At 69.8% G+C, this 56,482-nt stretch carries 54 protein-coding genes and 1 riboswitch (1 of these 55 cut by a window edge); of the genes, 25 read left to right on the top strand and 29 right to left on the bottom strand.

Annotation, left to right across the window (positions count from 1 at the left end):
- A protein-coding gene (locus tag ACWDOP_RS31890; protein WP_456348020.1) for a diguanylate cyclase crosses the window boundary here: on the top strand, positions 1-674 show its 3' portion. The gene continues 352 nt to the left of window position 1, outside the view; 674 of the gene's 1,026 nt are visible here — the last part of the coding sequence; the start codon falls outside the window, past its left edge; the stop codon is at positions 672-674.
- A 52-nt stretch (positions 675-726) separates the two neighbouring features.
- Here ACWDOP_RS31890 and ACWDOP_RS31885 read toward each other — a convergent pair whose 3' ends face one another.
- Both ACWDOP_RS31885 and ACWDOP_RS31880 read right to left on the bottom strand, forming a co-directional pair.
- The gene (locus tag ACWDOP_RS31885) at positions 727-1,143 is read right to left on the bottom strand and encodes a hypothetical protein (RefSeq protein WP_456348019.1); all 417 of its coding nucleotides are present in this window, start codon (positions 1,141-1,143) and stop codon (positions 727-729) included.
- 149 nt (positions 1,144-1,292) lie between these two features.
- Complete coding sequence (locus tag ACWDOP_RS31880) at positions 1,293-1,991, bottom strand: hypothetical protein (protein ID WP_454202662.1); 699 nt, start codon at positions 1,989-1,991, stop codon at positions 1,293-1,295.
- A 303-nt stretch (positions 1,992-2,294) separates the two neighbouring features.
- On the opposite strand from ACWDOP_RS31880, the gene ACWDOP_RS31875 reads away from it, so the two are divergent.
- Entirely contained in the window at positions 2,295-2,825 is a 531-nt protein-coding gene (locus ACWDOP_RS31875) for a hypothetical protein (RefSeq protein WP_454202663.1), read from the top strand.
- A gap of 92 nt (positions 2,826-2,917) precedes the next feature.
- Here the strand turns inward: ACWDOP_RS31875 and ACWDOP_RS31870 are convergent, their stop codons facing one another.
- Positions 2,918-3,508 carry a TetR/AcrR family transcriptional regulator gene (locus ACWDOP_RS31870; RefSeq protein WP_456348018.1) on the bottom strand — a complete coding sequence of 197 codons (591 nt, stop codon included), beginning with the start codon at positions 3,506-3,508 and terminating at the stop codon, positions 2,918-2,920.
- A 92-nt stretch (positions 3,509-3,600) separates the two neighbouring features.
- Here ACWDOP_RS31870 and ACWDOP_RS31865 point away from each other — a divergent pair, with 92 nt between their 5' ends.
- The gene (locus tag ACWDOP_RS31865; RefSeq protein WP_456348017.1) at positions 3,601-4,320 is read left to right on the top strand and encodes an alpha/beta fold hydrolase; all 720 of its coding nucleotides are present in this window, start codon (positions 3,601-3,603) and stop codon (positions 4,318-4,320) included.
- Positions 4,321-4,340: 20 nt separating this feature from the next.
- On the opposite strand, the gene ACWDOP_RS31860 is transcribed toward ACWDOP_RS31865, so the two are convergent.
- From ACWDOP_RS31860 to ACWDOP_RS31845, 4 genes are all read right to left on the bottom strand, one after another.
- Positions 4,341-5,624 carry a M20 metallopeptidase family protein gene (locus ACWDOP_RS31860; protein WP_456348016.1) on the bottom strand — a complete coding sequence of 428 codons (1,284 nt, stop codon included), beginning with the start codon at positions 5,622-5,624 and terminating at the stop codon, positions 4,341-4,343.
- 35 nt (positions 5,625-5,659) lie between these two features.
- Positions 5,660-7,348 carry a hypothetical protein gene (locus ACWDOP_RS31855; RefSeq protein ID WP_456348015.1) on the bottom strand — a complete coding sequence of 563 codons (1,689 nt, stop codon included), beginning with the start codon at positions 7,346-7,348 and terminating at the stop codon, positions 5,660-5,662.
- 31 nt (positions 7,349-7,379) lie between these two features.
- Positions 7,380-9,062 (bottom strand): hypothetical protein, encoded by a 1,683-nt coding sequence (locus tag ACWDOP_RS31850; protein ID WP_456348014.1) that lies wholly within the window; start codon positions 9,060-9,062, stop codon positions 7,380-7,382.
- A gap of 207 nt (positions 9,063-9,269) precedes the next feature.
- Positions 9,270-9,782, bottom strand: a complete 513-nt coding sequence (locus ACWDOP_RS31845; RefSeq protein WP_454202669.1) for a GtrA family protein — start codon at positions 9,780-9,782, stop codon at positions 9,270-9,272.
- A 49-nt stretch (positions 9,783-9,831) separates the two neighbouring features.
- Here ACWDOP_RS31845 and ACWDOP_RS31840 point away from each other — a divergent pair, with 49 nt between their 5' ends.
- The gene (locus ACWDOP_RS31840; protein ID WP_456348013.1) at positions 9,832-13,101 is read left to right on the top strand and encodes a BTAD domain-containing putative transcriptional regulator; all 3,270 of its coding nucleotides are present in this window, start codon (positions 9,832-9,834) and stop codon (positions 13,099-13,101) included.
- On the opposite strand, the gene ACWDOP_RS31835 is transcribed toward ACWDOP_RS31840, so the two are convergent.
- The 3 genes from ACWDOP_RS31835 to ACWDOP_RS31825 form a co-directional block, all read right to left on the bottom strand.
- Positions 13,085-13,834, bottom strand: a complete 750-nt coding sequence (locus tag ACWDOP_RS31835; RefSeq protein WP_454202671.1) for an ABC transporter permease — start codon at positions 13,832-13,834, stop codon at positions 13,085-13,087. The two genes, ACWDOP_RS31840 and ACWDOP_RS31835, sit on opposite strands and share 17 nt — an antisense overlap.
- On the bottom strand, positions 13,834-14,775 hold the full coding sequence (locus ACWDOP_RS31830) for an ATP-binding cassette domain-containing protein (RefSeq protein ID WP_456348012.1): 942 nt from the start codon (positions 14,773-14,775) through the stop codon (positions 13,834-13,836). Before ACWDOP_RS31830 ends, ACWDOP_RS31835 begins: the two co-directional genes overlap by 1 nt.
- 140 nt (positions 14,776-14,915) lie before the next feature.
- Complete coding sequence (locus ACWDOP_RS31825) at positions 14,916-17,624, bottom strand: AAA family ATPase (protein WP_456348011.1); 2,709 nt, start codon at positions 17,622-17,624, stop codon at positions 14,916-14,918.
- Between the two features lie 186 nt (positions 17,625-17,810).
- Between ACWDOP_RS31825 and ACWDOP_RS31820 the strand changes: the two genes are divergently transcribed.
- From ACWDOP_RS31820 to ACWDOP_RS31800, 5 genes are all read left to right on the top strand, one after another.
- On the top strand, positions 17,811-18,254 hold the full coding sequence (locus ACWDOP_RS31820) for an SRPBCC family protein (RefSeq protein ID WP_454202674.1): 444 nt from the start codon (positions 17,811-17,813) through the stop codon (positions 18,252-18,254).
- 140 nt (positions 18,255-18,394) lie between these two features.
- Positions 18,395-19,594 carry an MFS transporter gene (locus ACWDOP_RS31815; protein ID WP_456348010.1) on the top strand — a complete coding sequence of 400 codons (1,200 nt, stop codon included), beginning with the start codon at positions 18,395-18,397 and terminating at the stop codon, positions 19,592-19,594.
- A 44-nt stretch (positions 19,595-19,638) separates the two neighbouring features.
- Positions 19,639-20,058, top strand: coding sequence for a Dabb family protein (locus ACWDOP_RS31810; protein WP_456348009.1), 420 nt, complete (start codon positions 19,639-19,641; stop codon positions 20,056-20,058).
- A gap of 190 nt (positions 20,059-20,248) precedes the next feature.
- Positions 20,249-20,887 carry a DUF4097 family beta strand repeat-containing protein gene (locus ACWDOP_RS31805; protein ID WP_456348008.1) on the top strand — a complete coding sequence of 213 codons (639 nt, stop codon included), beginning with the start codon at positions 20,249-20,251 and terminating at the stop codon, positions 20,885-20,887.
- A 277-nt stretch (positions 20,888-21,164) separates the two neighbouring features.
- The gene (locus tag ACWDOP_RS31800) at positions 21,165-21,392 is read left to right on the top strand and encodes a hypothetical protein (RefSeq protein WP_454202678.1); all 228 of its coding nucleotides are present in this window, start codon (positions 21,165-21,167) and stop codon (positions 21,390-21,392) included.
- Between the two features lie 69 nt (positions 21,393-21,461).
- Here ACWDOP_RS31800 and ACWDOP_RS31795 read toward each other — a convergent pair whose 3' ends face one another.
- Positions 21,462-22,073, bottom strand: a complete 612-nt coding sequence (locus ACWDOP_RS31795) for a TetR/AcrR family transcriptional regulator (protein ID WP_454202679.1) — start codon at positions 22,071-22,073, stop codon at positions 21,462-21,464.
- A gap of 214 nt (positions 22,074-22,287) precedes the next feature.
- Between ACWDOP_RS31795 and ACWDOP_RS31790 the strand changes: the two genes are divergently transcribed.
- The gene (locus tag ACWDOP_RS31790; RefSeq protein WP_456348007.1) at positions 22,288-23,211 is read left to right on the top strand and encodes a tyrosine-protein phosphatase; all 924 of its coding nucleotides are present in this window, start codon (positions 22,288-22,290) and stop codon (positions 23,209-23,211) included.
- A 43-nt stretch (positions 23,212-23,254) separates the two neighbouring features.
- Here the strand turns inward: ACWDOP_RS31790 and ACWDOP_RS31785 are convergent, their stop codons facing one another.
- Positions 23,255-23,833, bottom strand: a complete 579-nt coding sequence (locus ACWDOP_RS31785; RefSeq protein ID WP_456348006.1) for a TetR/AcrR family transcriptional regulator — start codon at positions 23,831-23,833, stop codon at positions 23,255-23,257.
- 178 nt (positions 23,834-24,011) lie between these two features.
- Here ACWDOP_RS31785 and ACWDOP_RS31780 point away from each other — a divergent pair, with 178 nt between their 5' ends.
- A complete protein-coding gene (locus ACWDOP_RS31780; protein WP_456348005.1) occupies positions 24,012-25,133 on the top strand; it encodes a hypothetical protein in 1,122 nt (373 codons plus the stop codon).
- On the top strand, positions 25,130-26,155 hold the full coding sequence (locus ACWDOP_RS31775) for a phosphotransferase family protein (RefSeq protein ID WP_456348004.1): 1,026 nt from the start codon (positions 25,130-25,132) through the stop codon (positions 26,153-26,155). The genes ACWDOP_RS31780 and ACWDOP_RS31775 overlap by 4 nt, the downstream gene beginning before the upstream one ends.
- Positions 26,156-26,226: 71 nt before the next feature.
- Here the strand turns inward: ACWDOP_RS31775 and ACWDOP_RS31770 are convergent, their stop codons facing one another.
- Positions 26,227-27,171 carry an SGNH/GDSL hydrolase family protein gene (locus ACWDOP_RS31770; protein WP_456348003.1) on the bottom strand — a complete coding sequence of 315 codons (945 nt, stop codon included), beginning with the start codon at positions 27,169-27,171 and terminating at the stop codon, positions 26,227-26,229.
- Positions 27,172-27,389: 218 nt separating this feature from the next.
- Positions 27,390-27,761, bottom strand: a complete 372-nt coding sequence (locus ACWDOP_RS31765) for a hypothetical protein (protein WP_456348002.1) — start codon at positions 27,759-27,761, stop codon at positions 27,390-27,392.
- Between the two features lie 204 nt (positions 27,762-27,965).
- Between ACWDOP_RS31765 and ACWDOP_RS31760 the strand changes: the two genes are divergently transcribed.
- The gene (locus ACWDOP_RS31760; protein ID WP_456348001.1) at positions 27,966-28,547 is read left to right on the top strand and encodes a dihydrofolate reductase family protein; all 582 of its coding nucleotides are present in this window, start codon (positions 27,966-27,968) and stop codon (positions 28,545-28,547) included.
- A gap of 22 nt (positions 28,548-28,569) precedes the next feature.
- Here ACWDOP_RS31760 and ACWDOP_RS31755 read toward each other — a convergent pair whose 3' ends face one another.
- Entirely contained in the window at positions 28,570-28,992 is a 423-nt protein-coding gene (locus tag ACWDOP_RS31755; protein ID WP_456348000.1) for a hypothetical protein, read from the bottom strand.
- 157 nt (positions 28,993-29,149) lie between these two features.
- Here ACWDOP_RS31755 and ACWDOP_RS31750 point away from each other — a divergent pair, with 157 nt between their 5' ends.
- On the top strand, positions 29,150-31,249 hold the full coding sequence (locus ACWDOP_RS31750; protein WP_456347999.1) for a thioredoxin domain-containing protein: 2,100 nt from the start codon (positions 29,150-29,152) through the stop codon (positions 31,247-31,249).
- A gap of 12 nt (positions 31,250-31,261) precedes the next feature.
- On the opposite strand, the gene ACWDOP_RS31745 is transcribed toward ACWDOP_RS31750, so the two are convergent.
- The 3 genes from ACWDOP_RS31745 to trhA form a co-directional block, all read right to left on the bottom strand.
- Positions 31,262-31,756, bottom strand: coding sequence for a hypothetical protein (locus tag ACWDOP_RS31745; protein WP_456347998.1), 495 nt, complete (start codon positions 31,754-31,756; stop codon positions 31,262-31,264).
- Between the two features lie 533 nt (positions 31,757-32,289).
- Positions 32,290-33,849, bottom strand: a complete 1,560-nt coding sequence (locus ACWDOP_RS31740) for an adenylate/guanylate cyclase domain-containing protein (protein ID WP_454202695.1) — start codon at positions 33,847-33,849, stop codon at positions 32,290-32,292.
- 135 nt (positions 33,850-33,984) lie between these two features.
- Positions 33,985-34,662 (bottom strand): PAQR family membrane homeostasis protein TrhA, encoded by a 678-nt coding sequence (gene trhA / locus ACWDOP_RS31735; protein ID WP_456348029.1) that lies wholly within the window; start codon positions 34,660-34,662, stop codon positions 33,985-33,987.
- Between the two features lie 544 nt (positions 34,663-35,206).
- Between trhA and ACWDOP_RS31730 the strand changes: the two genes are divergently transcribed.
- Positions 35,207-35,986, top strand: a complete 780-nt coding sequence (locus ACWDOP_RS31730) for an isoprenyl transferase (protein WP_454202696.1) — start codon at positions 35,207-35,209, stop codon at positions 35,984-35,986.
- A 129-nt stretch (positions 35,987-36,115) separates the two neighbouring features.
- Positions 36,116-36,700, top strand: a complete 585-nt coding sequence (locus tag ACWDOP_RS31725) for a hypothetical protein (protein WP_354989132.1) — start codon at positions 36,116-36,118, stop codon at positions 36,698-36,700.
- Positions 36,701-36,727: 27 nt separating this feature from the next.
- Here the strand turns inward: ACWDOP_RS31725 and coaA are convergent, their stop codons facing one another.
- On the bottom strand, positions 36,728-37,660 hold the full coding sequence (gene coaA, locus ACWDOP_RS31720) for a type I pantothenate kinase (protein ID WP_454202698.1): 933 nt from the start codon (positions 37,658-37,660) through the stop codon (positions 36,728-36,730).
- Positions 37,661-38,029: 369 nt separating this feature from the next.
- Between coaA and ACWDOP_RS31715 the strand changes: the two genes are divergently transcribed.
- On the top strand, positions 38,030-39,208 hold the full coding sequence (locus tag ACWDOP_RS31715) for a DUF885 domain-containing protein (protein ID WP_456347997.1): 1,179 nt from the start codon (positions 38,030-38,032) through the stop codon (positions 39,206-39,208).
- A 420-nt stretch (positions 39,209-39,628) separates the two neighbouring features.
- Positions 39,629-39,713: riboswitch (ZMP/ZTP riboswitch) on the top strand.
- 123 nt (positions 39,714-39,836) lie between these two features.
- Positions 39,837-41,132, top strand: coding sequence for a serine hydroxymethyltransferase (gene glyA, locus ACWDOP_RS31710; RefSeq protein ID WP_454202700.1), 1,296 nt, complete (start codon positions 39,837-39,839; stop codon positions 41,130-41,132).
- Between the two features lie 108 nt (positions 41,133-41,240).
- Here the strand turns inward: glyA and ACWDOP_RS31705 are convergent, their stop codons facing one another.
- Positions 41,241-41,567, bottom strand: a complete 327-nt coding sequence (locus ACWDOP_RS31705; RefSeq protein ID WP_456347996.1) for a glutaredoxin family protein — start codon at positions 41,565-41,567, stop codon at positions 41,241-41,243.
- A gap of 72 nt (positions 41,568-41,639) precedes the next feature.
- Positions 41,640-41,912, bottom strand: a complete 273-nt coding sequence (locus tag ACWDOP_RS31700; RefSeq protein ID WP_354989137.1) for a hypothetical protein — start codon at positions 41,910-41,912, stop codon at positions 41,640-41,642.
- Between the two features lie 21 nt (positions 41,913-41,933).
- Between ACWDOP_RS31700 and ACWDOP_RS31695 the strand changes: the two genes are divergently transcribed.
- From ACWDOP_RS31695 to ACWDOP_RS31680, 4 genes are all read left to right on the top strand, one after another.
- A complete protein-coding gene (locus ACWDOP_RS31695) occupies positions 41,934-42,308 on the top strand; it encodes a DUF488 domain-containing protein (protein ID WP_454202702.1) in 375 nt (124 codons plus the stop codon).
- 242 nt (positions 42,309-42,550) lie between these two features.
- A complete protein-coding gene (locus ACWDOP_RS31690; RefSeq protein WP_454202703.1) occupies positions 42,551-43,933 on the top strand; it encodes a PhoH family protein in 1,383 nt (460 codons plus the stop codon).
- Between the two features lie 207 nt (positions 43,934-44,140).
- Positions 44,141-44,746 carry an LGFP repeat-containing protein gene (locus ACWDOP_RS31685; RefSeq protein ID WP_456347995.1) on the top strand — a complete coding sequence of 202 codons (606 nt, stop codon included), beginning with the start codon at positions 44,141-44,143 and terminating at the stop codon, positions 44,744-44,746.
- A gap of 229 nt (positions 44,747-44,975) precedes the next feature.
- Positions 44,976-45,833, top strand: a complete 858-nt coding sequence (locus ACWDOP_RS31680; RefSeq protein ID WP_456347994.1) for an acyl-ACP desaturase — start codon at positions 44,976-44,978, stop codon at positions 45,831-45,833.
- Positions 45,834-46,093: 260 nt separating this feature from the next.
- Here ACWDOP_RS31680 and ACWDOP_RS31675 read toward each other — a convergent pair whose 3' ends face one another.
- Positions 46,094-46,516 carry a limonene-1,2-epoxide hydrolase family protein gene (locus tag ACWDOP_RS31675; RefSeq protein ID WP_454202706.1) on the bottom strand — a complete coding sequence of 141 codons (423 nt, stop codon included), beginning with the start codon at positions 46,514-46,516 and terminating at the stop codon, positions 46,094-46,096.
- 92 nt (positions 46,517-46,608) lie between these two features.
- The gene (locus tag ACWDOP_RS31670; RefSeq protein WP_456347993.1) at positions 46,609-47,346 is read right to left on the bottom strand and encodes a TetR/AcrR family transcriptional regulator; all 738 of its coding nucleotides are present in this window, start codon (positions 47,344-47,346) and stop codon (positions 46,609-46,611) included.
- Positions 47,347-47,450: 104 nt separating this feature from the next.
- On the opposite strand from ACWDOP_RS31670, the gene ACWDOP_RS31665 reads away from it, so the two are divergent.
- Positions 47,451-48,635 carry an FAD-dependent monooxygenase gene (locus ACWDOP_RS31665; RefSeq protein WP_456347992.1) on the top strand — a complete coding sequence of 395 codons (1,185 nt, stop codon included), beginning with the start codon at positions 47,451-47,453 and terminating at the stop codon, positions 48,633-48,635.
- A gap of 73 nt (positions 48,636-48,708) precedes the next feature.
- On the opposite strand, the gene ACWDOP_RS31660 is transcribed toward ACWDOP_RS31665, so the two are convergent.
- The 3 genes from ACWDOP_RS31660 to glpX form a co-directional block, all read right to left on the bottom strand.
- Positions 48,709-48,957, bottom strand: a complete 249-nt coding sequence (locus ACWDOP_RS31660) for a hypothetical protein (RefSeq protein WP_456347991.1) — start codon at positions 48,955-48,957, stop codon at positions 48,709-48,711.
- Positions 48,958-49,068: 111 nt separating this feature from the next.
- Positions 49,069-50,475 carry a class II fumarate hydratase gene (locus tag ACWDOP_RS31655; RefSeq protein WP_456347990.1) on the bottom strand — a complete coding sequence of 469 codons (1,407 nt, stop codon included), beginning with the start codon at positions 50,473-50,475 and terminating at the stop codon, positions 49,069-49,071.
- A 166-nt stretch (positions 50,476-50,641) separates the two neighbouring features.
- Positions 50,642-51,685, bottom strand: a complete 1,044-nt coding sequence (glpX, locus tag ACWDOP_RS31650; RefSeq protein WP_354989148.1) for a class II fructose-bisphosphatase — start codon at positions 51,683-51,685, stop codon at positions 50,642-50,644.
- 173 nt (positions 51,686-51,858) lie between these two features.
- Between glpX and ACWDOP_RS31645 the strand changes: the two genes are divergently transcribed.
- Positions 51,859-52,419, top strand: coding sequence for a DUF4245 domain-containing protein (locus ACWDOP_RS31645; RefSeq protein ID WP_454202710.1), 561 nt, complete (start codon positions 51,859-51,861; stop codon positions 52,417-52,419).
- A gap of 6 nt (positions 52,420-52,425) precedes the next feature.
- Here ACWDOP_RS31645 and ACWDOP_RS31640 read toward each other — a convergent pair whose 3' ends face one another.
- The 3 genes from ACWDOP_RS31640 to ACWDOP_RS31630 form a co-directional block, all read right to left on the bottom strand.
- A complete protein-coding gene (locus ACWDOP_RS31640; RefSeq protein WP_354989150.1) occupies positions 52,426-52,650 on the bottom strand; it encodes an exodeoxyribonuclease VII small subunit in 225 nt (74 codons plus the stop codon).
- Positions 52,647-53,924 (bottom strand): exodeoxyribonuclease VII large subunit, encoded by a 1,278-nt coding sequence (gene xseA / locus ACWDOP_RS31635; protein WP_454202711.1) that lies wholly within the window; start codon positions 53,922-53,924, stop codon positions 52,647-52,649. Before xseA ends, ACWDOP_RS31640 begins: the two co-directional genes overlap by 4 nt.
- Before the next feature lie 173 nt (positions 53,925-54,097).
- On the bottom strand, positions 54,098-54,838 hold the full coding sequence (locus tag ACWDOP_RS31630; protein WP_456347989.1) for a lipid droplet-associated protein: 741 nt from the start codon (positions 54,836-54,838) through the stop codon (positions 54,098-54,100).
- 182 nt (positions 54,839-55,020) lie between these two features.
- Between ACWDOP_RS31630 and ACWDOP_RS31625 the strand changes: the two genes are divergently transcribed.
- A complete protein-coding gene (locus ACWDOP_RS31625; RefSeq protein WP_454202713.1) occupies positions 55,021-56,022 on the top strand; it encodes a 4-hydroxy-3-methylbut-2-enyl diphosphate reductase in 1,002 nt (333 codons plus the stop codon).
- Positions 56,023-56,482 lie beyond the last annotated feature (460 nt).

The following is a 56,482-nucleotide window of genomic DNA, read 5'->3' as shown; positions in this document are numbered from 1 at the left end:
CGGCGGCGGCGGTGGTGATCTTCGGGGCGGGCACGGTGCTGCTGGGCGACGCGCGCGACATCGCGCTGTGGTGCCAGGTCAGCGCCTCGCTGATCCTGGTCTGCTGTGTCATCGTGCAATTACGCAGGCGGATCACCGGTCTCGTGTCCGCGCTGGACGAACAGGCGCGGTGCGACGGCCTCACCGGGCTGGCGAACCGGCGCCGTTTCACCGAACGCCTGGAGAACGAGATCACCGCGCACGCCCGGCACGGGCGGCCGCTGGCGGTGTGGTTCCTCGATGTCGACGAGTTCAAGCACATCAACGACGCGCACGGGCACACCGCGGGGGACACCGCCCTGCGCAATCTCGCACCGCTGCTGCTCGCCCGCATGCGCCCCAACGATCTGGTCGCCCGCACCGGCGGGGAGGAATTCGCGGTGATCCTGCCGGACGCGACGGCGGTGGAGGCCGCGGCGTGGGCCGAGGAGATGCGGGTCGCGATCGAGACGGCCGCGCGCACCTGGCCGGTCGCGCTGACCGTCAGCATCGGGGTCGCGGCGACCCCGGATTTCGCCGCGCACGATCTGTTCCGCGCGGCCGACATCGCCCTGCACGCGGCGAAACGTCAGGGCCGCAACACGGTTCGCACGGCGGTCGCGGCCAGCGGCGCGGATGGCGCGCCTGCGCGGTAGCCGAACGGCGTGAGTTGTATTGTGGCGGAGAGCTTTACCCTGCTCGTTGCACTCAGGGTGCGCGCAGGCAGGAGGTGCCGGTGTTGATTCCGGCGCCCGCGACGTCGACCGTGATCGTCTGCCGGGTGTTGAACCCGCCCTCGACGGTCTGCACGGCCGTGATCGATTGCGAGCCCAGCCGGGTGGGGGTCCAGGTGGTGGTGACGGTGCCGCTGTCGGCGTGATAGTCGCCGAGGCCGGGGATCTGGTCGCCGAAGTTCCAGAAGGTGACCGCGCCGGGCTGGTAGGGGGCGCTGTCGACCTTCGCGGTGACGGTGTACGCGCAGCCGGTGAGCAGGCCATCGGCCCCCGCGGCCACGCTCACGCTCTGGACGTCCGCGCCGGCGTGCGGTGCGGTGAGGGCCGCTCCGCAGGCCAGGGCGGCGAAGGCGGACGCGACGGCGCCGTGCCGAGTGGATCTCCGGGTCATGGTGGGTGCTCCTCGATGCGTCGATGGCATGGATCCTCCTGACCGTTCGCACCCTACTCGCGCCCGTTCGGCGCCGGCGGTGCCGTGTCTGGTCCGGCAGGACGGAGCTCTGGTCTGCCGCGCCCGGGCGCGCCGTCGGGGGTGCCGGGTCAGGCGCCGTCGTGGGTCAGGTGCAGGTAGGCGGTGTCGAGCGGAATGTCGACGGCGAACCAGGCGGCGGGGCGGTCGTCGTCGCGCGGGCACCAGGCGGTCGCGATGCACAGGCGCGCCACCTCGGTGCGCGCCAAACCCGGGAGATGCCAGGTGATTCGGGACGGCGGGTCGTAGCTCGCGCCGTACTCGGTGGCGGAGTCGGTGGGGTAGGCCGGCATGACGTCGGCCCAGTCGCCGGGCATGAGGCGGCCGTCGGCGGCCTGCATGGCGAGCAGTTCGGTGTCGGGGCCGCCGATGGAGACCATGAAGTGCTCGTTCTCGACGGTGACCGCGGCCAGGCACTCGCCCGGGTCGGGGCCGCCGGCCGCCTCGGCGGGGATGTCGGTGATGGCGACCGAGAAGTCCAGTTCGGTGACGGGACCGTGCGCCTGGACCTGCCAGATGGCGGCCCACAGGGGTACCGCCGCGCCGCCGTCCCAGGCCGGGACGTCGATGCTGCCGATGAGCAGGTCCACCGTCGCGGACGGATGGCCCCACCGGTGCAGTTGCGAGCCGTTCGGCAAGCGCCACACCGTATCCGGGCCGGGCGGCAGCACCTCCGATCCGAGGGCGACGGAGAAGCCGACGATGCCGAGGGGCGTATCGATCACGGCGGGGCGACGATCCGCCTGTGTCAGATGGTCGGTGGGGAGCATGTGTCAATGATGCAGGCAGGTGGCCCGTGTCCTGCCCGCGAGTCCGGGAATTGGATGCGAGGATTGTGCGACCGCCGCACCCCGCGCGTACCGGGCGAATCGGGTTTCGACGTGCGGGAACACCCGATGATCAGCGGTTCGGGGCCGGGTCGTCGATCGTGGTTCGCGTAACGCGGCGGCCCGCGGCCCCGACAGATCCGGTGAAGGCCGACCGGTCGGCCGCCCCCGCCGGTGCCCATCCGCGGCGCCGCGACTGTACGGCGCACCTCGTAATCGACCGCCCGAGTGGAGTGGAGTACGACGATGAAACGCACGATCCGGTTCCTGACCGCCGCCGCATTTCTCGGCGCGGGCGCGATCGTCACCGCCGCACCGGCCACCGCCGATCACCCCGGTGGTCCCTGCCAGCTCGGCTGGTCCAACGTCGAGCCGCGCTCGTGCGTGCAGAACAGTTTCAACCTGTCCCCGACCTTCTCGGTCGGAAACGGTATCTGCGCGGGCCTTTTCATGACCGGCGGCACCGCGTTCGACGGCCCGCTCTACCAGTACTCCGAGGCTCCCGGCGCGGAACACGCGGTGGTGCTTCGCATTACGCAGGGCTATTCGCCGGTCGGCTACTGGGGCCCGCAGTTCCTCGCGTGTGATGTCACCGCCGTGGTCGACTGGTTCAACCACGACACCGGCCAGGGCGGCAGCGTCAGCCAGTTCATTCCCGCCGGCCAGCGTTCGACCCCCGCGATCCTGGTCGCCTACACCGGCCCCGGCCGCGTGCAACTGACCGTACGCACCGACCGCCCCAACGTCCCGGCCTCGGCAGAGGTGTTCGTGCCGTAGCACTCTCGACTTCCCGGGCAGGGTTTTCGAGTCGCCGGGGTGCTGTCGTCCAACCGAGGGGTACGACAGCACCCCGGCAATCCCGCTCCCGCTCAACCGTTTTCGCCCCGCACCACGCCGTGCAGCACGGTGTCGACCGTGGCTTCGACGTAGGCGGCGGTGAGGGGTTCGTCGCGGAAGATCAGCCGGAACCACAGCGCTCCCGCGAGCATGTCCATCAGGGCCGCCGGGTCCGTGCCGTCGGTGAGTTCGCCGCGTTCGATAGCCCGGGCGAAGATGGGCTGTTCGCGACCGAGGCGGTCGGCGAAGAAGGCGTGGCCGGCGGCCGCCAGGCGGGGCCGGGAGGGCGCGGCGGCCAGGACGGCGGTGGCGATGGGCGCGGTCGCCGGACCGGTGAGCAGCCGAGCGATGTCGCCGGCCACCGCGAGCAGGTCGCCGCGCAGACTCCCGGTGTCGGGGATGTCGATCGCGAGCACGTCGCCGGCGGTGAGGGCCGCGGCGAGTAGGTCGTCCTTGGCGGGCCACCAGCGGTAGAGCGTGGTCTTGTTGACCCCGGACCGCTGGGCGACCGCCTCCATGGTCAGGCCGTCGTAGCCCTGCGCGGCCAAGAGTTCCAGGGCGGCCGCGTAGATCGCGTCGGCCCGCCGGGGTCCTGCGCCGGCGGCGCGAGCGGGGGAAGTCACGACCTGAGAATACAACGCAACGTTGCGTTGTCCTCCTGCCCGGTCTATCGTTTGCAACGCAACGTTGCGTTGCATTTTCAGGAGGTGGGGTTATGACGAATTCACTGCCCGTAGTGCTCGTGCACGGCATCCGGCTCAGCGGAGCGGCGTGGACGGCGGTCGCCGAACAGTTGGGGGGCGAACGGCCCGTTCGTGCGGTCGACCTGCCCGGGCACGGCGGGCGGCGCGGAGAGCGGTTCACCCTGCCGGGCGCCGCGGCCGCGGTGCTCGAGGCCGTCGACGAGGTGGGCGGCCGGGCACTGGTCGTCGGGCATTCGCTCGGCGGCTACGTCGGCATCGCCGCCGCCGCGGCCGATCCCCGCCGGGTCGCCGGTCTCGTGGTGGCCGGGTCGACCATCGTGCCGGGGCCGCGCGCGACGGCGCCGTTCTCGATCATGCATCGTGCGCTCACCGCGCGTTCCGATGGCGGAAAGCGGTTCAGTGAACGCGTTTTCGACGCCGTGCTGCCCGCGCGGGTGGCGACGGACGTCAAGGCCGGGGGCATCGCCACGGAGGTGATTCCCGATGTGGTCGGGTCGCTCCGGGATTACGACGTGCTCGGCGACCTCGCCGCCTACCCGGGGCCGGCGTGGCTGATCAACGGCGGTCACGATCACTTTCGCTGGCACGAGGGCCGTTTCGCGGCGGCGGCCGCGGACGCGCGATCGATCGTGGTGCCCGGCGGCGGCCACTATCTGCCGTTGGCGCGGCCGGAGGAGTTCGCGCGCCTGGTGCTCGACGCCGCGGCGGCGGTCCCCCTCGCCCGGGTCTAGCTGCGCTGCAGCGAGATCCGCTACTTCGGGACCAGGGTTCCGGTCAGGTGGTCCCAGGCCACGTGGGTGTGGAGGCGGACGCCGGTCACGAGGGTGTCGTCGTCGGCGTAGAAGTGGGGATTGTGGTTCATGTAGAGGCCGCGGCCGCCGGGGGTGGGGGTCGGTAGGCCGGTGGGGGTCAGGTCGGCATCTTGGACGCCGAGGGTTACGTAGAGGCCGCCGTACTTGTTGACGAACTCCGAGACGTCGTCGTAGCCGAGGGTGGCCGAGGTCGGGACGACGTGGTCCGCGCCCGCCACGCGTTCGAAGGTGGGCAGGGCGGCGTCCATCCAGGTCTCGTCGTTGTGGACGGCGGGCACGTCCTGGAGGAAATGGACGGCGGCGGTGCAGTTGTAGGCGCGGGCGGAGTGCTCGGCGAGGGTCCGTACGCGCTGCTGGACGTCGGCCATGTCGGACTCGACCGCGCAGCGGATGGTGCCCCAGAGCGTCACGGTGCGGCCGATGATGTTGAAACGGCCCACGTCCTCGACGTGGCCGATGGAGACGGTGACGGGATCGAAGGCGCTGACCTGACGGTAGAGCTGGCCGATGCCGGTCAGGATCGCGCCCGCGGCGGGCATCGGGTCGATGCCCATCCACGGCGTGGACCCGTGCACCTGCTCGCCGGTGATGGCGATCTCGACCAGGGTCGAGGCCCCGAACTGGTTGCCGACCCGATATCCGATGTAGCCCTTGGGATACGGCGTCACGTGGAAGCCGAAGGCCATGGTCGGCTCGGGGTCGTCGAGCGCGCCCTGCGCGAGCATCGCACGGGCCCCGCCGGTTTCGGTGACCGGCGGGCCCTCCTCGGCGGGCTGGAACACGAAAAGCACGGTGCCGGGCAGGCTTTCGCGAACCCCGGCCAGCACGGTGGCGGCGCCCAGCAGCATCGCGGTGTGGCAGTCGTGCCCGCAGGCGTGCGAGACCGGGAACGGTCCGCCCGGGTAGTCCTGATCCACGACGTGCGAGGCGAAATCGGCGCCGCACTCGTCGGGCACCGGCAGCGCGTCGATGTCCGCGCGCAACGCGATGACCCGCTCGCCCGCCTGCCCGCCGCGCAGCACCCCGACCACCCCGTGCCCGGCGATCCCGGTGCGCACCTCGTCCAGGGACAGCCCGCGGAGGTGATCGGCGATCAGCGCGGCGGTCTCGCGCTCGCGGTTGGACAGCTCGGGATGGCGGTGCAGATGCCGTCGCCAGGTCACCACCTGATCCGCGACGGCCGTTGCGCGCCGGTCGAGTTCGTCGTGCATCGATGCGGTCAACAGATACTCCTCGCCGGGTGGGTTCAGGGGGCGGATCAGGGCAGGCGGTGCAGGGTCAGTTCCCGATCCTCGCCGGTGCGCAGGACCAGTTCGGAGGTGTCGGCGCTGACCTTGATGTTGCGGAAGCGGCCCGTGCCGGTCAGCTCCTCGACGATCGGGCGCAGCCGGGACGAGCGGCGGTCCAGGGACATCGACTCCTGGGGGGTGATGCACAGGACGCCGTGGTAGGTGCGGGCCGTCTCGCTCAGCCCCTCGGGCTGCCAGCCCAGGCGGGTGTCATTGGCCAGCATGGCGGTGAGGTCGGCGCACCGGCCGTCGCCCGCGCACAGGTGCAGCGGGACCGCGTCGTCGGCGTGGTCGAAGTCCAGGGTGGTCAGGGTCCAGCCGTCGGGATCCCGGTACTCGTAGTGCACCCCCGAGGGCGGGGCCGGGTCCGCGGTGGAGTGATCGCCGGGGCGATTGTCCACCGGATCACCGGTCGGCGGTTGATCGGTGACGGTGAACTCCCAGCCGGCGTTCGGATCGATCGGCTTGTGCCAGTAGCCGGTTCGGTCCCCGTCGCTGCCCTCCACGCGCAGTTCGCGCTGGAAGCCGCGCCCGCCGGTCTGGTGGATGCTGATGGTGGAGGTGATCGCACCCGGGATCTTCGGCTGCTGTTCCCAGGCCGGCGCGGGCAGTTGGATGTCGGCGTACCGGTTGAACGGCGGGCGCAGCTCCGGGGAGCGGGAGAACTCGTACTCGACGTTGTCGGGCGCGGAATCGTTGGCGGTCTGATCTTCGTAGGAGTACGAGAAGAACAGCGTGTCCGCGCCGGAGATGTCGAAATCCCAGAGCCGGGTGAACATGTCGCCGTACTTGTTGATCGCGAAGGTGGTCGATCCGGCCGTGCTGAGATTGATCGCGCGGAAGCGGCCGTCCAGCGGGCCGGGCACCTCGTAGCTGTACTCGCCGGTGAACTTCGCATCGTCCGGCCGCAGCGGATCGCTGCCGGGCAGCCACGGATCGAGGATGACGATCCGATTGCCTTCGGGGGAGAGCACATACACGCTGGTGACCCCGGCGCCGCCGACCGGCGCGTCCTTTCCGGCGGTGTCGGTCCGGAATCCCTCCTGGTGGAACGAGATCGGATTCACGGGGGCGGGATCCAGCCAGGACAGACTCCACGCCCGCGACTGGGGGCGCACCCGCTGCCCGGACGGGCTCAGCCACACCGGAGCGCCGAAACGCATGGTCCACCACCAGATCTCCGGGGTCTGGTCGGCCGATTCGAGGGTGAAGACCCGCCCTTCCGGGCCGGTGGCCACCAGCCGCCCGCCGTCCACGGAGATGCCGGTGATCTGCCCGCGCAGGCAGTTCGGCATGGGCGGGATCCGCCACCCCGATTCGCCCTGCCTGGCTTTGATGTACAGGTTGCGATCGAGCAGCGCGTACTGCCAGGCGTCGTTGAATCCGCCGGTCGAGGTCCGCAGTTCGACGCGCGCGGGCAGCCGCGCGGCGACCTCCGCGGGCACGAGCGGCATTGTCCACAAACCGATTCCGACGTTGGGGAAGTGCAGCGGCACCGGCCACGCACCGGTGCGCCCGGGCTGCGACAGCGCCGCGCAACCGATCGGTTCGGGCAGCACCCCGAAGGGCAGCCATTCGTCGGCCGCCGCGGGACCGGCGCACAGCAGGGACAGCGCGGTGACGCACGCGGTGAGCGCGGCACGCCGGCCTTTTCGCATCGGTGAAACCCTTCCGCTGTCGTCGGGCGTTTCACGCCCGGGTCAGGACCGTGGTCGCGCCCTCGTCGGTGTGCAGGCGCAGCGTGGCGGTGGTGGCGCTGACGAGGGCGTTGCGGAAGCGGCCGGTTCCGGTGAATTGCTGGACCAGGGGCCGCAGGTGCGGGGAGCGGCCGTCGAGGGCGTCCCACTCGTCCTGGTCGACGACCAGGAATCCGTGGTATTCCCGTGCCGTCTCGGTCAATCCCTCGGGTTGCCAGCCCAGTCGCGGGGTGCTCGCGAGGTGGGCCGTCAGCTCGACGCAGGCGCCGTCGGCGGCGCACAGGCGCACCGGCACCTGATCGCTCGCGTAGTCGAAATCGCGCACGGCCAGCGTCCATCCGGCCGGATCGCGATAGTCGTAGTGCACCCCGCTCGGGGGTGCGAGCGTCGCCGCGGACATGTCCCCGGGGCGGTTGTCCAGGACGTCGGCGACGAGTTCGCGGTCGGTGGGCGTGAATTCCCAGCCGGCGGCGGGGTCGATCGGTTTGTGCCAGTAGCCGGTTCGATCGCCGTCCCGGCCCTCCACCCGCAGCTCCCGCTGGAAGGATCTGCCGCCGGTCTGATGGACGCTGATGGTGGAGGTGATGTCGCCGGGGATCTTGGGCTGGCGGACCCAGCCGGGCGGCGGCAGCTGGATATTGGCGTATTGGGCGAAGAACGGGCGCAACTGCGAGAAGCGCGCGAACTCGCCGTCGAAATTGTTCGGCGCCGAATCATGGGCCGATTGGTCCTCGTACGAGTAGGAGAAGAACACCGTATCGGCCCCGGAGATGTCGAAATCCCAGAGTCTGGTGTACATGTCGCCGTATTCGTTGACGAGGAAGGTGGTCGATCCCGCCGCACTGAGATTCACAGCCCGGAATCGCCCGTTCAGCGGGCCGGGCATTTCGAAGCTGTAATCATCCGAGTACGTAGGATTGTCGGGATGCAGTGGATGTGCGCCCGGTAACCACGGGTCCAGGATGGTGATCCGATCGCCCCCGGGGGACAGCACGAAGACCGTGTCGACCCCCGCGCCGCCGACCGGCTGTTCCTGTCCGGCGGTGTCGGTCCAGAATCCCTCCTGCCGGAAGGGAATCAGTTCCACGTAGCGCGGATCCAGCCAGGACAGACTCCACGCGCGGGATGCGGGGCGTACCCGCTGGCCGGCCGGGTTCAGCCAGGTCGGTGCGCCGAACCGGGCTGTCCACCACCACAGTTCCGGCGTCTGATCGGCCGATTCCAGGGTGTAGACGTGGCCTTCGGGGCCGGTCGCGACGAGTCGGCCGCCGTCGACGGAGATGCCGGTTATCTGTCCGCGCAGGCAGTTCGGCAATGGTGGGACGCGCCAGCCCGATTCGCCGTCGACGGCCTTGACGTACAGGTGGTTGTCCAGCAGCGCGTAGTGCCAGACCTCGTTGAATCCACCTGCGGTGGTGCGCAGCTCGATGCGCCGGGGCAGCCGGGCGTTCACCTCGGCGGGCGCGTGCGGCATCGTCCACAACCCGATTCCGGTGTTGGGGAAGTGCATCGGCAACGGCCAGGCGCCCGCGCGCCCGGGCAGACTCAATGCCGCACAGCTGATCGGCGCGGGCAGCACCCCGAAGGGCAGCCATTCATCCGCCCGCGCGGGCCCCGGGGCCGAAACCAATGCCGCCGCAATGGCTGCGGCGGCCACGTCTCTTCTGCCGATCATCGGGAAGTTTCCATCCTTTCACTCGGTGAACGCACGGGAGGTCGAACTCGCAAGAAAGAGAAAGGCATACGATTCATTCGCGTGTGGTACACCCGCCATCGGCGAAAGCGTCAGATGGGAAATAGGTGACCCCGGCTGAATATTCGGCAGCAGGTTATCACTCGAGGATTCGAATCGGGTGTGCAGGCGCGCCCGGCATTTCGTGACTCAGAATACGAATACTCGGAGTATCAGAAAACGCGCGCCGCCGACCGCCGCCATCAGAGCCATCAGCGCGAGCGCCTGCGGGAAGTCGCCGAGACCCGGCGCCCAGAACTCCAATCCGGCCAGCGCCACGGTGCTGATCGCCATGCCGATCATGGCCAGCGCCCCGCCCTCCCACTGCGCCTTGAACCAGCCGACCTGGCCGGCGGCCCGGAAGGTCAGGCGGCGGTGCAGCTCGTTGGCGATGATCGTGCTCACGATCGAACCCGCGAGGTTGGCGATCATCGGGCCGAACTCGGCCAGCGCCATGAACAGCAGGAAGTACGCGATGTTGCTCGAACCGCCGACCGCGGCGAAACGGATCAGCTGGGCGACGACGTGGTCGCCGGTCAGGAACCGCCGCACGGCGTCCGGGCGGCCGGTCAGCCGGGTACGCGCCGGCGCGCCGAGGGCGTCGAGGATCGACGTGGCGTCGACGCTCTGCCAGGGTCCGGGGGCGTACGCGGTGCTGTTCACGAGGTAAGAGTCACCGGGACCGCTTACATAACGCTGACAGCCGGCTGACATGAGCGCTGACACACTGTTTCGACTGCTCACGGGCGGGTTTCTCATCGGTGGTCCGGGCAATTCGGACATCGTCGGCGGGGGTCCGGACGGGCGGCGTGGCAAGATCGCCCGGGTGCAGATCGCGATCCTGGGACCATTCGAAGTGCGCACGGACGACGGCGCACTCGCCGACGTGCCGGGCGCGCGCCTGCGCGGGTTGCTGATCGCCCTCGCGCTCGAGGCGGGTCACGCGGTCCCGAAGGCGACGCTCATCGACTGGATCTGGGGTGACAATCCGCCCGCGGACGCCGCGAATGCCCTGCAACGCTTGGCCTCCCGCCTGCGCAAGGTGCTGCCCGCCGGATCGGTGGAGGGTCAGCCCGACGGCTACCGGCTGCGCGTGGACCCCGAGGCGGTGGACGCGGTGCGGTTCGAGCGCCTGGTGGCGCGGGCGCGCGGCGACCAGGATCCGCTGGGCCTGCGCGAGGCGCTGGGGCTGTGGCGCGGAGCGGCCATGCAGGACATCGGAATACAGGAGAGCGCGGCCTTCGACGCGGCCGTCACCCGGCTCGACGGTCTGCGCCTGGCCGCGCTCGAGGACCGTTTCGACGCCGAGGTCGCGGCCGGTCACGGCGGGGACGTGGTCACCGAGCTGACCGACCTGGTGGCGGTGCATCCCATGCGCGAACGACTGGTCGGCGCGCTCATGCGCGCGCTCGTCGCGACCGGCCGCGACACCGAGGCCATCCTGATCTACGAGCGCACCCGGGAAACCCTGGCCGACGAACTCGGTGTCGACCCGGCGCCGGAACTGTCCGAACTGCATCTCGCGCTGCTGCGCGGGGAACTGACGCGGCGCGAGGAGAAGCGGCCCACCAATCTGCGGGCCGAACTGACGAGTTTCATCGGCAAGGACGCCGAGGTCGCGGCCGTGCGGGCGTTGAGCGCCGAGCATCGGCTCACCACGCTGATCGGGCCGGGCGGATCGGGCAAGACCCGGCTGGCCACCGAGACCGCGCGCACCCTGCTGGGCGATCACCCCGACGGGGTCTGGGTGGTCGAGCTCGCCGCGCTCGGCGCGGACGGGGACGGTGGCGGTGCCGACGGGAACGCCATCGCCCGGGCGACCCTGGCCGCGCTCAAACTGCGCGACGCGCTGCTGACCGACGCCACCGACGCCGAGCCGCTGGACCGGGTCATCGGCGCGGTGCGCGAGCGATCCATGGTGATCGTGCTCGACAACTGCGAACACGTCATCGAATCCGCGGCGGCCTTCGCGCACCGGGTGCTCGGCGAATGCCGGCGGCTGCGCATCCTCGCGACCAGCCGTGAGCCGCTGGGCATTACGGGCGAGGCGCTGTGGCCGGTCGCCCCGCTCGCGCTGCCCGCCCCCGAGGCGGGCGCGGCCGCCATCGAGGCGGCGCCCGCCGTTCTGCTGCTGCGCGACCGGGCGGCCGCGGTGCGCCAGGATCTCGGCTCGGACGCCCAGACCCTGGCGACGCTGGCCCGCGTCTGCCGGGCCCTGGACGGCATGCCGCTCGCGATCGAGCTGGCCGCGGCCCGCCTGCGCACCATGTCCCTCGATCAGCTCGCGGCCGGAATCGACGACAGATTCCGGCTGCTCACCGGCGGCAGCCGGACCGCGCTGCCCCGGCACCGGACCCTGCGCGCGGTGGTGGACTGGAGCTGGGAACTGCTCACCGACGCCGAGCGCGCGGTGCTGCGCCGGCTCGCGGTGTTCTCCGGCGGCGCCGATCTGCCCGCGGCCGAACGGGTCTGCGCGGGCGCGGGCGTCGAGTCCTACGAGGTGCTCGAACTGCTCACGGCGCTCAGTGAGAAGTCGCTGGTGCTCGCCGGAAGCGAAGGCGCGCAGCGGTATCGGATGCTCGGCACGATCCGGGAGTACGCCGCGCAGCGACTCGCGGACGCCGGGGAGGCCGAGGCCACCCGGGGCGCGCACCTGGCCTATTTCACCGAACTCGCCGACACCGCGGAGCCGCACCTGCGCCGGGCCGAACAGGTGCGCTGGCTCGCGACTCTCGAGGCCGAGCACGACAACATCGCCGCCGCCATGCGCGGTGCGATCCGCTCGGGGGACGCGGACGGCGCCATGCGCCTGGCCGCGGCCGCGGGCTGGTACTGGTGGCTCGGCGGGCACAAGGTCGAGGGCAACGACCTCATCCTGGCGGCCACCGCGCTACCGGGTGCGGTGGACGACGAGACCCGGGCGATCGTGTACTCGTTCGTCGTGCAGTTCCTGAGCTCGGGGCGGCAGGGCGATCAGTACCAGGCCGAGGATTGGATCCATCGGGCCTACGAGATCAGCCAGCGGATCGAGATACGCCATCCCGCGGCGAAATTCGCGGTCCCGCTGGAACGCATGCTGCAGGCGCCCGGTGAATTCCTGCCCGCCTGGGCGGAATTGCTGGGGGACGACGACCCGTGGGTGCGGGCGCTGGCCCGGCTGCAGCTGGGGAACCTGAGTATTCAGCTCGGCCGGGGCGACCGGGAGGCCGACGCGCACCTGGTCGCCGCGCTGGCGGAGTTCCGGGAGATCGGCGACCGCTGGGGGATCTCCCTGGCCCTGACGATCCTCGCGAATCGCGTTGCCGTGCAGGGCGATCTGGCCGCGGCGTGTGCGCACTACGAGCGGGCCGTGACGGTCGTGGAAGAGCTCGGGGCGGTCGAGGACGTCGTGCCGCTGCGCGCCCGGCAGGCCCAACTGTATTGGCTGCTGGGCGATCCGGCGTCCAGTGCGGTGTCGATGGCGGCGGCGCAGCGGGTCGCCGATCAGGTCGCCTGGCCGAGCATGCTGGCGGATCTGGCGCTCTCCAAGGCCGAACTCGCGCGCTGGAGCGAGGATTTCGAGCAGGCGCACCGGCAGCTGGCCGAGGTGCGTGCGCACCTCGGACCCGATGTCGAGCGGGACACCATCCGCGCGCCCGTCGAGGATCTGCTGGGCTATCTCGCGGCGGATCTCGGCGCCGCGCGCACGCACCGCGCCGCGGCGGTGGCGGCGGCCGCGTCGGCCGGGCACCCGCCGCTGATCGCGCAGGTGCTGGTCGGGGTCGCGGATCTGGCGCTGCGGCACGAGGATTACGAGCAGGCGGCGCGGCTGCTCGGTGCCGCCGCGGCGGTGCGCGGGCTGCCCGACCGCTCCCTGCCCGACACCGCCCGCATCGAGGCGGACGCACGACACCGCCTCGGCGACCTGAGGTTCGCCGAGGCGGTGGGGGAGGGTGAGCGAGCGTACTGGCCGGACCTGGCCGCGCTCACGCTCGCTTCGTGAAAGTGGAACGGGCCCACAGGTATCCGATCACCGCGATGGCCACGCACCAGATGATCGCGGTGATCGCGTCGCCGGCCTGCGGTGTGCCGGCGAGCAGTCCGCGCATCGTCTCGATGATCGGGGTGAACGGCTGGTACTCGGCGAACTGACGCAGGCCCGGGCCCATCTTCTCGGCGGGCACGATGGCACTCGAGAAGAACGGCAGCATGACCAGCGGCACCGAGGCCAGGCCCGCGGTCTCGGGGGACTTGGCGAACAGGCCCAGGGCGATGGTCAGCCAGCCGGCCGCGAAACCGAGCAGCACCACCATGCCGAGCACGCCGAGCCAGTCCAGCGCACTCGCCTGCGGGCTGAAGCCCAGCAGGAACGCCACCCCGATCAGGGCCGCGATGGCGACCAGGTTGGTCAGCACGCTGGCCACCACGTGGCCGGTGAGCACCGCGCCCCGGGACACGTCCATGACCTTGAAGCGGTTGATGATGCCGTTGAGCATGTCCGAGTTCACCGCGGTCGCGGTGGCGCCGAGGCCGTAGCAGACCGCGAGCAGGATCAAACCCGGTGTGGCGTAGTCGATGTAGTCGACGCCGACGTCGAACGCGTCGCCGAACATGTACACGAACATCAGCATGATGATGATCGGCATCAGCACCGCGTTGAAGACCGAGGTGGGGTTCCGCGCGATGTGCTTGAAGTTGCGGCGGAGCATGACGATCGAGGGGGCCTTGGTGCTCATTACGCGGAAACCTCCGTGGTGCGGCCGGTGAGGGCGAGGAAGACGTCATCGAGATCGGGGGTGTGGACGGAGAACTCGTCGGCGGCCAGGCCGTTCTCGTCCAGGGTGTTCAGCAGGGCGCGCAGCGAGGCGGTGCCCGCGTCGCTGGGGACGCGCAGGGTCAGGGCGTCGGGATCGGCGGTCGAGTCCGGGAAAAGCGCCGCGGCCGAATCGAGTTGCGCGATGCCGGGGAAGCGGAGGCGGACGTGGGTGCCGGGGATGAGGCGCTTGAGCTCGTCCGGCGTGCCCTGGGCGACCAGCCGGCCCTGGTCCAGCACCGCGATACGATCGGCGAGCTGATCGGCTTCCTCGAGGTACTGGGTGGTGAGGAAGATGGTGACCCCGTCGGTGGCTACCAGGTCGCGGATGATCGTCCACATGGTGCGGCGGCTGCGCGGATCCAGGCCGGTGGTGGGTTCGTCCAGGAAGATCACGCGGGGGTTGCCGACCAGGGTCATGGCCAGATCGAGTTTGCGGCGCATGCCGCCGGAGTAGGTCGAGGCGGGCTTGCCGGCGGCGTCGGTCAGTTCGAAACGCTCGAGCAGATCCGCGATGATCTTCTTGCCCTCGGCGGTGGGAATCCCCTGGAGATCCACCATGAGCTGCATGTTCTCGTAGCCGGTGAGCAGTTCGTCGACGGCCGCGAACTGGCCGGTCACGCCGATCGCCGCGCGCACCGCCCGGGATTCGGTGGCGATGTCGTGGCCGGCGACGCTGATCCGGCCGACGTCGGCGCCGATCAGGGTGCTGAGCACGTGCACCGTGGTGGTCTTGCCGGCGCCGTTGGGGCCGAGCAGGGAGAAGATGGTGCCGGCGGGAACGTTCAGGTCGATGCCGTCGAGCACGACCTTGTCCCCGTAGGCCTTTCGCAGTCCGGAGACCGTGATCGCTGTGTTCGTCATGGGAAGAACTTTGGCGGGGCCGCCTGACACTGCCCTGTCACGGAACTGACACGCGGTCTGACACCGGTGTCGACGGTGTCGTGCCTGGTCAGGGGTGGTCTTTTCGCGCGGACCCCTGCGAGGACCGGGCCGACCCGTCCCTAGGCGGCCGGTTCGCCGCCGATGTCCGGGAGCGTGCGCAGCTGCCTGCGCGAGGTGACGCCGAGCTTGCGGAAGATGTTGCGCAGGTGCGCGTCCACGGTCCGGGGGCTCAGGAACAGTTGCGCGGCGACCTCTTTCGAGGTGGCGCCGGTCGCGACCAGCCGGGCGATGTGCAGTTCCTGCATGGTGAGGCGCTCGTGGCCGGGTTCGGTGCGGCTGCGCGCCTGTTCGCCGGTGGCGCGCAACTCGTCGGCGGCGCGCGCGGCGAAGCCGGACATGCCCAGGGCGGAAAGGGATTCGTGCGCGGTGCGGAGCTGCTCGCGGGCTTCGCGGCGGCGGCCCCGGCGGCGCAGCCATTCGCCGTAGAGCAGGTGGGCGCGGGCCTGCGCGGGCCGCATCGGGGACCTGCCCAGCTGGTCGAGGGCCTCGCGGTAATCGTCCTCGTCGTCCGAGATCAGCGCTCGCGCGTAGGCGGCCACACCCCGGCTCCACGGGGTGCCTGTCGCCTCGGCGCGTTCGGTCAGCTCGGCGCCGGCCGCGGCGGCGATCTCGTGCTCGCCGATGCGCACCGCCGCCTCGACCGTTTCCGGGAGCGACATGGCGGTCAGGAACAGCGCCGGATGTTCGGTGAGCCGCCGGGCCGCGACCAGCGCCGCCGCGTAGTCGCCCGCCGCGTTGTGCGACACCGCCTGCGCCCAGTACACATTGCCGAGCCGATGCTCCTCGCCGCGCGCCCGAGCCTCGGCCAGGGCGGGGGCGGCCAGTTCGGCCACCAGGGCGCGGTCACCGCGCAGCGCCGCGAGATGCAGTCGCGGATAGGGCTGGGCCGTCGCGCCGAAGGCATCGGCGATGGCTTCCTCCTCCGCTATGGCGGCCGCGGCGTCGGCGAAATCGCCGCGGTGTGCCGCGGCGACCGCGACCTGGGCGAGGCCGAGCCGCAACAACATCGGGGAGCCGTGCGTTCTGCCCGCGCTCACCAGCCGGTCGGTGATCCGGGCGTGCGTCTCCAGGTCCCACAGCTCACCGGCCAGGACGACGCCCAGCGCGGGCCGGGTGGTCCAGAGTTCGCCGGCGCTGTCGGTGAGAATCGGCCGCAGGGTGGCCGCCGCGCCGCGGTGATCCGCCGCCGCCGAGGCCAGCATGCCGTCCAGCAGCGTGTCGGCCGGGCGAGCGGGATCCGGTGCGGGCGGGGCGGATCGGGCCGCCTCCAGCACCAGATCCATGACCCCGCTCGCGCGGCCGACGTGCAGCGCCATGTCCAGCGCGTCCAGGAAACAGTCCCGGGATCGGCCCGGATCCACCTCGCCCAGCCGGTGTGCGGCGCGCAGCATGAAAGACGGTCCGTCACCGTCGATCCGGCGCACGGACGCGAGTTGTCCGCGCAGCTGATCCACGCTCGCGCTCTCGATGACGCCGAGTGAGCCGTCGTCGATCGTGGTCAGCAGCCGATCGGCGGCCTCGGTCGCGCCCGCCGCGAGCTGTGCGCGCACCGCGGTGAGGCTGCGTTCGATTCGGCGGGCCGGATCGCGGGTGAGTTCGGCGGCGCGGGCGAGGAAGTCCGCGGACGCCGCGACGCCGCCGCGCAGTTCGGCGCGGGCGGCGGAGAGTTCGAGTTCGGTGGCGATGTCGTCGTCGGGGCCGACGCTCGCGAGCGCGCGGTGCCAGGCGCGGCGGTCGGGATCGGTGGCCGGATCGGTCGCCTCGGCCAGCAGCCGGTGCGCGGTGCGGCGCTGGTCCGGATCGGCGCTGCGATAGGCCACCGACCGTGCGATCGGATGGCAGAAGCGCACGCGCGCACCGAATTCCACCAGGCCGCGCGTATCGATGGGCGCCGTCCGGTCCAGGCCCGAGCGTTCCACGGCCGCCCACAGCAGTCCGGCGTCGCCGGTCGGGTCGGCGGCGGCGAGGGTCAGCAGCAGGCGATCGCCGGGCGCGAGCGCGACCATGCGCGTTCGGAAGCTGTGCTCGAGCGCGGCGGTGACCGGGTACTCGCCGGGAAGCGCGAAACCGCCGGCGAGGCCCGCGCTGCGCGGGAGTTCCAGCAGCGCCAGCGGATTTCCGCGCGCCTCGGTGAGAATCCGTTCCCGCACACGGCTGTCCAGCGGCGCGCGCAGTCCGGCGGCCAGCAGGTCGCGGGCCTCGGCATCGGCGAGCGGGCCGATGTCGATCGTGGGCAGTGCGTCCAATGCCGTTGCGCGGTCCGGGATTCGGGTGCCCAGCAGCACGGCGATCGGCTCCGCGCCGATCCGCCGGCTCAGGAACGACAGCGCCAGCGCCGAGGCGTCGTCCAGCCACTGCGCGTCGTCCACCACGCATAGCAGCGGCCGGTCGGCGGCCGCCCCGCCCAGCAGTTCCAGCAGGCCGACGCCGATGGCGAACGGGTCCGGGGCCGCGCTCGTCAGGCCGAACGCGGCCGCGAGCGCCTCGCGGTGCGCGGCGGGAATCGACGACAATCCCTCCAGCAGCGGACGGCACAGCTGATGCAGGGCCGCGAACGGCATGCCCATCTCGAATTCCGAGCCCGTGGCGGCCAGCACGCGGAATCCCGTCGCGCGGCTCTCGGCCGCCGTCAGCAGCGCGGACTTGCCGATGCCGGGCTCCCCGCGCAGCACCAGCGCACCCCCGGAACCCGCCCGCGCGTCGGCGAGCAGGCGCGTCAGGCGGTCGACCGGCTCCGCTCGGCCCATCAGCGCGATATCCGCCGTCATGGCGCGAAGTCTAGTGAGATGTCCGTTTTCCGCGCCGCGGGGCGGACGTGGAGTGCGGATCACCGATATCGGCGATGTAGGCGATTTCTACCGACGCGAGTGGTGATCACCCGGTGCGAATCTGATGTCAGAGCCGGAACGGGGCCGGCGAAAAGCCCCGAAACCGCAGATCAGAGAGGCAATACCGTGATCACCGACATCGACACCGCCGCACCCGTGGTCGCCATCCACGAGATCGTGATCGACGCTCCGCTCGAGCGGGTCTGGGCGCTGCACACCGATATCGCGGGCTGGACCGCCTGGCAGACCGACATCGGCGCCGCCGCCATCGACGGCCCGATCGCGCCCGGCACCCGCTTCCACTGGAGCACCTTCGGGCTCGACATCGAGTCCACCATCTACGCGGTGGACGGTCCGCACCGCATCGTGTGGGGCGGCCCGGCGCACGGGATCACCGGCATTCACGTGTGGACCTTCACCGCCGAGGGCGATTCGGTGCGGGTGCGCACCGCGGAATCGTGGGACGGCGCACCGATTCTCGCGGATATCGACGGTATGGGCGCGGCCCTGGACAGCGCGCTCACCGGCTGGCTCGGCCACCTGAAGCGAACCGCCGAGAGCCCGCGGTAGTCGATGCCTCACCCCGGGCCCGGCTCTCACCCGGTCCGCCCTCCGCGGCTCATACGAGGGGCACCGACCCGAGAGTCGCGGCGGCACCGCTCAACTCGGTGGCGCTCGGCCGAATCTACGCAATCTCCAGGAGGAAAACCATGAACGCGGCACTCGGGGAAGCGGTTTCGCACGATGCCGCCGGACCGGCCCGTATCGCCCGCGCGACGGTGCTCGCCGCCGCGACGCTGACCCTCATGGCGCCGGCGATCATCGCGCCGAGTCTGCCCGCCATGCGGGCGGAGTTCGCGGACGTGGCAGGGGTGGACGTCCTGGTCAGGCTGGCGCTGACCATCACCTCGCTCGCCATCGGGCTCAGCGCGCCGGTGGCCGGACTGGTGGCTGATCGGCTCGGCCGCACACCACTGCTGGTGGGCAGTCTCGCGCTGTATGTCGTTGCGGGAGTCGGCGGCTACTTCACCGACGGCTTGGCCGCACTCTCGGCGACCCGGGCACTGCTCGGGCTGGCGGTGGGCGGAATCATGACCGCGATCAGCGCCCTCATCACCGATTGGTTCGATGGGCCGCGCCGGGCATCGTTCCTGGGCCTGCAACAGGCGTCGGCAAGTCTCGGCGGAGTGCTGTTCCTGCCGCTGGCGGGATTACTGTCCGCCGTGCAGTGGAGAGCGCCGTTCTGGATCTACGCCGCCGGCGCGCTCGTCCTGCCGTTCGCTCTCCTCGCAGTGCGAGAACAGCGGCGCGACAGCGCATCCGGGACCGTGGTGGCGAGCTCGAGTGATACACCGAATGGACTCCGCCGGCCGATCGCGGGGTTGTACCTGCTCGCGTTCGCGGTAACCCTGGCCTTCTACATGGCGCCCACCCAGTTGCCGTTCCTGCTGGCGGAATTGCACGCCGGACCCGCGGTGGCAGGTGTCGTGATCGCCGCGACGATGCTCAGCAGTGTGGCGGGCGCGCTGGCCTTCCCGGCGCTGCGCGGCCGGTGGCGGCCGGGCCCGCTCACCGTCGCCGCCGTCGCGCTGCTCGGCGCCGGCTGGGTGGTGGTCGGCGCGGCGCACACCGTGGCGCAGGTGGTGGCCGGCCTGCTGATCGGCGGGTTCGGTGTCGGACTGGCCGTCCCGACGTTGAACCTGCGGCTGAGCGAGCTCGCTCCCGTCGCCACCCGGGGCCGGATTCTCAGCGGTCTGGTCGCCGGAATCTTTCTCGGCCAGTTCTTTTCCCCACTGCTCGTGCAGCCGCTGCTGCGGAGCGCGGGTATCGGCGGCGCGTTCACCTGGACCGGGCTCACGATGCTCGCCGGAGCGGCGCTCGCCTTCGTTTCGCTCCGAAAAGCGCACTGACACAACACATCTATCCACAACCATCGAGACAAAGGACGAAAGACATGATCTACCACGGCAACCGCTTCACCCTCCGCGCCGACGCCACCCCCGAGGCCGTCGAGGAGGCCCTCGAGAGCCTGCGCAACCAGGGCCGGGTCATCCCCTCGGTGAAATCCTTCGTCGTCGGCCGCGACTTCGGCGGCGAATACGAGTGGGGCGCGGTGTTCGTCATCGAGGATCTGCGGGGGTACTGGGACTACCTGATCCACCCGGCCCACCGCAACACCGACCGCGTCGGGCTGCCCCTGGTGGACAAGTTCTCCTCCTTCGACATCACCGACGACCCGGACCCGGAGATGGCCGCCGAGATCGCGGCGCTGCACCAGCGGCGCTACGACAGCGACCCGGAGCTGACCAAGCTGGTCTCGGACCTCGGTGAGTACAGCGGGAGCGCGGCTCCCGGACCGCACGGGCAGAAGTAGCCGCACGTCAGGGCCCCCGCGGGACATATCCGGCGGGGGCTCTGACGTGTCGATGTCCATGCCCGCGTGCCCGGTCGGGGGCATGTCAGGCCGGTGACTGCGCGGTGTCAGGACGGCCCGCCATCGTAGTTCTCATCGAGCGGCGCACAGGCCGCCGGAACCGCGATCGAGACTTCAGAAGGACACCGACATGCCTACCTTCCAGACCCCCGCCGCCATCACCGCCAAGGTCGACGTGCCCGCCGGGTACATCCGGGTCATCGCCTCGGATCGCACCGACACCGTGGTCGAGGTGCGCCCGACCGATCCGCACGCCAAGAACGACGTGCGGGCCGCCGGTCAGGTCCAGATCGACTACAGCGCAAACCATCTCAGCGTGAAGATGCCCAGGGCGTGGCGTGCGTACGCGCCCTTCGGCGGCACCCCGTCCATCGAGGTGAGCGTGTACGTGCCCACCGGTTCGCGGCTCGAGGCCACCGCGGCGCTCGGCCGGTTGCTGGTCTCGGGCGAGTTCGGCGACTGCACGCTGAACGTCTCGGCCGGGGACATCACCGTCGAGGGCCCGCGCGGCGCGGTCACCGCGCGCACCGCCAAGGGCGATATCCGGGTCGCCGACGCGGTCCGGGGCGTGCTGCGGCTCGAGACCTCCATGGGCGAGGTGGAGGTGGGTATCCACCCCGGGAGCGCGGTGCAGCTCGATTCCAACGTCCAGCACGGCTCGGTGCGCAACCTGCTGGCCCCGGTGGCCGGCGCCACGGGCGACACCGTCCAGGTTCACGCCCGAAACTCGTACGGCAACATCGTCGTTCGGCACAGCGCGGCCGCCTGATCCGGTGCACAGCGCGGCCTGCGGCCTGGGACGACGGCGACCGGCGGGGGAGCGCGTCGGTCCCCGGCCCCGGTGGTCGCCCATCAGCCCGTTTCGATGGGCGACGACCGCTCCGATCGGGGCCCCGGCCCTTTGGCCAATTCGTGATATCCCCCCGTCGGCGCCTTCTTTTCACCCCCGCGAGCCGCCTCGGCCCTGTTGCGTGAACAAACCGTCCGGTACCGTATCGACCGCTGGTTAGTCCCGGTAGCAACCCCCATCTAGGAGGAGTAGCACCATGAGCGGTAACCGCAACGCCAAGAAGAACGCCGAATCGATGATCGGCAAGGCGAAGGAAAAGCTCGAGCACGGCCAGGAAGTGATCAACCAGGACATGCGCCGCGCCGGTCAGCGCGTCAAGGGCGCGACCAAGGACGCCCGCGCGAACCTGGAGCGCGGTGAGGAGCGTGCCCGCGAGGGCATGGAGCACGCCACCGACGAGATGAAGGACGCGATGCGTCACTGACCCTGCCGAGCGAGCGGATGTTCGCCTCGCCCCCGCCGTGACGCTCGGCGGGGGCGAGGTCGTTCCGGATCAGCCGGCGGCCCCGGAGTCGGGAGTCAGTATGCCGTGCAACAACATTCGGGTCAGGCCCGCGGTGAGGGCGGGCAGATCGTCGGCATCGCGCACGGACAGCGCGAAGATCGCCGCACCCGCGACCATGTCGATGATGAGGTCCGCGTCGAGCCCGGGCCACACCTCGCCGCGGCCGACCGCCGCCTCGACCCGTTCGGCGAGGCCGGCGCGAAAGGTGGCCAGCGGACCGGCGATCAGCGCGTCGTGCAGTGCGCGGTCCGAGCGCAGATCGTTCATCAGGCCGGGAGCCGCTTCGCGCGCCGCGGGGTCGGCGAACACCATCACCGCGCCCGCGACCAGCCGGCGTATCTCCTCGGCGAAGTCGGCGGCGGGGTCCAGCTCGGGCATCGGGGCGGGGTAGATCGAGTCGTTGACGATGTGGCCCTTGGACGGCCAGCGCCGGTAGATGGAGGGGCGACCCACCTCGGCCTGCTTGGCTATGGCGTCGATAGTGGTTCCGCTGTAGCCCCTTTCGACGAGCAGCTCGCGGGTCGCCGCCAGGACGGCGGTATCGACGGCGGCGTCGCGCTTGGAACCGAGGCGATGTCCGCCCTCGCGTTTGTTCGGCACCGATACCCCTTGCGTTGGACTGTGGTCGTCGTTACATTGTGTCACGACCCCGCCGTTACACCGTGTAACGGCGATGGGTGCCGGTGCGGTGGTGTTCACCGTTCCGTCCGCACATCGCGGGCCGCGGCCCGTCCGCGCGGCGCGCGGTCCCGCGCGACCGCCGCCGACACGCGCCTCGGACGCGATGCGCATTTCTCGATCCGAAAGGAATTTCATGCGCAGACGCAGCCATTCCCTAGCCCGGAGCGCGGGCGCCGTCGCGGCCGTCGCGGCGGTATTCGTCGCCGGGCACGGTCTCGCGAGCGCCGATCCCGCCGCTCAGGCGCCGGGTGTCAGCACTGGATCATCCGGTGGTACAGGCAGTTTCGGCGGACCGATGTCGGTGGACACGCCACGGCTGAAGTCGGTGGACAACTTCCGCGACGTCGCGGGCATCGGCCCGGGGTACGCGACCGCCGATGGCAAGCGTGTGGCACGCGGCGTGTTCTATCGCTCCAACGTGCTCGACCCGAGTGACGCGGATCTGGCGACGCTGCAGGCGCTGCGGCTGACCGCGGCCTACGACCTGCGCGGGCCCGCGGAGATCGCGAAGCAGCCCGATCGGCTGCCCGGCGGGGTCGCCTATCGCAATATCCCCATCCTGGGCGGCAACATCGAGGATCAGGCCGCGCGGGTGCGCTCGCCCGAGGAGGCCCGCGAGCTCGCTCGCACGGTCTATCGATCCTTCGTGACCGGCGCGGGTGAGCGGGCGGCGATCGCGCAGATGCTCACCGAGCTGGCGAATACCGAAGGCGCGCAGGTCTTCCACTGCAATGCGGGAAAGGATCGCACCGGCTGGGTCGCCGCCACCCTGCTCGGGCTCGCCGGGGTGCCGCGCGCCACGATCATGTCGGATTTCCTGCTGACGAACGAGTATTCGGCGGTGTCGATCAAGGCGCGCCGGGACAGCATCGTCGCGCAGTACGGCGAGGAAGCGGCCAAGATCTTCGACCCGATCTTCGGGGTCGAGGCCGGATTCCTGGAATCCGCACTGGCGCAGATGGATCAGAGCTACGGCTCGTTCGAGGGCTACCTCACCACCGGTCTCGGGCTCGATGCCGGGATCGTGTCGGCGCTGCGGGCGAAACTGGTGAACTGACACCGTCCGGCGTGTGCCGCCGTGCGCGCTCGCACGCCGGGGCTCACCCGTGCGCGGAATCTCCGTGGCCCGATGCCGCTGCCCCGGTTCGGGCGACGGTCACCAGCGCGCGGGTGATGCGCTCGCAGAAGTCCTCCCGGTCCTCGAGGCCGTGGGTCAGTGCCCGCAGCAGGGTCGCGCCGCGCAGGATCTCGAAGATCGCCTCGACGTCGCAGTCGGGCGCGGCCGTGCCCCGGGCGGCGGCGAGGGTGAGCAGTTCGCGCAGCGCGTCGATGGTCGGGCGCTCGCCGCGGTCGAGCAGGCGGTGATACAGGGCCTGGTCGCCGTGATAGTCGGCCAGCAGGCCCGGGATCGCCGCCCGGGCGGCCGGGTGGGCGGCGGTGGCCAGGAACAGGCCGGTCCAGGCCAGCAGGTCGGCGTGCAGATCGCCGGTCGGAACCGGGTGCGCGCCGGTGTCGAGGCCGAACACGGTGTCCTCGACCAGCTCTCGTTTACCGGGCCAGCGCCGGTAGATGGAGGTGGCGACGATGCCGGCCCGGCGTGCGACGGCCGCGATGGTCGTGGCCTGGTAGCCCTTGCTGACCAGCAGTTCCTCGGTCGCGGTGAGGATCCGATCGTCCACGAGCGGATCCCGGGGGCGACCGGGGGCGGGTCGCGGGGTTGCGGACGCGGGCACGGCTTCCTCCGTCGGATCGCGAGAAGTTTCCTGAAGCAGATTACATTTCCAGCCCATTTAGAATACGCTATGCCGCGTATCGTAATTACGGTGGCGCAAGCCACACCGAGAGAGGTGCCCGTCGATGTTGACGCCCCAGGACGAATTGCTCTGCCATCAACTGCCCACCACGTTCGACCACGTCCTGCAGAGCGACCTGCGCTGGACCGAACGGGTCGTGCTCTACGGCTTCGACACCACCGGAACGGTGAGCGTCATGACCGGCATGGCCCGCTACCCCAACCGCAACGTGACCGACGCCTACGCGATGATCACCATCGAGGGGAAGCAGGCGCACGTGGTGCGGATGTCCCGCGAGATCGGTGGCCGCTACGACGGTTTGGGCGCCTGGCAGGTAGGGCCCTACCGCTACGAGGTGATCGAGCCGCTGCGCAAGGTGCGCGCCACCCTCGCCGACAACGATTCGGGCATCCGGCTGCAGCTCGACTTCGAGGGCGAATTCCCGGCCTACGAACAGGAACCCGCGTTCTTCCGCAGTCGTGGCCGGGTGCGCGAGGACGCGCGGCGCTACTACCAGAACGGCCGCATCTCGGGCTGGCTGGAAGCAGCGGGCGAACGCTACGAGATCGATCCGGACACCTGGTGGTTCGGCCGCGACCACTCCTGGGGGACCCGCCACGGCGGCGGTGGCGGCAGCCTCGGTGAGGGAAGTGACATGCAGCCCAGCGAGATTCCGGACGGTGTGCTCTATTACATGGGCATCTTCCAGTTCGAGGACGAGCTCGTGCACTTCGCGCAGCGCGAGACGGCGGACGGACAGCGCTGGCACTTCGAGGGAAATGTGTTGCCCAGGCTGGACTCCGGCAAGCCGATCGTGCCGGTCGTCGATGCCGGGCACGCGCTGAGCTTCCGCGATGACTTCCGCATCGTCGACGGCGGCAGCTTCACCGTCCGCAGCGCGGACGGCCGCGATCGGGAGTTCACCATCACGCCGGTGTCCGACTTCTGGCCCGGCATAGCGGGATACGACCACTACCGCGGGTACGCATCGGGGCTCTGGAGGGGAGAGTCCTGGAGCGATCACTTCGTCGCCGATCTCACCGACGTCGCGGATCTGAAGCAGGCCGCCATGCTCAGCGAGACCTTCTGCCGCGTCGAGTCCGAGGGCCGCGTGGGCTACGGCCTGGTGGAGATGGTGTTCCTGGGCCGCAACGCGCGGTACGGGTACGCGGGGTACGGATCGTGAATATCGCCCGCCCCCTGCCGGAGGCAATTCCGGCCCTGCTCGAACCCGCGCTGCGCCGGAACCTGCCCGGCGGCGGGGATGCCCGGGTCAGCGAGTTCGCCAGAACCACTCGGGGTTTCGCCACCGAGACCTTTCTGTTCGAGGTCGAGGCCGAATACGGGCGGCTGCCGCTGGTGCTGCGCCGCCCGCCGGAGGACTCGCTGTTCCCCGACTACGACCTGCTGCGCCAAGTGCTGGTCATGAACCGGCTCGCCGCGACCGACATCCCGGTGCCTGCGGTGACCTGGCTCGACCGGGGCGACAGCGAGCTCGGCAGTCCGTACTTCGTCATGAGCCGGCTCGCGGGGGAGGCCCCCGGCGATTTTCCGTCGTATCACAGCGCGGGCAACTACTTCGAGGCGTCGCCGGCCGAACGCGCCCGGATGTGGTGGGGCTGCGTGGACACCATCGCGGCGGTGCACCAACTCGATTGGCGCGCACTGCGACTGGACTTCCTCGCACTACCGCACCACGGGCACGGGCCGATTCGGCAGGTGGTGAACTACCTGGACGCGGCGCTGCGCTGGGCCTGTGCGGGCGAACCGGCCGAGCCGTACCGGCGGGCGATCGCGTACCTGCGTGAGAACGCCTACGAGCCCGAGCATCTCACCCTGTGCTGGGGTGACGCGCGCATGTCGAACATCCTGTACGACAACGACTACCGGGTGACCGGCGTCCTGGACTGGGAGATCGCCTACCTCGGCGACCACGAGGCCGATCTCGCCTGGATGCTGTTCCTGGAATGGGCCAGTACCGAATTCGAGGGGCACGCGCCGTTGCCTGGCACCCCGTCCCGGGCGGAGACCATCGAATACTACGAACGGCGCAGCGGGATGCCGGTGCGGAACCTGCGGTACAACGAGATTCTCGCCGCGGTCCTGCTGTCGGTTCCCCTGCTGCGCATGGTGAATCGCGTGCGGTTACCACCGGAGATGAACATCACCGGATTCTGCACCACCCGAATCGAACAGCTGCTGTCCTGACGGTGCCCGTCAGCGGCTGTTTCGCGGGCCGTCGTCCGGCGCCGATGCCGGGCGGCGGCCCGCACCCGCGATCAGCGGGCCGGAGCCTGGGGCGCGGGCGCGGCCAGGTACTGCCGCAGGGCCTCGGAGACGGCCGCGTCGCCCTCGAGGGTCGGGTGACCGGGCTGGCCCAGGAAGTCGCGGCCGGGGGTGAAGACGCCGGTCAGCCAGGGATCATCGGAGCACAGGCCGTGGCCGGCGGTGACGGCGCGGGCGTCGAAGAACTCGATACCCAGCTGGGCCGCACCGGCTTTGGGCGCCTGCTGGACGCTCTCGAAGACATCGGTGACCGCGCTTGCGCGCGGGATGCGCATGGGGACGCCGAGGATGTCGGTGCAGACCGCGGTGTCGCCGGGGGTGTGCAGCTCCTGGTAGCCGACCAGGATGATGCGGGCGTTCGGGGCGTAGTAGCGCAGGTAGGACACGATGCTGCCGAGATGGTCGACGTAGTCCTGACCGGTGAGGATCTTGGGCGGGGTGCCGTTGGCGGCCACATCGGCCGTGCTGCACCCGCGTTCGATGTTCAGCAGACAGGGCGCGAGTTCGCCCTGCGCCTTGTGGTTCTCACCCCAGATGTCGTTCAGGCCGAACTGGAGCAGCACGGCCTTGGTGCGGGTGCCGAACGCACCGATCTCGGCGGCGCGACGGGTCTGGGTCAGCGCGGTCCAGTAGCGATCCTCGCCGTGCCGGTACAGGTAGGAGCCGACGCACGACACATCGGCGACGTCGCTCTCCTGCAACCCCATCCGCTGGCCCATCTGGGTGGGCCAGGAGGTGGGCTGATGCGCGCACTCGCCGGTCTCGGGCGAGGCGTCGGGCGTGGTCCAGGTGGCGTTGGCGGTGTTGGAATCACCCATGACGACCAGGCTCTTGCCGTTGCCCGCTTCGGTGTCTGCCGCGGCGGTCGGTGCGGTGAGTCCTCCCACCAGCACCGCCAATCCGAAGGTCATGGCAACGGCGGACAAGAAGCGGTTCATGATCCTCGTGATTCCTGCGGTACGAAAGGGAAGGCGAACGGTACGGCATATTAACGTGACGTAACGCGTGAAACTTGCGTTCGGCAAATAACATTCCGCAACTTCGTGGCCGCGTCCCATTCATCGAGGTCGGACGGGGTGAACCGATTCGTAAGTCGCTAGGGTCCGCGCAGCGCTGCGCGCCTCGACGGTTCGTCGAGGCGCGGCGGGTCGTGCACTCAGCCGGTGACGGGGCGTTCGGCCGAGAGGCGGTGGCGCTCCTGGTAAGCGGTGGGCGCGGTGCCCCGCCACTCGCCGGCGACCAGCGGGTTGTGCCCGTGCCTGCCGACTTCCTGCTCCCGCTTGAACTCGCGGAAGTACTCGTAGCGGATCAGCAGCAGACCCGTGGTCAGCAGCACCGCCGCCGCGATCGCGCCGATTGTCGCCCAACCCCGGAATCCGTACCCTGCGGCGGTGAGGGTCAGCCCGACCGCCACGACTCCCAGGGCACACAGGAACAGGGCTGGAAATTCGCCATGATCTTCGATGGCATCACCCGGATGCGGATGCCAGTGCTCACCGTCCGGTTTGACTGCGGTAATTCTGAACACTGTGTTGCCTCCTGAACTGCGGAGATTCCTTCCTTGTATCCAGGGTGCCCCTCCGGCGGGCATTAATCACGGGTAGTTTCTGATTATTTGCTCTTCGAGCGAAGATTGGCGGGTCGAGCGCGGGTGGCGCCCCGGTTCGCGGCGATGAATTTCGCGCCCCGCTCTCGTCTGTACCGGTGTACCCATCGCATCCGAGGAGGACCCATGGCCACCACGTACACCTTCGACGTCTTCTCCAGCCTGGACGGCTCCGGCAGCGTCAGCGGCGGGGACTGGGGCGGCTACTGGGGCAAGCAGAGCCCCGAGTTCCTCGCGCACCGCCTCGAGCAGTACCGGCCCGAGCAGCGAATGGTGTTCGGGGCCAACACCTATCGCGAGTTCGCGCAGATGCTGGCGGAGGCGACCGAGGGGTCCGAGGTGTACGACCCCTGGGTCACGCGCATGGTGAATCTGCCCGCCACGATCGTGTCGACCAGCCTGCGGGAACCGCTGGACTGGGTGGACGGGACCGTCGCGGACGGCGACGCGGTCGACGTCGTCGCCCGGCTCAAGCGGGAGTCCGCGGTTCCGCTGCGCTCGCACGGCAGTCTCGCGATGAACTGGGCCCTGATGGCCGCGGGCCTGGTCGACCGGGTGCAGGTGACGGTCTTTCCGGTGATCACCGGAAAGACCGGGTCCGCCCCGATCTTCGGCGGCGCGGCCGATTTCGACCTCGAGCTGCTCGAGAGCCGCACCCTGGGCGGCGGCATCCAGGAACTGATCTACCGGCCGACCCTGCACGACTGACGGGGGCGGCCGGCGCCGGTGACTAGCCCGCCGAACCGCTGAGCAGCGCTTCGATCCAGTCGGACGGGGAGGGCTCTTCGGCGGCGTCGCTGTCGGCGCGGCCCGGGACGCCGACGATCAGCTGCGCGACGCTCTGGCCTTGCAGGGCGGAGACGGTGTACTTGCCGTTGGCCGGGGGGTTCCACGCGACGGTGACGGTGCCGTTGGTCGGAACGACGTTGTAGGCGATGACGTCGTTGCCGACCTTGACCAGGACCGGCGCGCTGTCGGACACCGTGACGACGATCCGGCACGCGGTGGCGCCGGTCTTGCAGTCGGCGCCGGCCGCCGCGCCCTCGATCGTGAGGTTGGTGATCGCGGCCGAGGCCGGGGCGGCGAACAGGGCGGGAGCGGCGATCGAGGCGAGCCCGGCCACGGCCAGGGTTGCGATCGGGAGTTTCGGCATTGTGCTGACCAGTTCTTTCCGGTGAACGTGGGAAGTCACCCGCGGCGAACACTAGTGAAAGGTATGTATTTCAACAAGGTTCGCCTAAGGGTTCGCCGGGGACTTTCCGGTTCCGGCGGCGGGGCGTGGCCGCCGGTCGGTATGAGACGCTGGGGCGGTGAACCGATTGGGGAATGCCACCTCGCCCTACCTGCGTCAGCACGCCGACAACCCGGTGCATTGGCGGGAGTGGGACGCCGCGGCGCTGGCCGAGGCGGCGGAGCGGGACGTGCCGATCCTGTTGTCGATCGGGTACGCGAGCTGCCACTGGTGTCACGTGATGGCGCACGAATCGTTCGAGGACGAGGCCACCGCGGCGCTCATGAACGCGAACTACGTGTGTATCAAGGTCGATCGGGAAGAGCGGCCGGACCTGGACGCGGTGTACATGAACGCCACCGTGGCCATGACGGGGCAGGGCGGGTGGCCCATGACGTGCTTCCTGACCGCGGCGGGGGAGCCGTTCTACTGCGGGACGTACTACCCGAAGACGCCGCGGCACGGGTCGCCCTCGTTCACGCAGCTGCTCGAGGCGGTCACCGAGACCTGGCGCAACCGGCGGGACGAGGTCACGCAGGCGGCGGCGCAGGTGGGGGACGCGCTGCGGGAACAGACCGCGGGTCTGCCGGAGAACAACGTGCGGATCAGCCCAGAACTGCTCGACCACGCGGTCGCGGCGGTGCTGAAGGACGTGGACGCGCAGCACGGCGGATTCGGCGGGGCGCCGAAGTTTCCGCCGTCGGCGCTGCTGGAGGGGCTGCTGCGGGATTACGAGCGGACCGGGAACGCCGGTGTGCGGCAGGTGGTTACGTTCACCGCCGAGGCCATGGCGCGGGGCGGGATCTACGACCAGCTGCGCGGCGGGTTCGCGCGGTACTCGGTGGACGCGGCGTGGGTGGTGCCGCACTTCGAGAAGATGCTGTACGACAACGCCCAACTGCTGCGGGTGTATTCGCATATCGCGCGGCGTGAGCGCGATGCCGAGCAGGTGATTCCGCATGATCCGCTGGCCCCGCCCGGCGCGCTGGAATCGCCGGCGCTGCGGGTGACCCGGGAGACCGTGCAGTTCCTGCTCGACGACCTGGGGACCGAGGGCGGCGGATTCGCCTCCGCGCTGGACGCGGACACCCATGTCGAGCCGGAGGGGCCGGGGGTGGAGGGCGCGACGTACGTGTGGACGCCCGCGGAACTGAACGGGCTGCTGGGCGGCATCGATGGGGCTTGGGCGGCAGAGTTTTTCGGGGTCACCACCGCGGGGACGTTCGAGCACGGCACCTCGGTGCTGACCAGGTACGCCGATCCCGCCCCCGCCGATTTCGAACGGCTGCAACGGATCACCGGGCTCATGCGGGACGCGCGGGATCGCCGGCCGCAGCCCGAACGGGACGACAAGGTGGTGACGGCCTGGAACGGCATGGCCATCGCCGCGCTCGCCGAAGCCGGTGCGGCGCATCACCATCCGACCTGGGTGCTGGCCGCCGAGCGCTGCGCGCAGTTCCTGCTCGACACCCACGTGACCGACGGGCGGGTGTGCCGTGCCTCGCTCGGCGGGGTGGCCGGGACCGCGCCCGGCGTGCTCGAGGATTACGCCTGGCTCGCGCTGGGTCTGCTGACCCTGCACCAGACTTCGCGCGGGGGGTGGCTGTCGCACGCGCAGCGGGTGCTGGACGCCGCGATCACCCATTTCGCCGATCCGGAGGTGCCGGGCAGCTGGTTCGACACCGCCGACGACGCCGAGACGCTGGTGACGCGGCCGCGCGATCCGCTGGACGGCGCGACCCCCTCCGGCACAGCGGTTCTCGCCGACGCGCTGCTCACCGCGGCGGCCCTCTCCGACCTCGAATCGGCCGCCCGCTACCGCGACCTCGCCGACGCGACCCTGGACCGCGGCGCGATCCTGCTCGCCCGCGCCCCCCGTTCGGCGGGCCATTGGCTCGCCGTCGCCGAGGCGGCCCTGCGGGGTCCGATCCAGGTGGCCGTGGCGGTGGCCGACGGTGACCGCGAGGGCTATTCGACCCTGGTGCAGGCCGCCCGCCTCGCCGCCCCCGGCGGCACGGTAGTGGTGGCGGCGGCCCCCGACACCGACCCCCTCCTGACCGATCGCCCCGCGGTGAACACCCACTCCGCGGCCTACATCTGCCGCGGCGCGGTCTGCGACCTCCCGGTCACCACGGCACAGGAGGTCCGCGCGGCCCTGCTCCCGCCGGCCTCGGCCTGAGTCACGCCCCCGCTACGCTCCGGTTCGCGGGGACGCGGCCGTGCGGGGTGCGAAGTAGTCGCCCGCGCGGTACATGGCGGGGATCGCGACCAAGACCGCGACGATGTGGACGACGCGAAATGTGGCCAGCGCCAGTGGTTCCGGTGACCAGTCCACCGTTACGCCCTGCCCGGAGAACAGCGTGGTGGCGGGCTCGATGAGCAGGGAGGCCATGCCGACCACGCCGAGGCCGAGCGTGAGAGTCGTTCGGGCCCACCGCGCGCCCGTCGCCATCTGCAGCGCTATCGCCGCGACCGCCACGTAGATCAGCCCCCGGGCGGCGAGCCCCAGCAGCAGCCCGCCCACGTCGGCATCCGGCTGATCCAGTGCCGAGGACGCCCGCAACAGCGACTCGCACACCCCCGCGAGCAACGCCACGACAATGGCCTGCAGCGCGATCGAGACCGCCACCGGCCGATCCCGGTCCCCGTCCGACAAGTCCCGCGCGTGCGCCCCGATACCGCTCATACCCCCACTGTCCCCGCCCCCGTCGCCGATACGGATCACCCACGAGTACGACACGCCACCGGTCCCGCAGTACGACAGCGGTATCGGAGCCTCGGCCGGTAACCGCGCTGAGGATCGGTTCGACCTCGCGCCCGCATACCGCTTCGGTTACGGGCGGCACGGTCACGTCACCGCACCCATGCAGCGAAACAGCCTGTGAACTGCTGTGATTACGTCCTCGCACACTGCCTGGGGCGGACGTCGCCCCGCGTATTTCCATTGCCGCCGCCACCGCCCGGTCCTACAGTCCGGAACCTGTGTCTACTTTGATTTTGTCGCCCAGATACTCCGAGGAATCTCGGATCATGCGGGCGGCCGCCGTACAGGCCGTAGGCCGGGCGGTGGTGGAGGCCAACACAGCCTGGGGCGCCGGGGTTTACGGGTGTGAACCGGGGCGGGTGCCGGCCGTTCTCGAGCGATCGTGTGTGGCGGGGAACGCCGGCCGACCGTGGCTGTTGGAAGCCGTGCCGGCGGAATGACGGGGGAGTGGCTGCCTAGAGGTCGGCGGCGGGGGCCGGGGCCGCGGCCCGCGGGGGCGCGGCCTGCGGGGCGGTGCCGTTGTGGCGGGCTCGCGCGGGAGACGGGACGTCGGTCCAGCCCGGCGTGGGTTCCTTCCGTCCCCGCAGGTGGATGGTGTCGTGCAGCATCCACCTGCTGCGTTCGGAATCCGCGGCGGCGTCGATGACGACCTGACTGGCCAGGATCCGGCGGCCGACCTGTTTCGCCTCGGTGGTCAGGCGGGCCGCCTCGTTGACCGCGTCGCCGATCACGGTGAACTCCAGGCGGGTATCCGCGCCGACGTCACCGGCGAAGACCAGGCCGCGGGCGACGCCGATGCCGATGTCGAGCTCGCCCGCCGCGATCACCTCGTCGCGGATGCGGCGCGCGGCGCGCAGGGCGGGGGTCGCGTTGTCGTCCAGGGCGATGGGCGCGCCGAAGATGCACAGCGCCGCATCGCCTTCGAACTTGTTGACCAGGCCCTGATTGGCCTCGGTGGCGGCGACCACGATCGACAGCAGCCGGTTCAGCTTGGTGACGAAATCGCGCGGAGCCAGTTCCGTGGCCATGGCCACCGAACCGGTCACATCGACGAAAAGCGCTGTCACCACCCGCATATCGCCGGTCAGATCGGATTTGGCGGCGAGCGCGCGGGCCGCGACCTCGGCCCCGACGTGGCGGCCGAACACCGCCTGCATGCGTTCGCGCTCACGCAGATTCGAGGCGAGCTCGTTCACCGAATGCTCGAGGCGACCGATCTCGCTGGTGCTGCCGATCGGGACCCGTACGTCGCGATCGCCCTTGGCGATTCGGTCGAGGGCATCGCGCAGCGTGTGGATCGGGGTGGCGACCGAGCGCGCCAGCGCCGCCGTCGCGACCGCGCCCGCCGACAGCCCGACCAGGGCCACGTAGATCGCCGTGTGGATCCGGTCCGCGTACGCCGACGACGGATCCGCGAGCACGGTGATGAGCATGAACAGCGGCACCGCGCCGGTCACGGTGAAGGTGACGAGCACCCGCATCAGCACCGTGGAACTCCAGTGCCCGGTCCCGTCGAGCACCTCGGACACCACCGGAATGGTCGGCCGGATGAGCCGGTCGACGATCAGGAAGGTCAGCGCCGCCGACTCGATCCCGCCCAGGGTGAACATGGACAGCACGACCGCGAAGTCGCGCTCCGGGGTGAAATGCGCGAACAGCGCCGCCGCGATGATGACGCCCGGCAGCCAGATGGCCAAGGCCCGCAGCGTGATTCCCAGCGGCAGGTGCAACAGCCGGCGCGCCTCGGCTTCGGTCGGCGTCCGGCGCTGATCGAGCCAGGCGAAGTAGTGCTCGCGATCGCGCACCGCGAGCACGATGCCCAGGAACGCGCCGATGGCCGGATAGATCGCCACCTGCCCGAACGCGGTCATCCATTCGGTGCCGAGCCGGGCGAAGAACCCGCTGAGCCACAGTTCGACGGTGATCACCCCGAGCCCGCCGAGGTTGCACGCCATGACGACGGCCGACAGCCCCCACCGCGCGCGCAGCGCCCACAGAATGAGCCTGCTGATCACGTCGCCAGGGGCGTCGCGGCTGCGACGGTCGGTGCGTTCATCGGAATGTAGTGCCTAGGGGTCGTCCGGCTGTTGCTCTGGACTTTAGAGACCTTTTGCTCCGGATTGCACGTTTGTGAGTAATTGCTCGCGCACTCAGCGCAGCAGGACCAGCCAGACCGCGACGTAGTGGCACAGCGCCGCCACCACCGTCGCCGCGTGGAAGAACTCGTGGTAACCGAACACCTCCGGCCACGGATCCGGCCAGCGCGCGGCGTACAGGATGCCGCCGATGCTGTACGCGATCCCGCCCGCGAGCAACAGCAGCACCGGCGCCCACCCCACGTTCCCGATGAGCGTCCCCGCGACCGGCACGATGGCCCACCCCAACAGCAGATACAGCGGCACCCCGACCCAGCGCGGCGCGGTGGGCCACAACATCTTCAGCGTGACCCCCGCCAGCGCTCCCGCCCACACGGTGACGAGCAGGATGGTCCCCGCCCGCCCCCGCACACCGAGCAACGCGAACGGCGTGTAACTACCCGCGATGAACAGGAAGATCATCGAGTGGTCGGCCCGCTTCATCCACATCCGCGCCCGCGCGGTCTTCCAGTGCACCCGGTGGTAAGTGGCACTGATCCCGAACACCCCGCACACGGTCAGCCCGTAGACCGCCGTAGACCAGGCCGCGGTCGCCGACACGGTGCTCGCGACGCTCACCAGCACGATGGCCGCGATGGCCGCGACTCCCACGGCCCAGAGATGGATCCACCCCCGCAGCCGCGGCTTGATGAGCGCGAGCTCGTCCCGAACGGTTTCGAGAACATCCGCCACCGGGGCGGGAACACTCTCCGACACGTAGTTACCTCCTCAGTAACCTACGGTACCGTAGGTTGCGACCCGAATCCCCCGAAAGTGGCGGGCCCCTCAACGGATACGCCTCCAACCCCCGTCCCCACATCACCCACCCGTAGGGGTCCGGCCCCAGACCCGCCACCCTCGCCACCAACCGGGTTCCAAGTGATCACCCCTCTGCGAAGGCGAAGCCGAGCCCCAACTCCGCAGACCCGCACGTGTCCTTCCCGAAATGTGCCCGATCGGATTGTGGCCTACAGATCTCGCATCGGTCCGATATCTCCCGGGGTACGCCCAAGATGGGTTCTGCTCCTGCCCGCACCGCGCGAATGGGAAGGCCAACGGCACTTGTGCCGCGCGCCGATCGGATCGCGCCGACTGATTTCGCACCGGTCGGGGTAACTCCGGGGGTACGCCCAAAATGGGTTCGGCTCCTGCCCGCACCACGCGAATGGGACGGCCAACGGCACCTAGGCCATGCGCCAAATACGCGGGGAGGCGGGGGAGCGTAGGGTGACGTGCCGTGAAGCTTGCGAGTCAGGTGCGTGGACTCCCGTATCGCGTTTACGAGGCCAGACTGGCCAAGCAGCTGGCGGGTAAGCAGCATCCGCGCCATGTGGCGGTGATGTGTGACGGCAATCGGCGGTGGGCGCGGGAGAACGGCTTCACCGACGTCAGTCACGGGCATCGGGTGGGCGCGCTCAAGATCGCCGAGCTGGTCGGCTGGTGCGGTGAGGCCGGGATCGAGATGGTCACCGTCTACCTGCTCTCCACCGAGAACCTGGGCCGCGACCCCGAGGAGCTGGAGACGCTCTTCGAGGTGATCACCGACGTGGTCGAGGAACTCTCTGCGCCGGAACAGAATTCGAGCGTCCGCATCGTCGGCGCGCTGGACCAGTTGCCCGACGTCGTGGCCAAGCGATTGCGGCACGCCGCCGAGGGCACCCTGGGCCGGGACGGCGTGCACGTGAACGTGGCCATCGGCTACGGCGGCCGGCAGGAGATCACCGACGCGGTGCGCTCACTGGTGCGCCAGGAGATGGAGGGCGGGGAGACCGGGGAGGATCTGGTCCAGGCCATCACGGTGGACGCGATCGGCCAGCACCTGTACACCTCCGGGCAGCCGGATCCGGATCTGGTCATCCGCACCTCCGGTGAGCAGCGCCTTTCCGGATTCCTGCTGTGGCAGAGCGCCTACTCCGAGATCTGGTTCACCGAGGCCTACTGGCCCGAATTCCGCCGCGTGGATTTCCTGCGCGCGCTGCGCGATTTCGCCGCCAGGCACCGCCGCTTCGGCGTCTGAGCACGCACCCGAGGCCCGAATTCCGCGCCGTGACCCCGGCCGCGACCGCGACACGGCCAGTCAACGGTTGTATTGCAGTGCAATGGCTTCCGTGGTTCGCGGGCGCTTCGCTGCGTACCGTCGGATCGCATGAGCGAACTGGTCGAGGGGCAGGGTGGCGCCGCGGCGTACCTGAGTTATGAGGAGTTCGGGCGGCGATTCCTGGAATACGCGGCGTCGCCCGAGCGGATCGCCGGCGCTTTCGAGAAGCTGACCGGCGAGCAGTTCGAGTTCGGCCCCATCGGCGCGGGCCCGGGCCGCATCGCGAAACTCTCGGCCAGCGTGCGCCTGGGCCAGCCCCGCCTGAATCGGGAAGTGCTGGACAACATTTCGTTCGATCTGGTGATCCCGCTGGACGTGGACCTGCTCATCGACCTCGCGGTGGACCGCTACCCCTTCCGCGTCGACGGCACCATTCACCTGCGCCTGACCGTGCGCACCGCCGAACCGCTGCGGGTGCTCATCGAGATCGCCGAGCCCCAGCCCAGCAACGTGCGCATCAACGTGGCCAGCGCGTCCCGGCGCGGCGAGGTGCTGCGCATCGTGGCCAGCGTCGACCACGAGATCCGCCGCTTCGTCGCGCGCTACATCGCCGAGGAGATCCACAAGCCGAACATCCAGGCGGCCACGAACATCGACGTGGGCGCGCGCCTGGACGCAGCCTGGAGTCTCTGACTCCCGCGCGCCGGAGTTCCCGGCTCCCTACAACTTGCGCAGGCGCAGCCGGTTGATGGTGTGGTCGGAGTCCTTGCGCAGCACCAGCGTCGCGCGCGGGCGGGTCGGCAGGATGTTGTCCACCAGGTTCGGCCGGTTGGTGTTGTTCCAGATCTCCTTGGCCGCGCTGGTGGCCTCGGCGTCGTTGAACCGCGCGTAGTGGTGGAAGTGCGAATTAGGGTCGGCGAAGGCGGTTTTGCGCAGCGCCAGGAACCGCTGCACGTACCAGGTCTCGATGTCCTCGATGCGCGCGTCCACGTAGATGGAGAAGTCGAACAGGTCCGAGACCATCAGTCGCGGACCGGTCTGCAGCACGTTCAGGCCCTCGACGATCAGGATGTCGGGCTGGCGCACGCAGTGGAACTGGTCCGGCACGATGTCGTACGCGATGTGCGAGTACACCGGCGCGCACACCTCGGTCGCACCGGATTTCACCTCGGTGACGAAGCGCAGCAGCTTGCGCCGGTCGTACGACTCCGGGAACCCCTTGCGGTGCATGATGCCGCGCCGGGTGAGTTCGGCCGTGGGATACAGGAATCCGTCGGTGGTGACCAGATCCACCCGCGGGTGGTGGTCCCAGCGCGCCAGCAGCGCCTGCAGCACGCGCGCGGTGGTGGACTTGCCCACCGCCACCGATCCGGCCACGCCGATCACGTACGGCACCTGGCGGTCGGGATGGGTTTCCCCGAGGAAGGTCGCGGTCGCGGCGAAGAGCCGCTGTTTGGCCGCCACCTGCAGGTGAATGAGCCGGGCCAGCGGCAGGTAGACCTCCGCGACCTCTTCCAGGTCGATCTGCTCGCCCAGACCGCGCAGACCGGTCAGCTCTTCCTCGGTGAGTACGAGCGGAGTCGACTTGCGCAGTGTGCGCCACTGCTTACGGTCGAATTCCACATACGGACTCGGCTCGCTCATTCGCGCCATCTATCCACGTCCCCGTGTCGGCCGACAACGGTCACCGCGGGTCCGTGCCCGGGCCCGTGTCGGTTGGGTTTCCACCTGTACTGACCCCGGACTCCTCAGAGGCGGATACGTCGACACTCCACGCATAGGCGAATTGTGCTCGGCTCCTACAACCCGGTGAACACCAGGTGTTGCTACCGGTGAGTAACCAGCGTGACATGCGCCACCTTGCCGACTCCCGCCATAATGGTTCGCGGCCCGTCTCGTTCTGGACTGACGTAGCGGGGGAGCGAAGCGGAGGAGCGGAGGAGGGAAGAACGAGACCTCCAGGGCCGCGAACCCGCCCGGAGCGAAGCAGAGGGCAAATTGAACAGAGCAGCGCATCCCCTCGTGACCGAATACCTGCGACTGGGCCTGGCCTTCGATCGCTTGGAGGAGGGCTTCGTCGACGCCTTCACCGGCGATCCGGCCCTGCGCCGGGCGAGTGAGAACGCGCCCGCCCCGCAGCCGCGCGAGCTCGCGCACCGGGCCGCGACCCTGCTGAAAGAACTGCCCGGCGCCGGGCTGTCCGCCGAGCGCACCGAATTCCTCGAGGTTCATCTGCGCGCGCTCGAATGCTCGGCCCGCAAGTTCGCCGGGGACGACATCACCTTCATCGACGAAGTACGCGCCTATTTCGACGTGGAGATCGCGCCCGGCTCGGAGGACGACTACCGCGAGGCGCATCGGCAGCTCGACGAGGTACTACCCGGCGACGGCCCGCTGCTCGATCGCGTCACCGCCCACCGCCGCGCCGACACGATCCCGCCCGAGCGCCTGCGCGAATGCGTGGACGCCTTCTCCGGCGCGCTGCGCGAATTGGTCCGCGAACGCTATCCGCTGCCGGACAACGAGCGCGTGGAATACGAAGTGGTGGGCGACAAGCCGTGGTCCGGCTTCAACTACTACCTGGGCGACTACCAATCGCGGGTCGCCATCAATTCCGATCTCGAGCAGCACATGTCCCAGCTCGGGCATTTGATCGCGCACGAGTCGTACCCGGGCCATCACACCGAGCACTGCCGCAAGGAAGCCGGACTGGTCGCCGCCGGGCAGGACGAGCAGACGCTGTTCGTGGTCAACACCCCGCAGTGCCTGATGGCCGAGGGCCTCGCGGATCTGGCGCTGAAGTCGATCGTCGGCCCGGGCTGGGGCCGCTGGGCGCAGGAGATCTACGCCGATCTCGGACTGCGCTTCGATGGCGAACGCGCCGAACGGGTTTCGACGGCCTCGGCCAAGCTGCTGGGTGTGCGTCAGGATGCCGCGCTGCTGCTGCACGATCGCGGGCGCGGGGCCGATGAGGTGGCCGAATTCCTGCAGCGCTGGAGCCTGGTGACGCCGGAGCGGGCGCGGCAGTCGCTGCGGTTCCTGTCCTCGCCGCTGTGGCGGGCCTACATCAGCACGTACGTGGAGGGTTACCGATTGCTCGGTGGCTGGCTGGACGGCGCCGCCGGTGCGGACGATCGATCCGAGCGTTTCCGGCGGCTCCTGGATGAACCCCTCACACCCGGCGCAATTCGTCGAATGTGAGGGAACTCCCCGAATTACCGGTGTATCAGGCGGCGGTGCCCCAGTTGGCACAGGAGGCGCCACCGCTGGAGGCGGTGCACAGGGTGCGGAGCAGGGTGAGCAGAACGTCCTGGAAACCGCCGCCGGCAATGTTGTACAGCATATCTTTTACCTCGAAAGCTAGATCTGGGCCGATGCCACTGGCCGGGAAAGCCAGCGCGCGAAACTTTACCGATCTTCGGTGCTTCGCCATAGCCTGAATTTCGCGCGCTGTCCATGCCTACGCCGTTACGGGCGCGTCTCGTCTGCGTGGACATGGTCCGCGCCCCTACTTTCCGGGGCAAAGGTTCTTCGGTGTGTCGGCGGTGTTTCGCCCTGTCGCGCGGGTGGCGCGCCGGTCCGGCGGGCGCGTGATCCGGCATGCGGGCCGCCGGATAGGATGGGCGCTACCGCGACTGGCGCACTCGAGGTGGAAGCAACCACCGGGAAGCACCGAAGTCCCGCACCGCGCGCCTGGGTGCAGGGCGAACAGGACCCCTGGCACCCCCGGGGATCCCGGAGCACGGAGGTTGCGATGGATCGGCATTCGCTCGGCGACACTCAGAACCCGCTGGCAAACGGCGCGGCACCGGCAAATACACTCGGCGGCGTGACGCAGACGACCTCCTCAGTCAATTCCCAGTCCCTCGGTGAACTAGACCCCGAGGTCGCCGAGGCCATGGCCGGTGAGCTGGCCCGCCAGCGCGACACCCTCGAGATGATCGCCTCGGAGAACTTCGTGCCGCGCGCGGTGCTGCAGGCGCAGGGCAGCGTGCTCACCAACAAGTACGCCGAGGGCTACCCGGGCCGCCGCTACTACGGCGGCTGCGAGAACGTCGATGTGGTCGAGGATCTGGCGCGCGCCCGCGTCACCGAACTCTTCGGCGCCGAATACGCCAACGTCCAGCCGCATTCGGGCGCGCAGGCCAACGCCGCGGTCCTCATGGCGCTGATGAATCCGGGCGAGCGCCTGCTCGGCCTGAACCTCGCGCACGGCGGCCACCTCACCCACGGCATGCGCCTGAACTTCTCCGGCAAGCTGTACGAGGTCAGCGCCTACGGCGTGCGCGAGGACGATCACCGCGTCGACATGGACGAGGTCCGCAAGCTCGCGATCGAGTCCAAGCCGCAGGTGATCGTCGCCGGCTGGTCCGCCTACCCGCGGCACCTGGACTTCGCGGCCTTCCGCGAGATCGCCGACGAGGTCGGCGCGAAGCTGTGGGTCGACATGGCGCACTTCGCCGGTCTGGTCGCGGCCGGGCTGCACCCCTCGCCCGTCCCGTACGCCGATGTCGTCTCCTCCACCGTGCACAAGACCCTCGGCGGTCCGCGCTCGGGCGTGATCCTGGCCAAGCAGGAGTACGCCAAGAAGCTCAACAGCGCGGTCTTCCCGGGCCAGCAGGGCGGCCCGCTCATGCACGCCATCGCCGCCAAGGCCGTGGCCTTCAAGATCGCCGCGGGCGCCGAGTTCGCCGAGCGCCAGGCCCGCACGCTGTCCGGCGCCAAGATCCTGGCCGAGCGCCTGAACGCCGAGGACACCAAGGCCAAGGGCATCACCGTGCTCACCGGCGGCACCGATGTGCACCTGGTGCTCGTCGATCTGCGCAACTCGCAGCTGGACGGCCAGCAGGGCGAGGATCTGCTGCATGAGATCGGAATCACCGTGAACCGCAACGCGGTTCCGTTCGACCCGCGCCCGCCGATGGTCACCTCCGGCCTGCGGATCGGCACCCCGGCGCTGGCCAGCCGCGGTTTCGGCGACACCGAGTTCGCCGAGGTCGCCGAGATCATCGCCGCCGCGCTGACCGGGTCCGCGGATCTGGATTCGCTGCGCCAGCGGGTGTCCAAGCTGGCCCAGGCCTTCCCGCTGTACGAGGGCCTCGAGGAGTGGCGCCTGCTCGGCTGAGTGCCGGAGCAGCATTTCGGCCGAGAGCCGGAGCAGCACTGACGAATACGGCCCGCCGCGATCGAATGATCGCGGCGGGCCGGTTCTTTCGAGTGCTGTGTGCCCGGTTCAGAACAGGCGCAGCCGCCGCGGCCCGCCGGTGAGCGCGGGCGCGTCGGCCTTCACGGTCGCGATCAGCTCGCCGGGATTCGGGTTCACCCAATGTCTTTCGGCGGAGTCGCCGGGCTTCGCCCCGGGGGTGCGCAGCACCACGGTCGGCACGGTCTCGTTGCCGTCGGCCACCGAGCGCACGAACGCGGCGGCGTCGGGGTCCTCCCAGATGTTCACCTCGCGGTGCACGATGCCGCGCAGGTTGAGGGCCGTGCGCAGGCGCGCGCAGAAGGGGCAGCCGGGACGCCGGTAGACGACGAGCTCCGGGATGGCGTCAGCGGTCATGCCCCGAGTGTAGGTTCGTCGCGCCGGGCCCGTCCGCCCCGCGAATCACGGGAGTCGTGCCCGCGGCGGGGCTCAGGAATTCTTGGCCAGGTAGTCCACGTACATCGGGCGCAGCACCTCGCCGATCTCGCCCTCACCCGCGTGCGCGTAATCGTCCAGCATCGGCAGCACGTACTTGATGTCGGCTTCGCTCTCGCCCAGATCGCCCGCGGCGGCCGCGGCGGCCGGAATGGACTTGAGCAGATCCCACAGGAACTTCACGTCACCGTGGCGAACGGCCAGCTTCACGGCCCGGTCGTGCAATTCCTTGGTGGACAGCGTCTCGAGATCGCGAGTATCGGCCATGCCATCGACTGTAATGGACCCATGGCAGCGCAACCGAGGTACCGGGTCAAGCGTGTGTACGACGCTCCCGAGGCGGGCGACGGCCGCCGGGTGCTGGTGGACCGGCTCTGGCCGCGCGGGGTCAGCAAACAGCAGGCATCCATCGACGAGTGGGCCAAGGACGTGACGCCGTCGAACGAGTTGCGGCGGTGGTACCACGCGGATCCGGACACGCGCAGAGCCGAATTCGAAAATAGGTACCGCGCGGAACTTTCCGGCGCCGCGCCGCGAGAGGCGCTGGCGCGCCTGCGCGCCGAGGCCGCGAAGGAACCACTCACGCTGGTGACAGCGGTGAAGGATCCGGCGCACAGTCACGTTCCGGTTCTCCTCGGCGAGTTGGGCGAAACGCCGAAGTAGGACACGCAGTTAATCCGATCTTCACTAACACGCCTGCAACTCGAGCAGCCGGAAACCGATTTCGGCGGTAGCGTCGGGGGTGCGGGCCGCGTAGGTGTGGCGCGTACGGGAGGTCCTGATCGTGTCTGAGCTACTCAGTGCGAGGGGGCCGGCACTCGGCCCTCGGGTCCTACGACCCTAACGGCCGACCGGCCCAGCGAGAACGCTCGCGCGGTGTCGCGCGGGTGGCAAAGGAGCCCACCGTGACTGATGCACGCTCCGTCAACACTTCCGCCGAGGGTGCGCGCACCACCGGGCAGGGAGTTCGCGCCTCGCAGTCGTCCGAATCAGGACTGAAAACCTTTGTCGTGGATACATCGGTGCTGCTTTCGGACCCCTGGGCGCTGACCCGCTTCGGCGAGCACCACGTGGTGCTGCCGCTCGTGGTGATCAGCGAACTCGAGGGCAAACGGCACCACCACGAACTGGGGTGGTTCGCTCGCGAGGCTTTGCGCATGCTGGACGATCTGCGTCTGGCACACGGTCGGCTCGATCAGCGGATCCCGGTCGGATCCGCGGGCGGCACGCTCCAGGTGGAGCTGAACCATACCGACCCCAGTGTGCTGCCGGTGGGCTTCAGAACCGACAGCAACGACTCTCGAATCCTCGCCTGCGCACTCAATTTCGCGGCCGAGGGGCAGAAGGTCGTCTTGGTCTCGAAGGACATCCCGTTGCGCGTCAAGGCGAGCGCTGTCGGGTTGCAGGCCGACGAGTACCACGCCCAGGACGTGGTCACCTCCGGGTGGACCGGCATGGTGGAACTCGAGGTCGGGTCGGCGACGGTCGACAAGATCTACGCCGATTCCGTCATCGACCTGGACGAGGCCCGGGACATCCCGTGCCACACCGGTATTCGGCTCCTCAGCGCACGCGGTAGCGCCCTGGCCCGGGTGACCCCGGACAAGCGGGTGCAACTGGTGCGCGGCGACCGGGAGGCCTTCGGGCTGCACGGGCGCTCGGCCGAACAGCGCATCGCGCTGGATCTGCTGCTGGACGAGAGCATCGGCATCGTGTCGATGGGCGGCCGGGCGGGCACCGGTAAGTCCGCGCTCGCGCTGACCGCGGGCCTGGAAGCGGTGCTGGAGAGGCGAACCCATCGCAAGGTGGTGGTGTTCCGGCCGCTGTACGCGGTCGGCGGACAGGATCTGGGCTACCTACCCGGTAGCGAGAGCGAGAAGATGGGGCCCTGGGCGCAGGCCGTCTTCGACACCCTGGAAGGGCTGGCCAGCCCCGAGGTCATGGAGGAGGTCCAGGCGCGCGGCATGCTGGAAGTGCTGCCGCTCACCCACATTCGCGGCCGCTCGCTGCACGACTCCTTCGTGATCGTGGACGAGGCGCAATCGCTCGAACGCAACGTGCTGCTCACCGTGCTGAGCCGGTTGGGCAGCGGGTCGCGGGTGGTGCTCACCCACGACGTCGCCCAGCGCGACAATCTGCGCGTGGGCAGGCACGACGGCGTGGCCGCGGTGATCGAGAAGCTGAAGGGCCATCCGCTCTTCGCGCACATCACCCTGACCCGCAGCGAGCGTTCGCCGATCGCGGCGCTGGTCACCGAGATGCTGGAGGAGTTCGGGCCGAACGCGTGACGCGCGCCAGGCGATAGGTGATTTCTTGCCCGGTCGGGCGGCGTACTCCGGTACGCCACCCGGCCGGGCAAATTCGTAGTATGTGTTTCGATTCACAGTCCGCAGGGTATGTTTCACTGAAATGCCAGCTCGGCTGTTGATTCGGCGCGGAGTGGTGGTGTGCTGAACGGTTGCCGGGTCTCGTCCTGAAATACCGAGAGGATGGATATGCACCACTTCGCTCGACGTTCGGCCGGCATCGTGGCGGCGGCCGCGCTCATCACGGTCATGGTCGCGGGCTGCTCGAAGGACAAAGAGGACAAGGACTTCAAGTCCGACGGCGCGACCTCCACCAGCGTCATGGCCCCGGCGCCGGCCACCACGGAGGAACACGACGACGATCACTCCGGCACCTCGGCGCCGGAAACGACCACCGCCGCGCCGGAGACCAGCGCCACCGGCGGCGCCATGGAAACCAAGATCGCCACCCGCAACGGCGGCGAAATCGCGGTCGCCGGAGCGTTTCTCGCCAAGTACACCGAACTCGGCGGCGCGACCGGCCCGCTCGGCGAGCCCCGCGGCCCCGAACGCGAGGCGCCCGGCGGCGGCAAGATGCAGGAATTCGAGGGCGGGGCCATCTATTCCAGCCCGGAGACCGGAACCCACGTGGTGTGGGGCGAGATTCGCAAGGCGTGGGACGGGCAAGGCGGGCCCGGTGGCGAACTCGGCTACCCGACGAGCGACGAGACCACCGTTCCGGGCGGCAAGCAGAGCGAGTTCGAGGACGGCAGCATCAGCTGGGTGGACGGCAACATCACCATTACCGAGAAATAGCGGGAACGGGTCCGGGACCGCGCGTCCCGGACCCGAATCGTCGCGCCCGGGTGCCGCCCGGTCCGGCCGGCGAGCGTCATCGGCCCGGGTCGAGAGCCTCGCAGCCCGGGTGTGGCGTGGGCGACCGCGCCGCCCGCGCGGCTATAGCCGTTCGACATGCCGGTCCATAGCCGTTGCGAATGCGGGGGGAAGATGCCCGCGTTCGCGGCGCAGCCGCTAGGTTGTGCTCGTGCAGAACGAATTCCTCGACCGCGAACTGCTGGAATCGCTGGCCCCGGAGGTGGAAGCCAACCTCGTGCGCCACGTGGCCGTCGCGGCGGAATGGCAGCCCCACGACTACGTGCCGTGGGACGACGGCCGCAACTTCGAGTTCCTCGGCGGAACCGATTGGGAGCCCGCGCAATCCGAGCTCAGTGACGTCTCGAAGCTGGCCCTGACCGTGGCCGTGCTGGTCGCCGACAATCTGCCCGCGTACCACCGCGAACTGGCGAAGTACCTGCGTACCGGCCCGTGGTGGCGCTGGGTGGGGCGCTGGACCGCCGAGGAGAACCGGCACGAGATCATGATCCGGAACTACCTCATGGTCACCCGTGCGGTGGATCCGATCGCCCTCGAGCGGGTGCGCATGGAGCACATGACCCTCGGCTTCTCGCGGCCCGGCATGCACCTGATCGACGTGCTCGCCGCCTCCGCGTTCGAAGAGGCCGCGGCCGCCGTGCGGCACCGCAACACCGCCGCGCTGTCGGAGGACCCGATCGTGGTCACCATCGCCGAGCGCCTGGCCGCCGACGACGAACTGCACGCGATCTTCTTCGCCAACCTGGTCTCGGCCGCCCTGGACCAGGCGCCCGATCAGGCCGTGCGCGCCATCGCCGACCGCGTCGCGGACTTCCGCGTGCCGGTGGTGAACCTGCCCGACGGAACCAACAGCGACGATCTGCTGGCCGCGGCGGGCATCTACGACCCGGCCCGCCAGAACGAACTGGTCTTCACCCCGCTGCTCGAGCGCTGGAACATCTTCGGCCGCACCGATTTCAGCGAGAAGGGCGAGAAGGCCCGCGCGGAGCTGGACCACCTGCGCCCCTGACGCACCCCACTCGACCCGCCCCCGGCAGCTCCAGCGCCGCGGGCGGGTCGTCGCATTTCCGGGGCCGGTGACCGCGTCCCCGCGGTCGGCTCGCCGATCATGGGTGACGTTCGGTGCGCAGCCGGAATCCGTTCCCGGCTCGGACCTTCCCCCGGCGTGTGCCACGGTCGGCGAGCAATTCGCAATCCGCGCCGACCGGATCGATGTCGGTGCCCACTGCCCCGGGTGTCCGGCGGCGGGGTGCTTTCGCCGGGGACCGGTCAGCGGCTGACGACTGCGCGGACCAGGCCCGTGACCGTGCCGCGCAGCAGGTTCTCCCAGGAGAAGTGGTCGTGCCACAGCACGATCCGGCCGTCGACGAGTTCGAAGGTGCCGCACACCCAGAACCCGATCTCGACCGGGCCGAACCGGAGGTAGTCGGTGCGCTCGGTGAGGACCAGGTTCGGGCCGTCCGCGGCGATGTTGTGCACGTCGACCCGAAAGCCGTAGCGGGGGTTGGCCAGTCGGTCGAAGACCCAGCGCACGCGGTCGATGCCGCGCACATCCGGTAGGGAGGTGTTCTTCCAGACGATGGCGGGGTCGACGAGTTCGAGCGCCTCGCCGATCGCCTTCACCTCCAGCGCGGCGAAGAACTCCCGCACCGTGGTGACCGCTTCCTGCTGCAATTCCGGTATGTCGGACATGCATCGAGCCTAAGCGGATTTCCCCTGCGCGCCCAGCGATTGCGCCGCACCGTTTCGACTTCGCACCCCCCTTCGCGCCGGATTCCGCCCTCTCAGCCCGCCGCGGCGATGTAGGCGGCGAGGCCGTCGAGGATGCGGTCGATGCCGAAGTGCAGGGCGTTGTTCCGGGCGGACCGCGATTCGGGGCCGGCCTGCCCGGACTGTTCGGCGAAGGCCGCGAGGGCGTGCGGGAAGCGGTCGGCGTTGGCGGCCAGGACGGGGCCGATCTCGCGGGCCAGCTCGGCTTCGGCGTTGTCGTCCGGACCGCCGGCGCCGACCTGCTGGATCAGGCTGCGCACGTGGCCGAGCAACAGCACGACGCTGTCGAGGCGCTCGGGGCCGGTGAGCGTGGTGTCCGCCAGCGCGGTGAGAGCCGTTTCCAGCCAGCTCAATTCGTTGGGACCCATGGGGCGCACGCCGGGGGTGAGCTCCAGGGCCCAGGGGTGGGCGCGATAGCGCTCGAAGGCCGTCTCCGCCCACGAGGTCAGGTAGGCGCGCCACGGCTCCGGGGACGCCGCGTCCACGATCACCGGTTCCGGGGCGGGCCCGAACGCGGTGTCCAGCATCAGCGCGGTGAGCTCGCTCTTGCCGGGCACGTACCGGTACAGCGCCATCTTCGCGCAGCCGAGGCGCTCGGCCAGCCGGGCCATGGCCAGGCTGGCCAGTCCCTCGGTGTCGGCCAGCGCGATCGCCTCGGCCACGATCCGCTCGAGCGTGAGCGAGGGCTTGGGTCCGCGCCGCGGCGGCTGCGGCAGGCCCCAGAGCAGTTCGACGGTGGTCGGTCCGGCCATGGTCGGCGTCCTTCCGGATTCGGCGCTTGACGGTTATCTGCGTCCAGCATACGCTGATTATGAAATAGCGTCCTACGGACACAGTTATCGAGAGGTTCCCGATCATGCGCAACACCACCGTTCTCATCTCCGGCGCGAGCGTCGCGGGCCCGGCCCTGGCCTACTGGCTGCACCGCTACGGCTTCGACGTCACCGTCGTGGAACAGGCCCCCGCCCCGCGCGCCGGCGGCCAGGCCATCGACTTCACCGGGTACACGCACATGGCCGTGCTCGAGCGCATGGGCATCCTGGACGACCTGCGCGCCCGGCAGACCGGCAAGACCGACATGGTGATCGTCGACGCCGACGGTGTGCGGCAGGCCGGCATCTCCGGCGATTTCACCGGCGGCGATCTCGAGATCCTGCGCGGCGATCTCGCCGAGGTCATGTACGAGCGGACCGCGGCGCACTGCCGATACCTGTTCGGCGACACCGTCACCGCGCTGACCGAGACCGCCGACGGCGTGCACGTCGAGTTCGCGCACGCGCCCGCCCGGACCTTCGATCTGGTCTTCGGCTGCGACGGCATCCATTCGCGGGTCCGCGCGCTCGCGTTCGGTCCCGAAGCCGACTACGTGCGGCACCGCGGCTACTACTACTGCATCGCCGGCGCCTCGCACTGGGAGAGCGCCGAGGCGGGTAACCGCGAGCGCGCGATCTCGTACGCGCACAACGCGCCCGGCCGCCTGGCGGTCACCGGCGGGTCCAAGGCCGGGCAGATGTACCTGTTCGCCTCGCCGCGCCTGGACTACGACCGGGCCGACGTGGACGCCCAGCGGCGCATCGTCGCCGAGCAGTTCGCGGGGATGGGCTGGGAGGTGCCGGGCATGCTGGCCGAATTGCCGGGGCTGGACGGCTTCTACCTCGACTCGATCAGCAAGGTGAGCATGAAGAGTTTCGTCCGGGGCCGGGTCGCGCTGCTCGGCGACGCCGGCTACGGAAACACCCTGGCGGGCTTCGGAACCGGGCTCGCGGTGGTCGGCGCGTACGTGCTGGCCGGGGAGCTGGCCGTCGCGGGCGGGGACCATACCGTGGCCTTCGCGCGGTACCAGGAGATGATGACGCGCTACCGCAGGATGTCCGACGGCGCGCATCCGGGCCGCTTCCTGGCGCCGAAGACCGCGCTGGGACTGCGTGTGCGGAATTGGTTCCTGGATTCACGCTGGTTCGGCGTGATGGCCGCGTCGGCCGAGAATTCGAAGAATGACATCGAATTGAAGAATTATGCCGAAATACTGGGTGTTAAGTGATTGTGCGTGCGGGTCACTCGAATGCGGGCGGGGATATGGGGACTTTCGTCCCCATATCCACCGACCGCCGCTGTCAGATGACGATACCGAGCGCGGCCAGAAGTGTGGAGGCGCTGAGGCCGACGAGATTGACAAGTCCTCCGAGTACTGCTTCGAGCATTGTCTCGTCCTTTCCTGGGGGACCCGCACTGTGCGGACACTCAGCTAATCGGCGCCTGTGCGCGATGTGTTTCACCGAATTTCCAGAAAAAGAAAATAGCTCGCTGACCGGCGGAATGTCGGATAGAAGCGGTGTCCGCACGGTGTGGAACGTGCTGGTCAAGCGGAAAAATCGGACATTCTGCCGGTCGCGGACCTTTGTTTCCCGGTCGCCGGATGTGGCGGGCAATTTCGGTGACGCTCAGGAATTGCCCGCTCATGCCCGGGATATAGCTTACTCGTGCTGCTGCTCGACCTTCGCCATGGACAGCACATCCAGCCGCCGGTCGAGTTCCTCGAGGCTGAGTTTGTCGCCGATGAGGCCGCGATCGATGACCGTCTGGCGAATGGTCTTGTGTTCCTTCACCGCCTGTTTCGCCACGGCCGCCGCTTCTTCGTATCCGATGACCGAATTCAGCGGCGTGACGATGGACGGCGAGGATTCCGCCAGCCGGCGCAGGCGCTCGGTTTCGGCGACCAGGCCGACGACGCACCTGTCCGCGAACAGGCGCGAGACATTGGCCAGCAGTCGAATCGACTCGAGCACATTGCGGGCCATCACCGGAATGTAGACGTTCAATTCGAACGCGCCGTTGCCGCCGCCCCAGGCGATCGCGGCGTCATTGCCGATGACCTGCGCGGCCACCTGCGTAACCGCCTCGGGCAGTACCGGATTCACCTTGCCCGGCATGATCGAGGAACCGGGCTGCAGATCGGGCAGCTGCAGTTCGGCGAGACCGGTGAGCGGCCCCGACCCCATCCAGCGAATGTCGTTGGCGATCTTGGTCAGGCTGATGGCGACCGTGCGCAGCGCCCCGGACAACTCGACCAGGCCATCGCGCGCGGCCTGCGCCTCGAAGTGATCGCGCGCCTCGGACAAGGCGTCGAGTCCGGTGGATCGCTTGAGCTCCACCACGACCCGGCCGCCGAAACCGTCCGGCGCGTTGAGGCCGGTGCCGACCGCCGTTCCGCCGATGGCCAATTCGCCCAGCCGCGGCAGCGTGGTCAGCAGGCGCTCGATGCCCGCGCTCATCTGCCGGGTGTAGCCGCTGAACTCCTGGCCGAGGGTGATCGGCACCGCGTCCATCAGGTGCGTGCGCCCGGACTTGACCACCCCGGCCCACTCCACCGACTTGTCCAGCAGCGCGAGCCGCAGATGCTCCAGCGCCGGAACGAGATCCTTGACCACGCCCTCGGTGGCCGCGACATGCGTTGCGGTGGGGAAGGTGTCGTTCGAGGACTGCGACATGTTTACGTCGTCGTTGGGGTGCACGGTGACGCCCTCGCGCGCGGCGATGCTCGCGATCACCTCGTTGGCGTTCATGTTCGAGCTGGTGCCCGAGCCGGTCTGGAAGACGTCGATGGGGAACTGGTCGTCGTGCTTGCCGTCGGCGATCTCGGTGGCGGCCGCGATGATCGCGTCGGCCTTGACCTTGTCCAGCAGTCCGAGGTCCCGGTTCACGGTGGCGCAGGCCGCCTTCAGCAGCCCCAGCGCCCGGATCTGCGCCCGCTCCAACCCGCCCCCGCTGATCGGGAAGTTCTCCACCGCCCGTTGGGTTTGCGCACGCCACAGGGCGTGGACGGGGACGCGAACTTCCCCCATGGTGTCGTGCTCGATCCGGAACTGGGTTTCCTCGGTCATGTTTTCGACCATAGGCCCGGACCGTCCGCGAGTGTTGTGCCACGCCTGAGGCAATGAGCACACCGGTCAGCGGAATACGGCCCGGGAACGCGAACGGCGTACCGGGGCAACCCGGTACGCCGTGGCGGTGGTGCTACCCGCGGATGCGGGGTGGTCCGGGGACCACTCAGGGCATCGGCGGGGCCGCGTGCTCGTCGCCGACGAAGTCGACCGAGGAGTACTCGCGGAGCTTGGTGAGGCGGTGGTAGGCGTCGACCATCCGGACGGTGCCGGACTTGGCGCGCATCACGATCGACTGGGTCGAGGCGCCGCCGCCGAAGTAGCGCACGCCGCGCAGCAGGTCGCCGTCGGTCACGCCGGTCGCGCAGAAGAAGACGTCGTCGCCGGACACCAGGTCCTCGGTCGACAGGATGCGGTCCAGATCGTGGCCCGCGTCGATGGCCTTCTGGCGCTCCTCGTCGTCCTTCGGGGCCAGCTTGCCCTGCAGGGCGCCGCCCATGCAGCGCATGGCCGCCGCGGCGATGATGCCCTCGGGGGTGCCGCCGACGCCGATGAGCATGTCCACGCCGGAGTCCGGGCGGGCGGTGGCGATGGCGCCGGCCACGTCACCGTCGGAGATCAGGCGAATGCGAGCGCCCGCGTCGCGGACCTCCTGGATGTGCTTGGCGTGGCGCGGGCGGTCGAGCACGCACACCGTCAGGTCGGAGATGAAGGACCGCTTGGCCTTCGCGACCCGGCGCAGGTTCTCCGCGATCGAGGCGGACAGGTCGATGACGTCGGCGCCCTCGGGGCCGACGGCGATCTTGTCCATGTAGAACACGGCCGACGGGTCGAACATGGCGCCGCGCTCGGCGACCGCGAGCACCGAGATGGCGCCCGGCAGACCCTTGGACATCAGCGTGGTGCCGTCGATGGGATCGACCGCGAAGTCCAGATCGGCGCCTTCGCCGTTGCCGACGTTCTCGCCGTTGTAGAGCATGGGCGCTTCGTCCTTCTCGCCCTCGCCGATCACCACGATGCCCTTCATGGACACCGTCGACACCAGCTGCCGCATGGCGTCGACGGCGGCGCCGTCGCCGCCCTCCTTGTCACCGCGGCCGACCCAGCGACCCGCGGCCAGCGCTCCGGCTTCGGTGACCCGGACCAGCTCGAGTGCGAGGTTGCGGTCGGGGGCCTCGCGGCGGCTCGGTGCGGGTGTGGGTGCCGTCATTACGGTGCCTCCTAGGTTCGCCTAACTACTGGGTGAATTGTCTCATTGCGGTTCGTGGCTCTAAACAAGTACTGACGTTTCACTTCCGGGCCGGTCAGGAACGCATACGGAACTCGTGCACGCCGCGTGGACTGTGAGCCGGGTCGCATCCGCCCGCCATGGATACTGGGCCTGTGCCGAACACGAAGCCACGGATTTTCAACGACTGGAAAGACCTGCTCTGGTCGCTGCTGCCCCTGGTGCTGATCTGCCTGGTCATCGCGGGCATCGCGAGCCAGTGCACGTTCACCACGGGCGGGCCCACGCAGGGCCGGATCCCCACGTTCGACGCGCACACCTCGCTGACCGAGGACGCGCGCAACCTCGGCTTTCCCATCCGCGAACCCGCGCTGCCCGCCGACTGGACACCCAACTCCGGCGGCAACGACCCCATCGCCGGGGCGGCCACCAGCACCGTCGGCTTCATCACCCCGCAGGGCAGCTACATGCGCCTGACCCAGTCCGCGGCGACGGAGGAAGCGCTGGCCAAGGACGTGGTGGGTACCCGCTACGCCACCGGCACCGAGCAGGTGGGCAACCGCAAGTGGGTGGTCTACGCCGAGCCGGGCACCGAGCCCGCGTGGATCGCGGACCTGGGCGACGTGCGAATTCTCGTCAAGGGCGCGGGCAATCGGGGCGCGTACATCACCCTCGCGACCGCGGTCGGAGCGGCACAGCCACTGCCCGCGCACTGATCCGCGTCAGCCCTGGTCGGTGCGGTGGGCGAGCGCGTCCTCGACCCGCTTGCGCGCACCGGCCAGATGCTCCTCGCAGCGGTTGGCCAGCGCCTCGCCGCGCTCCCAGAGGTTCAGCGATTCGTCCAGATCCATCCCGCCCTGCTCGAGCATCTTCACCACGTTGACCAGTTCGTCGCGGGCGCGCTCGTAGCCGAAGCCGGCGATCTCGGTGAGGTCGGTGTCGTTCATGAGGCGGTGGAATCCTTTCGGGGACCGAGGGGTTGGGCGGCGAGCGTGGCGGCGGTGAGCGCGCCGTCGGCCACTCGAATCCGGAGCTGGCTCCCGGGCGGCGCGTCGTCGATGGAACGGACCACTTCGCGATCCTTGCCCGTCACCTTCTGCACCACCGCGTAGCCGCGGGCCAGGGTGGCCGCCGGGCCGAGCGCGGAGAGCTTCTCACGCAGGTGCCGGGTGGCGGTGGATTCGGCGGTGAGGGCGTGGTTCACGGCGCGGCGGGCCGCGGTGCGCAGCCGTTCGGCCTCGTCGTACCGCTGATCGAGCAGGCGCAAGGGCTCGGCCAGCACCGGGCGCGAACGCAATTGGGCGATGCCGCGGGCCTCGCGATCGACCCAGCCGCGCAGCGCCGCGTTGGCGCGGGCCTGCAGGTCGCGCAGCAGCGCGGCCTCGGCGGCGGCGTCGGGGACGATGCGCTTGGCGGCGTCCGTCGGCGTGGCGGCGCGCAGGTCGGCCACGTAGTCACTGATCGGATTGTCGGGTTCGTGGCCGATGGCGCTGACGATCGGGGTTTTCGCGGAAACGATTGCGCGGCACAGTGTCTCATCGGAGAAGGCGAGGAGATCCTCCACGCTGCCGCCGCCGCGCGCCAGCACGATCACATCGACCTCCGGATCCGCGTCCAGCGCGGCGAGGGCCTCGAGGATCTGCGGCACCGCGGTCGGGCCCTGCACGGCGGCGTTGCGAATCTCGAAGCGCACCGCGGGCCAGCGCTGGGTCGCGACCGAGACCACGTCCTTCTCCGCGGCGCTGGCACGACCGGTGATGAGCCCGATGCGGTTGGGCAGGAAGGGAATCGGGCGTTTGAGTCGCGGGTCGAACAATCCCTCGGCGGCCAGCAGCCCCTTGAGTCGCTCGATGCGCGCGAGCAGTTCGCCGATGCCGACCGGGCGAATCTCGGTGACGCGCAACGACACCGTGCCGCGACCGGTGAAGAACGAGAGCTTGCCGTAGACCACGACCCGGCTGCCCTCCTGCAGCGGCACCGGTGAATTGCGCAGCAGGTCCGGATCACACGTGACCGAGAGCGACATGTCGGCGGCGGTGTCCCGCAGCACGAGGAAGGCGGTGCGGGTGCCGGGCCGCAGATTGATCTGGGTGATCTGTCCCTCGACCCAGACCGCGCCGAGCCGATCGATCCACTGCGCCACCTTGACGGCGATGGTGCGCACCGGCATCGGATTCTCGGCGGTGCTGCTCGGCTGCCGCGCTGGCTGGTCGGTGGTCACCGTAGTGATTCTGGCAGGAGCCACCGACTCCGTGTGCCACACCCGGCAGACGGCTGTCGCGCCGCACCCGGCGGACGGTGGTCCGCCCGCGGCGAGAGACCGGCCCCGGACAAACGAAATGCGCCGACCGTCCGGGGTACTCACCCGGGCAGTCGGCGCCGCGGAAGCTCGGACTACTTGGCCTGCACCGTGGCGATCCGGTTGGTCAGCATCGTGACGAACGGAGCGCGAGCCTGGGTCTGCTGCTCGTACGCGAGCAGCGCGGTCAGGTCCTCGACGGTGAGCTGACGCAGCCGGGCGCGCAGCTGCGCCAGGGAGATGTTCGCGTAGTCGTACCGGGTGGCGACCTCGGGCTCGACGACGGCGGCGGGCGCCTCGGGCTCGGCGGGAGCGACGGGCTCGGCCGCCACGGCCGCGGCCACCTCGGGCTCGGCCACCGCGACGCCGCCGTTACGGCCGTTGGTGGCGGCCTTGGAAACCGTTGCGGGGGCGGACGATTCGACCGGTCCCGGCGCGGGGGCCGGCTGCTCGGCGACCGCCTCGGCGACCGATTCCGCTTCGGCCACAAACGGTTCCGCGCCCGTCTCGGGGGTGGAATCCACGGGGCTGAACAGATCGAAGCTGCTCTTGCGGGCCGTGCCCGCGTCGGCGCTCGGCGTGTGCCCGAACGGCTCGTCCTCGTCGAAGGTCGCCCATTCGGGCTGTTCCTCCGGCTGGATCAGGCGATCGAAAACGGCGTCGCCCTTGAGCGCGAGACTGGTCACGAACTGCTGGAAATGCATGGTGGTCTGCAGCAGCTGACTGATCGCGGTGATCGGGAAGTTGATGGCGTTGGCGGGTAGCCGCCGAGTTTCCTCGAGGGCATAGACGGCGGCCCCGGCGGCGACCCGGGCCAAGAACGGAGGTCGGAACATGCCCCTAGCCTGCCCGAAACGCCCTGTGATGCAAAGGTTGGAAGTCACATAAAGTGATTCTGACGTCAATTTTTCGCTGTTGTTCACACGGGGTGACCTACCTGCGGCGTCCCCGCGTGTCGCGCCGGTGTGAATCCCGAGCTGGAGCACGGCCCCCGCCGGGTGCCAGTATCCTTGGCGGCATGTCCTCGGCTATCCCTTTGAACGTCGGAATCGTGCGGTCCGCGACGGCTGCGCCCGATGCGCCGAAACGCGTACTGCTCGCCGAACCGCGTGGCTACTGCGCCGGTGTGGACCGGGCGGTGGTCACGGTGGAGAAGGCGCTCGAGAAGCACGGCGCCCCGCTCTACGTGCGCAAGGAGATCGTGCACAACCGCCACGTGGTGGAAACCCTGCGGGACCGCGGGGTGATCTTCGTGGACGAGACCGACGAGGTGCCCACCGGCGCGGTTGTCGTGTTCTCCGCGCACGGCGTCTCCCCGGCGGTGCACCAGTCCGCCGCCGAGCGCGATCTGCACACGATCGACGCCACCTGCCCGCTGGTGACCAAGGTCCATCAGGAAGCCAAGCGCTTCGCGCGCGAGGATTTCGACATTCTGCTCATCGGCCACGAAGGCCACGAGGAGGTCGAGGGCACCGCGGGCGAGGCCCCCGATCACGTGCAACTGGTCGACGGCCCGGACTCGGTGGACCGGGTCACCGTCCGCGACGAGAACAAGGTGATCTGGCTCTCGCAGACCACGCTGTCGGTGGACGAGACCATGGAGACCGTGCACCGGCTGCGCGCGCGCTTCCCGAATCTGCAGGATCCGCCGAGCGACGACATCTGCTACGCCACCTCCAACCGCCAGACCGCGGTCAAGGCCATGGCCCCGGCGTGCGATCTGGTGATCGTGGTCGGTTCGCGCAACTCCTCGAACTCGGTGCGGCTGGTCGAGGTGGCGCTGAACGCGGGCGCCAAGGCCGCGTACCTGGTCGACTACGCCCGCGAGGTCGACACGACCTGGTTCGAGGGCGTGCGGACGGTCGGTGTCACCTCGGGCGCCTCGGTGCCGGAGATTCTGGTCGAGGGCGTGCTGGAACTGCTGGCCGCCAACGGTTACGGCGAGGTGCAGTCGGTGACCACCGCGAACGAGACGCTGGTGTTCTCGCTGCCGCGCGAGCTGCGCCCCGCGCGCGGCTAGGGCGCTCCCGCTCCACGAACGACGAATCCCCGTATCCGCCGCCCTGATTCGCGGCGGGTACGGGGATTCTCGTGTGTTCGGGGTTCGCGGCCGGGCGCGTCGCGCTCCGGCCGCGGGCGGTGCTCAGCGCTCGATGCGGCCGGAATCGCGTTCGCGGTAGCGCACATTCGGGCGCGGGTGCGGGGGCACCTCGCCGCCGGGCTGGCTGCGGCGCCGGCCCTGGGCGCCGGTGCGGTCCGGGGCCGCGGCGCGGTCGCCGGTGGGCGGGATGCGATCGCCGGCGGCCGGGCGCGGCTTGCGCTCCCCGGCCGGTTTGCGGTCGCCCGCGGGCTTGCGATCGGTACCCGCGGCGGGTCGCTTGCGCTCTGTGTTCGACGGTGAACCCCTTCGCCACCGGCACCGCGTCCTCGGCGGCCGATGTGCCCATCGGGGACGGCATCGTGCTGCGGCTGGCCATGCT

The organism is Nocardia sp. NPDC003693 (assembly GCF_053981095.1).
The sequence above is the reverse complement of the archived record's forward strand: the minus strand, read 5'-3'. Positions and strand labels throughout refer to the sequence as shown.

Bases quoted from the DNA above. Each gene is read 5' to 3' on its own strand.
- ACWDOP_RS31885 (WP_456348019.1), bottom strand. From the start codon at position 1,143: ATGACCCGGAGATCCACTCGGCACGGCGCCGTCGCGTCCGCCTTCGCC.
- ACWDOP_RS31805 (WP_456348008.1), top strand. From the start codon at position 20,249: ATGCCTACCTTCCAGACCCCCGCCGCCATCACCGCCAAGGTCGACGTG.
- ACWDOP_RS31725 (WP_354989132.1), top strand. From the start codon at position 36,116: ATGAGCGAACTGGTCGAGGGGCAGGGTGGCGCCGCGGCGTACCTGAGT.
- ACWDOP_RS31685 (WP_456347995.1), top strand. From the start codon at position 44,141: ATGCACCACTTCGCTCGACGTTCGGCCGGCATCGTGGCGGCGGCCGCG.
- ACWDOP_RS31670 (WP_456347993.1), bottom strand. From the start codon at position 47,346: ATGGCCGGACCGACCACCGTCGAACTGCTCTGGGGCCTGCCGCAGCCG.
- ACWDOP_RS31855 (WP_456348015.1), bottom strand. From the start codon at position 7,348: ATGCGAAAAGGCCGGCGTGCCGCGCTCACCGCGTGCGTCACCGCGCTG.
- ACWDOP_RS31840 (WP_456348013.1), top strand. From the start codon at position 9,832: ATGAGCGCTGACACACTGTTTCGACTGCTCACGGGCGGGTTTCTCATC.
- ACWDOP_RS31865 (WP_456348017.1), top strand. From the start codon at position 3,601: ATGACGAATTCACTGCCCGTAGTGCTCGTGCACGGCATCCGGCTCAGC.
- ACWDOP_RS31815 (WP_456348010.1), top strand. From the start codon at position 18,395: ATGAACGCGGCACTCGGGGAAGCGGTTTCGCACGATGCCGCCGGACCG.
- ACWDOP_RS31675 (WP_454202706.1), bottom strand. From the start codon at position 46,516: ATGTCCGACATACCGGAATTGCAGCAGGAAGCGGTCACCACGGTGCGG.
- glpX (WP_354989148.1), bottom strand. From the start codon at position 51,685: ATGACGGCACCCACACCCGCACCGAGCCGCCGCGAGGCCCCCGACCGC.
- ACWDOP_RS31625 (WP_454202713.1), top strand. From the start codon at position 55,021: ATGTCCTCGGCTATCCCTTTGAACGTCGGAATCGTGCGGTCCGCGACG.
- ACWDOP_RS31880 (WP_454202662.1), bottom strand. From the start codon at position 1,991: ATGCTCCCCACCGACCATCTGACACAGGCGGATCGTCGCCCCGCCGTG.
- ACWDOP_RS31800 (WP_454202678.1), top strand. From the start codon at position 21,165: ATGAGCGGTAACCGCAACGCCAAGAAGAACGCCGAATCGATGATCGGC.
- ACWDOP_RS31695 (WP_454202702.1), top strand. From the start codon at position 41,934: ATGGCAGCGCAACCGAGGTACCGGGTCAAGCGTGTGTACGACGCTCCC.
- ACWDOP_RS31705 (WP_456347996.1), bottom strand. From the start codon at position 41,567: ATGACCGCTGACGCCATCCCGGAGCTCGTCGTCTACCGGCGTCCCGGC.
- ACWDOP_RS31780 (WP_456348005.1), top strand. From the start codon at position 24,012: ATGTTGACGCCCCAGGACGAATTGCTCTGCCATCAACTGCCCACCACG.
- ACWDOP_RS31760 (WP_456348001.1), top strand. From the start codon at position 27,966: ATGGCCACCACGTACACCTTCGACGTCTTCTCCAGCCTGGACGGCTCC.
- ACWDOP_RS31745 (WP_456347998.1), bottom strand. From the start codon at position 31,756: ATGAGCGGTATCGGGGCGCACGCGCGGGACTTGTCGGACGGGGACCGG.
- ACWDOP_RS31790 (WP_456348007.1), top strand. From the start codon at position 22,288: ATGCGCAGACGCAGCCATTCCCTAGCCCGGAGCGCGGGCGCCGTCGCG.
- ACWDOP_RS31825 (WP_456348011.1), bottom strand. From the start codon at position 17,624: ATGACGGCGGATATCGCGCTGATGGGCCGAGCGGAGCCGGTCGACCGC.
- ACWDOP_RS31640 (WP_354989150.1), bottom strand. From the start codon at position 52,650: ATGAACGACACCGACCTCACCGAGATCGCCGGCTTCGGCTACGAGCGC.
- ACWDOP_RS31700 (WP_354989137.1), bottom strand. From the start codon at position 41,912: ATGGCCGATACTCGCGATCTCGAGACGCTGTCCACCAAGGAATTGCAC.
- ACWDOP_RS31770 (WP_456348003.1), bottom strand. From the start codon at position 27,171: ATGAACCGCTTCTTGTCCGCCGTTGCCATGACCTTCGGATTGGCGGTG.
- ACWDOP_RS31835 (WP_454202671.1), bottom strand. From the start codon at position 13,834: ATGAGCACCAAGGCCCCCTCGATCGTCATGCTCCGCCGCAACTTCAAG.
- ACWDOP_RS31665 (WP_456347992.1), top strand. From the start codon at position 47,451: ATGCGCAACACCACCGTTCTCATCTCCGGCGCGAGCGTCGCGGGCCCG.
- coaA (WP_454202698.1), bottom strand. From the start codon at position 37,660: ATGGCGCGAATGAGCGAGCCGAGTCCGTATGTGGAATTCGACCGTAAG.
- ACWDOP_RS31850 (WP_456348014.1), bottom strand. From the start codon at position 9,062: ATGATCGGCAGAAGAGACGTGGCCGCCGCAGCCATTGCGGCGGCATTG.
- ACWDOP_RS31830 (WP_456348012.1), bottom strand. From the start codon at position 14,775: ATGACGAACACAGCGATCACGGTCTCCGGACTGCGAAAGGCCTACGGG.
- ACWDOP_RS31755 (WP_456348000.1), bottom strand. From the start codon at position 28,992: ATGCCGAAACTCCCGATCGCAACCCTGGCCGTGGCCGGGCTCGCCTCG.
- ACWDOP_RS31875 (WP_454202663.1), top strand. From the start codon at position 2,295: ATGAAACGCACGATCCGGTTCCTGACCGCCGCCGCATTTCTCGGCGCG.
- ACWDOP_RS31630 (WP_456347989.1), bottom strand. From the start codon at position 54,838: ATGTTCCGACCTCCGTTCTTGGCCCGGGTCGCCGCCGGGGCCGCCGTC.
- ACWDOP_RS31810 (WP_456348009.1), top strand. From the start codon at position 19,639: ATGATCTACCACGGCAACCGCTTCACCCTCCGCGCCGACGCCACCCCC.
- ACWDOP_RS31655 (WP_456347990.1), bottom strand. From the start codon at position 50,475: ATGACCGAGGAAACCCAGTTCCGGATCGAGCACGACACCATGGGGGAA.